56 protein-coding genes, 4 tRNA genes and 1 pseudogene (2 of these 61 running past the window's edge) are annotated in these 55,662 nt (G+C 60.1%); 43 read left to right on the top strand and 18 right to left on the bottom strand.

What is annotated here, in order from left to right; all coding sequences use genetic code 11:
* The 10 genes in view from gspF to gspD are tightly spaced (at most 18 nt apart) and all read left to right on the top strand, a layout consistent with a single transcriptional unit that may run on beyond the window.
* On the top strand, positions 1-953 hold the 3' portion of the coding sequence (gene gspF / locus DNK10_RS15705) for a type II secretion system inner membrane protein GspF (protein WP_131192208.1). Its footprint begins 253 nt before the window's first position; 953 of the gene's 1,206 nt are visible here — the last part of the coding sequence; its start codon lies off the left edge, out of view; it ends in the stop codon at positions 951-953.
* 15 nt (positions 954-968) lie between these two features.
* Positions 969-1,388 carry a type II secretion system protein GspG gene (locus DNK10_RS15700; protein ID WP_131192207.1) on the top strand — a complete coding sequence of 140 codons (420 nt, stop codon included), beginning with the start codon at positions 969-971 and terminating at the stop codon, positions 1,386-1,388.
* A gap of 2 nt (positions 1,389-1,390) precedes the next feature.
* A complete protein-coding gene (locus tag DNK10_RS15695; protein WP_279635849.1) occupies positions 1,391-1,846 on the top strand; it encodes a GspH/FimT family pseudopilin in 456 nt (151 codons plus the stop codon).
* Entirely contained in the window at positions 1,786-2,220 is a 435-nt protein-coding gene (locus DNK10_RS15690) for a prepilin-type N-terminal cleavage/methylation domain-containing protein (protein ID WP_131192206.1), read from the top strand. The genes DNK10_RS15695 and DNK10_RS15690 overlap by 61 nt, the downstream gene beginning before the upstream one ends.
* Positions 2,210-2,809, top strand: coding sequence for a prepilin-type N-terminal cleavage/methylation domain-containing protein (locus DNK10_RS15685; RefSeq protein WP_131192205.1), 600 nt, complete (start codon positions 2,210-2,212; stop codon positions 2,807-2,809). Before DNK10_RS15690 ends, DNK10_RS15685 begins: the two co-directional genes overlap by 11 nt.
* Positions 2,806-3,528, top strand: coding sequence for a general secretion pathway protein GspK (locus DNK10_RS15680; RefSeq protein WP_131192204.1), 723 nt, complete (start codon positions 2,806-2,808; stop codon positions 3,526-3,528). Before DNK10_RS15685 ends, DNK10_RS15680 begins: the two co-directional genes overlap by 4 nt.
* Before the next feature lie 18 nt (positions 3,529-3,546).
* The gene (locus DNK10_RS15675) at positions 3,547-4,566 is read left to right on the top strand and encodes a PilN domain-containing protein (RefSeq protein ID WP_165495998.1); all 1,020 of its coding nucleotides are present in this window, start codon (positions 3,547-3,549) and stop codon (positions 4,564-4,566) included.
* The gene (gene gspM, locus DNK10_RS15670; protein ID WP_131192202.1) at positions 4,541-5,137 is read left to right on the top strand and encodes a type II secretion system protein GspM; all 597 of its coding nucleotides are present in this window, start codon (positions 4,541-4,543) and stop codon (positions 5,135-5,137) included. Before DNK10_RS15675 ends, gspM begins: the two co-directional genes overlap by 26 nt.
* The gene (locus tag DNK10_RS15665; protein ID WP_131192201.1) at positions 5,127-5,639 is read left to right on the top strand and encodes a hypothetical protein; all 513 of its coding nucleotides are present in this window, start codon (positions 5,127-5,129) and stop codon (positions 5,637-5,639) included. The genes gspM and DNK10_RS15665 overlap by 11 nt, the downstream gene beginning before the upstream one ends.
* Positions 5,635-7,800: a type II secretion system secretin GspD gene (gspD, locus tag DNK10_RS15660; RefSeq protein ID WP_425273863.1), complete on the top strand. Its 2,166-nt coding sequence runs from the start codon at positions 5,635-5,637 to the stop codon at positions 7,798-7,800. Before DNK10_RS15665 ends, gspD begins: the two co-directional genes overlap by 5 nt.
* A gap of 112 nt (positions 7,801-7,912) precedes the next feature.
* On the opposite strand, the gene alaC is transcribed toward gspD, so the two are convergent.
* Positions 7,913-9,157, bottom strand: a complete 1,245-nt coding sequence (gene alaC, locus DNK10_RS15655; RefSeq protein WP_131192199.1) for an alanine transaminase — start codon at positions 9,155-9,157, stop codon at positions 7,913-7,915.
* 393 nt (positions 9,158-9,550) lie between these two features.
* On the opposite strand from alaC, the gene ampC reads away from it, so the two are divergent.
* Positions 9,551-10,711 carry a class C beta-lactamase gene (gene ampC / locus DNK10_RS15650; protein ID WP_131192198.1) on the top strand — a complete coding sequence of 387 codons (1,161 nt, stop codon included), beginning with the start codon at positions 9,551-9,553 and terminating at the stop codon, positions 10,709-10,711.
* Positions 10,712-10,731: 20 nt separating this feature from the next.
* Here ampC and DNK10_RS26185 read toward each other — a convergent pair whose 3' ends face one another.
* From DNK10_RS26185 to baeS, 4 genes are all read right to left on the bottom strand, one after another.
* On the bottom strand, positions 10,732-11,070 hold the full coding sequence (locus tag DNK10_RS26185; protein ID WP_244216267.1) for a hypothetical protein: 339 nt from the start codon (positions 11,068-11,070) through the stop codon (positions 10,732-10,734).
* Positions 11,021-12,070: a pyridoxal phosphate-dependent decarboxylase family protein gene (locus tag DNK10_RS15645; protein ID WP_244216266.1), complete on the bottom strand. Its 1,050-nt coding sequence runs from the start codon at positions 12,068-12,070 to the stop codon at positions 11,021-11,023. Before DNK10_RS15645 ends, DNK10_RS26185 begins: the two co-directional genes overlap by 50 nt.
* 509 nt (positions 12,071-12,579) lie before the next feature.
* Positions 12,580-13,263 carry a response regulator gene (locus tag DNK10_RS15640; protein WP_131192197.1) on the bottom strand — a complete coding sequence of 228 codons (684 nt, stop codon included), beginning with the start codon at positions 13,261-13,263 and terminating at the stop codon, positions 12,580-12,582.
* On the bottom strand, positions 13,260-14,636 hold the full coding sequence (baeS, locus tag DNK10_RS15635) for a sensor histidine kinase efflux regulator BaeS (RefSeq protein WP_131192196.1): 1,377 nt from the start codon (positions 14,634-14,636) through the stop codon (positions 13,260-13,262). Before baeS ends, DNK10_RS15640 begins: the two co-directional genes overlap by 4 nt.
* Before the next feature lie 164 nt (positions 14,637-14,800).
* Here baeS and DNK10_RS15630 point away from each other — a divergent pair, with 164 nt between their 5' ends.
* The 6 genes from DNK10_RS15630 to DNK10_RS15605 all read left to right on the top strand — a co-directional run bounded on the left by DNK10_RS15630 (position 14,801) and on the right by DNK10_RS15605 (position 24,693).
* A complete protein-coding gene (locus tag DNK10_RS15630; RefSeq protein ID WP_131192195.1) occupies positions 14,801-15,988 on the top strand; it encodes an efflux RND transporter periplasmic adaptor subunit in 1,188 nt (395 codons plus the stop codon).
* A 9-nt stretch (positions 15,989-15,997) separates the two neighbouring features.
* Entirely contained in the window at positions 15,998-19,126 is a 3,129-nt protein-coding gene (locus DNK10_RS15625) for an efflux RND transporter permease subunit (protein ID WP_131192194.1), read from the top strand.
* On the top strand, positions 19,123-20,568 hold the full coding sequence (locus DNK10_RS15620; RefSeq protein WP_131192193.1) for an efflux transporter outer membrane subunit: 1,446 nt from the start codon (positions 19,123-19,125) through the stop codon (positions 20,566-20,568). Before DNK10_RS15625 ends, DNK10_RS15620 begins: the two co-directional genes overlap by 4 nt.
* Positions 20,569-20,958: 390 nt before the next feature.
* Positions 20,959-22,275 carry a carboxylesterase family protein gene (locus DNK10_RS15615; RefSeq protein ID WP_208738829.1) on the top strand — a complete coding sequence of 439 codons (1,317 nt, stop codon included), beginning with the start codon at positions 20,959-20,961 and terminating at the stop codon, positions 22,273-22,275.
* Positions 22,276-22,294: 19 nt separating this feature from the next.
* The gene (locus tag DNK10_RS15610) at positions 22,295-23,530 is read left to right on the top strand and encodes a DUF3500 domain-containing protein (protein ID WP_131192192.1); all 1,236 of its coding nucleotides are present in this window, start codon (positions 22,295-22,297) and stop codon (positions 23,528-23,530) included.
* Positions 23,527-24,693: a HupE/UreJ family protein gene (locus DNK10_RS15605; RefSeq protein WP_131192191.1), complete on the top strand. Its 1,167-nt coding sequence runs from the start codon at positions 23,527-23,529 to the stop codon at positions 24,691-24,693. The genes DNK10_RS15610 and DNK10_RS15605 overlap by 4 nt, the downstream gene beginning before the upstream one ends.
* A gap of 295 nt (positions 24,694-24,988) precedes the next feature.
* On the opposite strand, the gene acnB is transcribed toward DNK10_RS15605, so the two are convergent.
* Complete coding sequence (gene acnB / locus DNK10_RS15600; RefSeq protein ID WP_425273859.1) at positions 24,989-27,613, bottom strand: bifunctional aconitate hydratase 2/2-methylisocitrate dehydratase; 2,625 nt, start codon at positions 27,611-27,613, stop codon at positions 24,989-24,991.
* A 381-nt stretch (positions 27,614-27,994) separates the two neighbouring features.
* Here acnB and DNK10_RS15595 point away from each other — a divergent pair, with 381 nt between their 5' ends.
* Positions 27,995-28,471 (top strand): DUF1289 domain-containing protein, encoded by a 477-nt coding sequence (locus DNK10_RS15595; protein WP_131192190.1) that lies wholly within the window; start codon positions 27,995-27,997, stop codon positions 28,469-28,471.
* A gap of 69 nt (positions 28,472-28,540) precedes the next feature.
* On the opposite strand, the gene ppnP is transcribed toward DNK10_RS15595, so the two are convergent.
* Together ppnP and DNK10_RS15585 are read right to left on the bottom strand one after the other, a co-directional pair.
* Positions 28,541-28,822, bottom strand: a complete 282-nt coding sequence (ppnP, locus tag DNK10_RS15590) for a pyrimidine/purine nucleoside phosphorylase (RefSeq protein WP_131180640.1) — start codon at positions 28,820-28,822, stop codon at positions 28,541-28,543.
* An 83-nt stretch (positions 28,823-28,905) separates the two neighbouring features.
* A complete protein-coding gene (locus DNK10_RS15585) occupies positions 28,906-29,448 on the bottom strand; it encodes a 3'-5' exonuclease (protein WP_131192189.1) in 543 nt (180 codons plus the stop codon).
* A gap of 388 nt (positions 29,449-29,836) precedes the next feature.
* Here DNK10_RS15585 and DNK10_RS15580 point away from each other — a divergent pair, with 388 nt between their 5' ends.
* Together DNK10_RS15580 and DNK10_RS15575 are read left to right on the top strand one after the other, a co-directional pair.
* Positions 29,837-30,097, top strand: coding sequence for a YkgJ family cysteine cluster protein (locus DNK10_RS15580; RefSeq protein WP_131180638.1), 261 nt, complete (start codon positions 29,837-29,839; stop codon positions 30,095-30,097).
* A gap of 43 nt (positions 30,098-30,140) precedes the next feature.
* Positions 30,141-30,740 (top strand): START domain-containing protein, encoded by a 600-nt coding sequence (locus tag DNK10_RS15575; protein WP_131192188.1) that lies wholly within the window; start codon positions 30,141-30,143, stop codon positions 30,738-30,740.
* Positions 30,741-30,807: 67 nt separating this feature from the next.
* Here the strand turns inward: DNK10_RS15575 and DNK10_RS15570 are convergent, their stop codons facing one another.
* Complete coding sequence (locus tag DNK10_RS15570; protein WP_131180636.1) at positions 30,808-31,476, bottom strand: Bax inhibitor-1/YccA family protein; 669 nt, start codon at positions 31,474-31,476, stop codon at positions 30,808-30,810.
* A gap of 180 nt (positions 31,477-31,656) precedes the next feature.
* Between DNK10_RS15570 and DNK10_RS15565 the strand changes: the two genes are divergently transcribed.
* Positions 31,657-31,747, top strand: a tRNA-Ser gene (locus tag DNK10_RS15565).
* A gap of 263 nt (positions 31,748-32,010) precedes the next feature.
* Here the strand turns inward: DNK10_RS15565 and DNK10_RS15560 are convergent.
* Together DNK10_RS15560 and DNK10_RS25900 are read right to left on the bottom strand one after the other, a co-directional pair.
* Positions 32,011-32,259 (bottom strand): DUF1654 domain-containing protein, encoded by a 249-nt coding sequence (locus DNK10_RS15560; RefSeq protein WP_131192187.1) that lies wholly within the window; start codon positions 32,257-32,259, stop codon positions 32,011-32,013.
* A gap of 164 nt (positions 32,260-32,423) precedes the next feature.
* Entirely contained in the window at positions 32,424-32,630 is a 207-nt protein-coding gene (locus tag DNK10_RS25900; RefSeq protein ID WP_165495996.1) for a hypothetical protein, read from the bottom strand.
* On the opposite strand from DNK10_RS25900, the gene gacA reads away from it, so the two are divergent.
* From gacA to DNK10_RS15505, 10 genes are all read left to right on the top strand, one after another.
* Positions 32,601-33,245 carry a response regulator transcription factor GacA gene (gacA, locus tag DNK10_RS15555; protein WP_131180634.1) on the top strand — a complete coding sequence of 215 codons (645 nt, stop codon included), beginning with the start codon at positions 32,601-32,603 and terminating at the stop codon, positions 33,243-33,245. The two genes, DNK10_RS25900 and gacA, sit on opposite strands and share 30 nt — an antisense overlap.
* Positions 33,232-35,070, top strand: coding sequence for an excinuclease ABC subunit UvrC (gene uvrC / locus DNK10_RS15550; RefSeq protein WP_131192186.1), 1,839 nt, complete (start codon positions 33,232-33,234; stop codon positions 35,068-35,070). Before gacA ends, uvrC begins: the two co-directional genes overlap by 14 nt.
* 33 nt (positions 35,071-35,103) lie before the next feature.
* The gene (gene pgsA, locus DNK10_RS15545) at positions 35,104-35,664 is read left to right on the top strand and encodes a CDP-diacylglycerol--glycerol-3-phosphate 3-phosphatidyltransferase (RefSeq protein WP_131180632.1); all 561 of its coding nucleotides are present in this window, start codon (positions 35,104-35,106) and stop codon (positions 35,662-35,664) included.
* A 66-nt stretch (positions 35,665-35,730) separates the two neighbouring features.
* Positions 35,731-35,806 (top strand) — tRNA-Gly (locus DNK10_RS15540).
* 39 nt (positions 35,807-35,845) lie between these two features.
* Positions 35,846-35,919: transfer RNA gene (locus DNK10_RS15535), tRNA-Cys, on the top strand.
* A 381-nt stretch (positions 35,920-36,300) separates the two neighbouring features.
* Positions 36,301-36,780 carry a hypothetical protein gene (locus tag DNK10_RS15530; RefSeq protein WP_131192298.1) on the top strand — a complete coding sequence of 160 codons (480 nt, stop codon included), beginning with the start codon at positions 36,301-36,303 and terminating at the stop codon, positions 36,778-36,780.
* 633 nt (positions 36,781-37,413) lie between these two features.
* Complete coding sequence (locus DNK10_RS15520) at positions 37,414-37,665, top strand: DUF1652 domain-containing protein (RefSeq protein ID WP_131180630.1); 252 nt, start codon at positions 37,414-37,416, stop codon at positions 37,663-37,665.
* 93 nt (positions 37,666-37,758) lie between these two features.
* On the top strand, positions 37,759-38,010 hold the full coding sequence (locus DNK10_RS15515; protein WP_131180629.1) for a hypothetical protein: 252 nt from the start codon (positions 37,759-37,761) through the stop codon (positions 38,008-38,010).
* 92 nt (positions 38,011-38,102) lie between these two features.
* A complete protein-coding gene (locus DNK10_RS15510) occupies positions 38,103-38,438 on the top strand; it encodes an ElaB/YgaM/YqjD family protein (RefSeq protein WP_165493632.1) in 336 nt (111 codons plus the stop codon).
* Positions 38,439-38,623: 185 nt separating this feature from the next.
* Positions 38,624-38,710 (top strand) — tRNA-Leu (locus DNK10_RS15505).
* A 133-nt stretch (positions 38,711-38,843) separates the two neighbouring features.
* On the opposite strand, the pseudogene DNK10_RS15500 reads toward DNK10_RS15505, so the two are convergent.
* Positions 38,844-39,074, bottom strand: a pseudogene (locus tag DNK10_RS15500) (outer membrane protein OmpK); the annotation flags it as partial.
* Between the two features lie 120 nt (positions 39,075-39,194).
* Positions 39,195-39,446 carry a hypothetical protein gene (locus DNK10_RS15495; RefSeq protein ID WP_131180627.1) on the bottom strand — a complete coding sequence of 84 codons (252 nt, stop codon included), beginning with the start codon at positions 39,444-39,446 and terminating at the stop codon, positions 39,195-39,197.
* A gap of 147 nt (positions 39,447-39,593) precedes the next feature.
* Between DNK10_RS15495 and galU the strand changes: the two genes are divergently transcribed.
* A complete protein-coding gene (galU, locus tag DNK10_RS15490; protein ID WP_131192184.1) occupies positions 39,594-40,430 on the top strand; it encodes a UTP--glucose-1-phosphate uridylyltransferase GalU in 837 nt (278 codons plus the stop codon).
* A 44-nt stretch (positions 40,431-40,474) separates the two neighbouring features.
* On the opposite strand, the gene DNK10_RS15485 is transcribed toward galU, so the two are convergent.
* On the bottom strand, positions 40,475-40,897 hold the full coding sequence (locus tag DNK10_RS15485; protein ID WP_131192183.1) for a VOC family protein: 423 nt from the start codon (positions 40,895-40,897) through the stop codon (positions 40,475-40,477).
* Between the two features lie 119 nt (positions 40,898-41,016).
* Here DNK10_RS15485 and gorA point away from each other — a divergent pair, with 119 nt between their 5' ends.
* From gorA to DNK10_RS15470, 3 genes are all read left to right on the top strand, one after another.
* On the top strand, positions 41,017-42,372 hold the full coding sequence (gene gorA, locus DNK10_RS15480) for a glutathione-disulfide reductase (RefSeq protein WP_131192182.1): 1,356 nt from the start codon (positions 41,017-41,019) through the stop codon (positions 42,370-42,372).
* 7 nt (positions 42,373-42,379) lie between these two features.
* A complete protein-coding gene (locus DNK10_RS15475) occupies positions 42,380-43,003 on the top strand; it encodes a trimeric intracellular cation channel family protein (protein ID WP_131180623.1) in 624 nt (207 codons plus the stop codon).
* Between the two features lie 74 nt (positions 43,004-43,077).
* Positions 43,078-44,457 (top strand): FAD-binding oxidoreductase, encoded by a 1,380-nt coding sequence (locus tag DNK10_RS15470; protein WP_131192181.1) that lies wholly within the window; start codon positions 43,078-43,080, stop codon positions 44,455-44,457.
* Between the two features lie 12 nt (positions 44,458-44,469).
* On the opposite strand, the gene tcyN is transcribed toward DNK10_RS15470, so the two are convergent.
* The 4 genes from tcyN to DNK10_RS15450 form a co-directional block, all read right to left on the bottom strand.
* The gene (tcyN, locus tag DNK10_RS15465) at positions 44,470-45,219 is read right to left on the bottom strand and encodes an L-cystine ABC transporter ATP-binding protein TcyN (RefSeq protein ID WP_131180622.1); all 750 of its coding nucleotides are present in this window, start codon (positions 45,217-45,219) and stop codon (positions 44,470-44,472) included.
* 34 nt (positions 45,220-45,253) lie between these two features.
* A complete protein-coding gene (tcyL, locus tag DNK10_RS15460) occupies positions 45,254-45,922 on the bottom strand; it encodes a cystine ABC transporter permease (RefSeq protein ID WP_131192180.1) in 669 nt (222 codons plus the stop codon).
* Entirely contained in the window at positions 45,919-46,719 is an 801-nt protein-coding gene (tcyJ, locus tag DNK10_RS15455; RefSeq protein WP_131192179.1) for a cystine ABC transporter substrate-binding protein, read from the bottom strand. Before tcyJ ends, tcyL begins: the two co-directional genes overlap by 4 nt.
* Positions 46,720-46,809: 90 nt before the next feature.
* Positions 46,810-47,817, bottom strand: a complete 1,008-nt coding sequence (locus tag DNK10_RS15450; protein ID WP_131192178.1) for a D-cysteine desulfhydrase — start codon at positions 47,815-47,817, stop codon at positions 46,810-46,812.
* A gap of 223 nt (positions 47,818-48,040) precedes the next feature.
* Between DNK10_RS15450 and DNK10_RS15445 the strand changes: the two genes are divergently transcribed.
* The 8 genes from DNK10_RS15445 to DNK10_RS15410 form a co-directional block, all read left to right on the top strand.
* On the top strand, positions 48,041-48,820 hold the full coding sequence (locus DNK10_RS15445; protein ID WP_131180618.1) for a MetQ/NlpA family ABC transporter substrate-binding protein: 780 nt from the start codon (positions 48,041-48,043) through the stop codon (positions 48,818-48,820).
* A gap of 490 nt (positions 48,821-49,310) precedes the next feature.
* Positions 49,311-50,204 carry a TauD/TfdA dioxygenase family protein gene (locus tag DNK10_RS15440; protein ID WP_131192177.1) on the top strand — a complete coding sequence of 298 codons (894 nt, stop codon included), beginning with the start codon at positions 49,311-49,313 and terminating at the stop codon, positions 50,202-50,204.
* A 192-nt stretch (positions 50,205-50,396) separates the two neighbouring features.
* Positions 50,397-51,440 carry an ABC transporter substrate-binding protein gene (locus tag DNK10_RS15435; protein ID WP_131192176.1) on the top strand — a complete coding sequence of 348 codons (1,044 nt, stop codon included), beginning with the start codon at positions 50,397-50,399 and terminating at the stop codon, positions 51,438-51,440.
* Positions 51,441-51,445: 5 nt separating this feature from the next.
* Positions 51,446-52,309 carry an ABC transporter ATP-binding protein gene (locus DNK10_RS15430; RefSeq protein WP_131192175.1) on the top strand — a complete coding sequence of 288 codons (864 nt, stop codon included), beginning with the start codon at positions 51,446-51,448 and terminating at the stop codon, positions 52,307-52,309.
* 13 nt (positions 52,310-52,322) lie between these two features.
* The gene (locus DNK10_RS15425) at positions 52,323-53,189 is read left to right on the top strand and encodes an ABC transporter permease (protein WP_131192174.1); all 867 of its coding nucleotides are present in this window, start codon (positions 52,323-52,325) and stop codon (positions 53,187-53,189) included.
* 141 nt (positions 53,190-53,330) lie between these two features.
* A complete protein-coding gene (locus tag DNK10_RS15420; protein WP_131192173.1) occupies positions 53,331-54,347 on the top strand; it encodes an ABC transporter substrate-binding protein in 1,017 nt (338 codons plus the stop codon).
* Positions 54,348-54,511: 164 nt separating this feature from the next.
* On the top strand, positions 54,512-55,177 hold the full coding sequence (locus tag DNK10_RS15415) for an amino acid ABC transporter permease (RefSeq protein ID WP_131192172.1): 666 nt from the start codon (positions 54,512-54,514) through the stop codon (positions 55,175-55,177).
* On the top strand, positions 55,158-55,662 hold the 5' portion of the coding sequence (locus DNK10_RS15410; RefSeq protein WP_131180611.1) for an amino acid ABC transporter permease. The gene runs 155 nt beyond the window's last position; the window shows 505 of its 660 coding nt (coding positions 1-505); the start codon lies at positions 55,158-55,160; the stop codon falls past the right edge of the window. The genes DNK10_RS15415 and DNK10_RS15410 overlap by 20 nt, the downstream gene beginning before the upstream one ends.

The raw sequence follows: 55,662 nt of genomic DNA, 5'->3' as shown, positions 1-55,662 counted from the left end.
GCTCCCTTGCCATCCTCCTGCGTCAATCCGCAGATAGACCGCTGCGCCTGTTGATCGAGCGTTTGCGGGAGAGGGTCAAGAGTGGGCATTCCCTGTCGTCTGCAATGGCGGAGGATGAGGCGTTTTCTCCTTTTTATCTGAGCCTGGTTCGGGCTGGAGAGGCGGGCGGAGCTCTTGGGGGAACGCTTTCACAACTGAGCGAATACCTCGAATACTCCAGAGCACTTCGCTCCCGCGTTGGCAACGCGATGATCTATCCGGCGTTTCTCATGTTTGGCGTACTGGGATCGCTGGCGATGCTGTTGACCTATGTCGTTCCTCAGTTCGTGCCTATTTTCGACAGTTTGGGCGTGCCTTTACCCATTTCTACTGAGGTTCTCTTCTCCGTTGGGCAGTTCTTGGCTCAGTGGGGGGGATATCTTTTGGCAAGCCTGATCACGCTCCTGTTGTGGTTCGTTTCCCGCCTGCGTGCTCCCGACTTTCGTCTTGCATGGGATCGGCGGCTATTAAGGATGCGGATCATCGGGGGACTGATCTGGAGTCTGGAGACCGCCCGGTTGACTCGGACGCTTGGTACTCTCATCACGCAAGGCGTGCCATTGCTGGATGCCTTGGCCATCGCGCTTGAGGTTTCGTCCAACCATGCCTTGAAGCAGGCATTGGGAGAGGCTCGTGCTCGCGTGAAAGGAGGGGGTTCGCTATCCGAGGCTTTGAAGGTTGAGGATGCCTTTCCAGACCTGGCCCTGCAGATGATCCAGGTCGGAGAAGAGTCTGGCCAGCTCGATGGCATGCTGCTCAAGTTGGCCGATATCTACGGGGCCGAGACTCGTGATGGCATCGATAGGCTCATGGCAGCCTTGATCCCGCTGCTGACATTGATCATGGCTATGTTGGTCGCCTGCATCATGCTGGCAATCATGCTGCCGCTTATGAACATTACCAATGGTCTCTAACAGGGAACTGATTGCATGCGTGTATCCAACGCCCTCCGCCGAGAAAGCGGTTTTACCTTGCTCGAAATGCTGGCGGTCATCGTACTGCTGGGGATCGTAACGACCATCGTCGTGCGCCAAATCGGTGGCAGCATGGACAAGGGAAAATACGATGCAGGGAAAGCACAACTGGCCAGCTTGAGTATGAAGATTGAAAACTATGCGCTGGATATCGGGCAGCCTCCGAAGGAACTGAAGGATCTGCTGGCAAGACCTGTGGGGCTGGCGAACTGGAGTGGGCCTTATGCCAGGAGCAGCGATCTACAAGACCCGTTTGGCTACGCCTTTGGTTATCGAAATCCCGGTGAATTTGGCTCCTTCGACCTGATCTTCTTCGGCAAGGATGGAAGGAGTGGTGGTGAAGGGCTCAATGCAGACCGAGGAAGTTGGGAGTAGTAGTGGAGCGATCGCCAGGAAAGGTTCAACGGGGATTTACCCTGTTAGAGCTTTTGGCAGTGATGGCGATTGTCGCCACTGGCTTCAGCCTTGCTGCCTATGGGGTTTCGCAAGGAGTTAATAGTGCACGTGAGCGTCATGCCGGGCGAGATTTGATGCTGGAGCTGCGCCAGGCCAGAACCTTGGCATTGGCCCGTGATGAACCGGTACTGGTGGACTTTGATCTGCAGAGGCGTTGCTATCGGGGGCCAGGACAAGGCGAGCGTTGTTTGCCGGATGGCATGAGTCTGAGTCTGACGACGGCAGATGGGTTGAGTCCGCGCGTATCGGTAATCGCGTTTTATCCTGATGGTACCTCCAGTGGTGGGCATGTCAGTCTTTATCGGGGTGATAAGGCATGGAGGATCGATATCGCATGGCTAACAGGCAGAGCGGTACTGGAAAGCAATTCCCACTAGGTAGTGTACATATCCAGTCTGGTTTCACTTTGATTGAACTGCTGGCGGCCACTGCACTGTTGGCTGTCGGCTTCACGGTGATGATAACTGCCATGGGGCAGGTGCTTCATGCCTTGGCAAAAAGCAATCTGAGAACGCAGGTGGCAATGTTGGCGAGCTCCCTCATTGAGAGCGAAACACGCGGACGGCAGGAAGTTGGCCTGCGCCAAGGGCGTGAAGGTGAGCTTGAGTGGTGGCTGAATACCCGTCTGGAGGCGAGTGAGGCCGATATCAGTTTGTATCGACTTGAATTAGTAGTCCATATGGAGGAATTGGAAGAGCGGTTTACGACTCTGCGCGTTCAACAGGATAGGTTCGTTGGTGATGAAGGATAGCTATTCTCGGGGTTTTACTCTGTTGGAAACGCTGGTGGCGTTGAGCCTTCTTGCTCTGATGTTTGTACTGATTGCCACGTCTTTGAGTTCGGGTAATCGTGTCTGGGATATCGTTCTTCGGCAGAGTGATCATCTTGCTGAACTGAGAGCTGCTAGAGGTTTTTTGAGTCACGCTCTGCAACAAGTTCGGGCAGTGGAGATGGACGGGGGCGTCGTCTTTGAGGGGCAGAGTGCTCGTATCCGATTCGTGGCGCCAGGGCCGCGCTATTTGGACGGTGGGCTGAAAGCGCACACGATCTGGGTTGATACCCCATCAAGAGGCTCCCTTTCCCTGCGGATCAGTTTTAACAATATATCGGATGGCCAACCATGGGGCGAGTCACAGGTATTGTTCGAAAATGCCAAGTCTATTCGTTTTGGCTTTATGGGGGATGATATACACGGGAGTCCAACGAGTTGGTTGAGCGAATGGCCATGGCCTGCACGATTGCCTCGGAAAGTCCGAATTGAAATCGATACAGATAGTTCTATTTCTTGGATGCCGATGGTGGTGGCCTTGCGGTTCCAGTCCGATGATGTTTACAAATGAAGCGCCAATATGGAGTCGCGATTATATTCACCCTTTGGGCGATAGCGCTATTGAGCCTACTCATGGGAAGTGTGGTGCTTGCTATGCGTGTCGAAGGGCGACAAAGTGGCCATGGCATTCATTATATCAAAGCGCTTTCTATCGCTGAGGCAGGTATTGCTTTGGCAATCAAGAACCATATATCGACGCAAGGGGCTGCAGTCGAAGGTGATGAGCGGCCTGCCGCTGTAGATTTTGGGGGAGCCCGGATTAGCGTTGAGGTACGTAGCGAACGTGGCAAGCTGGATTTGAATTACTGTAATTTAGAAAGTTTCAAGATACTGCTGCAATATAACGGTGCAAGTCGGTATCAGATCGGCAAAATAACCGAGCAACTTCAGCGCTTACGGGGACGCCCCTCAAGCATGGTGTCACTAGATGAGCTGCGGGATTTTCCGGCAATGACTGAAGTGTTGTATCAGCGTCTATCTTCTCAGGTAACTCTCTGGACCGGGCTAAATGCCCCATCACCTCGGTACGCCAATGATGACCTGCGAGAGGCTTTTAGGATGGATGGTGAGTGGGGCGTAGAGGAGCCGGGTTCAATAATGGATATTCGTTCGAAAGCCATGTTGGAGAATGGGTTCAAGATAGAGGTAAGCGCTGTTGTTCATATAAGGCCAGTGGGGCGATCGGAGCTCTATCGCGTACTGCATTGGCAAGAGAGAGTGATCCGGTAGATGCTGAGAATAATAAAAATGTATGGATCCGCCGATCAATTGAAAGGCTCCTGTGCGACGTTTTTCGCATGGTGGGTTGATGAGTTGAAGAAATGCCTGCCAGAGACTTGGGTAAGAAGGCAGGTGGAATCGGAGTTATATTGGGCGGAAAGCGGGGTGGATGCTGCACGCTCAATAGTTGAGGGTTCCCATGATGATAGTTGCCTTATTCTTCCTGGGCAATTTGCCTTGGTCAGAACGATCTACCTGCCAGCCATGACTGAAAAAGAAATTTCATCTGCTCTTGTTTATGAAATGGATAAATATGTGCCCTTTACCTCGGGTCAGGTCTACTTTGACTTCGTGCGGACTTCTTTCAAGCAGGGAGAGTATTCGATTATCGAACTGGTGGTGGTGGCCAGGCAGAAGCTGGACGCTGTCTTGGAGGTCGTCGGAGGCCAAGGATATAACGTGGCTTGCGTTGATGTCAGTGATGGTGAAGGAAAACGTATTGGCGTCGATATTCTTTCCATCGAGCTGCGTGGACGTAAAAATGGAAGTGTTATCAGGAAAATTAATGGAGCTTTGCTGGTCGCGATGGTGATATTGGGACTTGCTTCCATGTCTTTATATGTTCAAAACAAGAAAATTGCATTGGAGGCAATGCAAACCCAGGTCGATGCGCTAAGGCATGAGGCGGCTGGGATTGAGGATGTTCGTCAGCGATTTAGGCGTTCTATTGCAGAGGGGGAACGACTGTTAACGTATAAGGCGCATGCTTTATCAGCAATTCTCTTTCTGGACGAGTTGGCCCGATGTATGCCCTCTGATACTTGGCTTGATCAGCTTGAGGTCGGTGAGGATGGAACCATAAACATGCAGGGGCAAACGGCTAGTCCCAGTGCATTGTTGACGGCGATAAAGGAGTGCTCAAGCGTGTCAAACGCTCAGTTTCAAGGGGGGATTCAACCCGATGAAGCGACAGGTAAAAGCAATTTTTCTATGAGCGCCCAGTTGCGCCCCAGAGGTGTACATGCGCTTTCGCTATCTTCTGAATAATCGGCGCACTTGGGCTGTGTTACTGCTCGGTACATGCTTTGTTTTTATCTATATATTGACAGTGCACTGGTGGTTTACATCCACATTATTGGATATAGCGGATGAAATGCAGGAGCTAAGAGGGCTTCAGCAGCGCTACAGTAAACTTGATTTGCAGAAGCAGTTCTTGGCGGAAAAATACCTGGATGTTCAGAGGCAAGGCGCATCTGAGGGTCTGCTTGGCGGGGTGGATGCTGGTGCTGCTACCGCCCAGATGATGGAGCTGATTGCTCAAGCTATATATAGAGCTTCTGAGATCCACCCTGCTTGTAAGGTGCTTAGCCAAGCGCCTATGCCACCTGCTGAGATAGATGGACTGGTGGGAATAAGAATAAACCTGGAACTCGAGTGCGGGACAGAGGTGCTGGTTCGTTCACTCTATCATTTTGAAGACGCAAGCCCATTTTTATTTATTCAATCGCTTCGGATTCGGAGAGGTGGCCAAAGTGAAAAAGATCTGCTGATAGTGCAGATTTCGCTGATCGGCTATGCAATGTTCAGCGACGACGGGGAACGGTGCGATGGCTGCTAAATCATGGCGCGATTTGAGCCTTAGCGCTTTTTTACTCATATGCGTGATGTTTCTACTTGCCATCTGTATTGGCTTGGTCAGGGGAAAGGGGGGAAGTATCAGTTGGTTGGAGCAGATTGATGTTGTCAACGATAAGGAGTGGGAAGGTTTTCAGGCTGCTGTAATTTCTATTCCCGAACTTGTCTTGGAAGATTATTCTGCTTCCTGGCAGAAAACGATATTCAGTCCAAGCCGTAAGCTTGTGGTGCCTCGTGACTTGATTTCTGATGACCCCATCGAGAGTGTCGAAGGGCTGATACTCTCTGGTGTAGTAATTGCCTCGGACTTTAAACTTGCTTTTCTAAAACAGAGCGATGGCAGGCCGCTGGTGGCTAGGGAGGGGGATTATATCGTGAATGGTTTCTTGCTTGAGGAAGTTAGAGCAAATGAAATACATATAAATTTGGATGGTGTCCGGAAAATAATGTCTGTTTCTTCGTTGCGGAAACATTCTGAAGATTAGTGGCTTTTCAGGGATGAAGATATTGTCCAGGTTTATTTTGGGTTTGTTCGTGCTCGTGTCTCTTTGGGGATGCACATCTCCTGTGGATAAAGACAATGGGAAGGTGTCAATAATAAACCAGGGGCTTTCGGGAGTTGGTAGCCTATCCATGCCTAACACACGGTTCGAGGCGCTCTCTTCCAATGCAGAGGAAAAGATGCCTTCTGGACATATTGTTCATAGGCCCAAGGTAGGGTTTTCAGCTCTGCAGGAAGGACCTGACCACTCGCAAAGTGACATGCAGGGAGAGGTAGTATTCAATTTTTCCGGGCAACCGATCGATAGCGTAATTCATACTGTCCTAGGTGACTTGCTGGGAGAAAACTACAGTATTGCCCCTGGGGTTGCGGGTGAGGTGACATTCTCTACTGCGAAGCCTGTCGGAAAAAAACAAGCATTCACTATTCTGGAGACTTTGCTGTCTTGGACGAACAATGCAATTGTTCGCAAGAAGGATGGTTATTTGGTTCTGCCTGTCACCCAGGTTGTGGCTGGACAACTCACCCCCAAGGCAATCGCTCCTGCACCTAGAGAAGGATATGCGGCTCGTCTTTTTGCGCTGAATTATATTTCTGCAATTGAGATGCACAAACTCATTAAGCCATTTGCACGTGATAGTGCATTCTTGCTTGTGGATTCTGCCCGTAATGTTTTGATTCTTTCTGGCACCTCTGAGGAACTGGCCAATTATGAACGGACTATTGATATGTTCGATGTCAATTGGTTGAGTGGTATGTCATTCGGCATCTACCCTATTCATAATGCTGACGTTCGAGAACTTCTGCCAGAAATTGAGCGAATTTTCCGTGGGCAAGAGGAGGTGTCAGCTGTAGGTGTGGTGCGATTCATTCCTATTGAGAGGACTAACTCCATAGTGGCAATTGCCTCTCAGCCAGAGTATCTACGAGAGGTCGAACGCTGGGTTGATATTATTGATCAAGATAATGGTAATGAGCCAGCCATTCATGTCTATGATGTCAAGAACATGAGAGCGGTCGAGTTGGCTGGTTACTTGAGGCAAATGTATGGTGGTGAGGGGAGCAAGGAGGAAGGTGGAGAAACTGTTGCTCCAGGTTTGCGCACACTGACGTTGACTTCTGACCATGGTATTGGTGGCCCTCCTGGGGCTCTCAGCCAGGAAGGTTTGAAGAACCCACGTTTTCCAGGCCTGGCTGAGTCGGAGACGAGTTCCTCCATGGCCCAAGATAGAATATTGGGCTCTGTTCGTATAGCTGCACAGAAAAATAGCAACCAACTGCTGGTTAGAAGTCGGCCGGCTCAATGGAAAGAGATAAAAGCGGCTATTCATAAGCTTGATCACCCTCCTGTTCAGGTACAGATAGAAACCCGGATTTTAGAGGTAAGTCTTACTGGGGCATTAAGTCTGGGTGTGCAATGGTACTTAGGTCGTTTGGCTGGAAACTCTTCTGCAGATGGGGTCGAGAACACCCCAGGGGGACAAGGTGCTATTGGGCAGGGTGGTGCCGCCCTCAACGGGAGAGATGCACTGTTCTATTCCTTTCTTAGTAGTAACCTGCAGGTTGCTTTGCGTGCACTGGAAACGAATGGCAATACAAAAGTTCTTTCTGCACCGTCTTTAGTCGTTATGAATAATCAGGAGGCGCAAATTCAAGTTGGGGACAATATTCCTATCAATCAAACAACCATTAATCTTGATAATACATCGATTAGCACGAGCTCTGTTCAGTATGTTCAGACGGGCGTGATTCTAGGTGTTGTTCCGCGTATAAGTCCAAATGGCCTGGTCTATATGGATATTCAGCAGCAGGTGAGTAGTGCCGGTATAGTTACCGATCCTAATGGGAATCCAACCATATCAACGAGGGCTGTATCAACCCAAGTCGCTGTGCGTGATGGACAAACAATATTGTTGGGCGGTCTTATTCAGCAGAGTGAGGTCGAGAATGAAAATAGCGTTCCGTTCCTTGGGCGTGTCCCAGGGCTGGGTTGGTTATTCGGTAATATCAGAAAAGGTCAGGAAAGGTCGGAGCTAATTGTCTTGATAACGCCCAGGGTCGTTTATGGTGATAGTGGTGCTCTTGAGGTAACAGAGCAGTACCGCCAGCGTTTGCAGTTAATGCAACCTGGTGTGGATCGATGACATATGGTCTGCCTCCTCCGGAGGACTGAGGCAGTGTAGGAGAGGGATTTATTACTGGAGGGATGAGGGACGGTTGCCACCCGGCGCGCTACGGCGAGCCAGGCGGCTAAGCTCAGGCTGAAGCGGAGGTCTTGCGCACGCTCTTGACAGCGCCGGTTTCGATCAGCCCGTCGGCCCGGAACATGGACTTGATGCCGCGTACGGCCTGGCGGATACGATCCTGATTTTCGATCAGTGCGAAGCGCACGTGATCGTCGCCGTAATCGCCGAAACCGATGCCCGGCGACACGCAGACCTTGGCCTCGGCCAGCAGCTTCTTGGCGAACTCCAGGGAGCCGAGGTGGGCGTAAGCGTCGGGAATCTTCGCCCATACGTACATCGAAGCCTTGGGGTTCTCGACCATCCAGCCCAGTTCGTGCAGGCCCTTGACCAGCACGTTGCGGCGCTGGCGATACTGTTCGGCGATGTCGCGCACGCACTGCTGGTCGCCTTCGAGTGCGGCAATAGCCGCCACCTGCAGCGGCGTGAAGGTGCCGTAGTCGTGGTAGCTCTTGATCCGCCCCAAGGCGTTGACCAGCTCCGGGTTGCCGACCATGAAGCCGATCCGCCAGCCCGCCATGTTGTAGCTCTTGGACAGGGTGAAGAATTCCACGGCGATGTCCTTGGCACCCGGCACCTGCATGATCGACGGGGCTTTCCAGCCGTCGTAGACGATGTCGGCATAGGCCAGGTCGTGGATCACCAGCACGTTGTACTGCTTGGCCAGGGCCACCACGCGCTCGAAGAAATCCAGCTCCACGCACTGAGCGGTGGGGTTGGAAGGGAAGCCCAGGATCATCATCTTCGGCTTGGGAATGCTCTCGCGGATCGCCCGCTCCAGCTCGATGAAGAAGTCCACGCCAGGCACCAGCGGCACCGAGCGCACCTGGGCGCCGGCGATCACCGCACCGTAGATATGAATCGGGTAGCTGGGGTTGGGCACCAGCACGGTATCGCCATGATCCAGGGTGGCCAGCATCAGGTGCGCCAGGCCTTCCTTGGAACCGATGGTGACGATGGCTTCGCTTTCCGGGTCGATGTCGACCTGATAGCGATCCTGGTACCAGCGCGAGATCGCCCGGCGCAGGCGCGGGATACCGCGGGACGTGGAGTAACCATGGGTGTCGTCACGCTGAGCGACCTGCACCAGCTTTTCCACGATATGCGGCGGCGTCGCGCCATCGGGGTTGCCCATGCTCAGGTCGATGATGTCCTCGCCACGGCGGCGAGCGGCCATCTTCAGTTCAGCGGTGATGTTGAAAACGTAAGGGGGGAGACGATCGATGCGCGCAAAGCGGCGCGGAGCTTGGTCAGCCATGCTTTCCTCGAAGAACGTAAGCGCCCGGAACCGTCCGAGCGACGTAGGCCACTGCGGTGGCCTGGCGCGACAATAAGGCCAGCCGCAGGCTTTGTCGAGAGGCTCTGTGGAAACAGTCGTGAGGTTTGCGTCAGTGGCCCATGGCTTGGCATGAAACGATATCCTTGGTCTCGACTCGAACACCGACACTCGCTTAGAGCCTGTTCAAAGGCTGCTGCGCGTCGGCACTGCTGCGTTAAAAACAGGCTCGGAATGCTCATTTACACCAGTAAACTCCGCTTCCTCGCCTGTTTTTGCCTTGCATTGCTCTAGCTCGCGAGACTTTGAACAGGCTCTACTAAGTAGAGAGGAGGCGGGTGTCACATCACAACGAAACGGAGAGCCGCCACGAAGATGAATCATGGATATATCGCCATAGGCCTGTTCACCGCCAGTCTGGCCGCCTCGCTTCCGGCCGTCGCCATGTCGGAGCAGGCGTTTCAGACGCGGGCGGTTGAGGTATTCAAGCCTCTGATGGCCAAGTACGACGTTCCGGGCCTGGCTGTCGGCGTAACCTGGAAGGGCAAGCATTATGTTTACACCCAGGGCATGGCAGACAGAGCGGCAGCCATTCCGGTTTCGTCCGACACGCTGTTCGAGCTGGGCTCGATGAGCAAGACCTTCAACGTCACCCTGGCGGCGCTTGCGCAGGAACGTTCACTGTTGTCGCTCGATGATAGGGTGGCTGCGCATATCCCCGAACTGGGCAGACGCCCGTTCGGCGCGTTGAGCCTCATGGATCTCGCCAGCCACCAGAGCAGCGGCCTGCCATTGCAGCCGCCGGATGAGGCCAGGGACGACGCCAGCCTGATGACCTGGCTGAAGCAGTGGGAGCCGGTTGCAGGCATCGGCCACGAACGTTCCTATTCCAATGTCAGTATCGGCATGCTGGGGCGGATTTCGGCCAAGGCATTCGGACAGCCCTATGCCCAGGCGCTTCACGACAACGTGCTGCAGCCCCTGACGCTTGAGGATACCTATGTCGAGGTGCCTGCCACGCAGATGAAGCGCTACGCCTATGGCTACGCGCGCGAGGACAATACGGCGATCCGGGTCAATCCGGGGATGCTCGATGCTGAAGCCTACGGCTTGAAATCGAATATCGACGACATGCTGCGTTTCGTCGACATCAACCTGGGCGCGGTGGCGTTACCCGAGCAGCTTTCCGCTGCTATTGCGACGACGCACCAGGGCATTACCCGAACATCAGAGTTCACCCAGGCCATGGTCTGGGAACGCTATCCCTGGCCTGTTTCCCGCGAGCGTCTTCTAGCCGGCAATGCACCGGCCTTCGCCCTCGACAGTCAGCCGGCCAGCCGCTTGAGCGCCAGGGATACCTCCGGGCATGGCGTGCTGTTCGGCAAGACCGGTTCGACCAATGGTTTTGGCGGCTATATCGCCTTCATCCCCGATGAGGACATTGGCCTGGTCTTTCTCGCCAACCGGAACGTGCCGCTCGAAGCGCGTGTGGATGCGTCTTTCACGCTGCTCCAACAGATGCTGGCCGATCAGTGAGCGGGCGCTCGGGCGAACGCTCAGGCATTTTTCAGGCGCAACAGGAGGGCGATGAGGGTTTCGATATCGCCATCCGTGGTGCGCCAGGAACTGACGCTCAGGCGAAAGGCCGGGCGGCCCTGCCAGATGGTCGCGCCGAACCAGACTTCGCCTGACGCTTGCGCCGTTTCTAGGATCGCGGCGGTTTCTTCGTCGGAGTCGGCGCGTACCAGTACCTGATTGAGGCGTACCCGGTTGAGCACCTGATAGCCGCCTGTGCGTAGTGCCTCGGCCAGGTATCCAGCCTGGCGAATATGTCGGTCGATCAGCTCATGCAGGCCATTGCGGCCCAGGCTGGCCAGCGCCGCCCAGATCGCCACGCCTGGAGAACTCCAGCGTCAGGTTCTTCTGTGCCTCTTTCGAAGCCATGGCGTAGTCTGCATCGCTGTTCATCGCGGCGGCCAGGACATCGCCATCGCGACAGATGGCCATGGCGCTGTCATAGGGGGTGTTCAGCCACTTGTGGCCGTCGGTCGTCCAGCTGTCCGCTTGTTCGATGCCGTCAGTCAGCTCCGCCGATGAAGAGGCTCGTGCCCACAGGCCGAAGGCGCCGTCGACATGCACCCAGGCACCCGCGGCCCTGGCACGAGGAATCAGTTCGGCGAAGCGGTCGAATTCGCCCGTGTTGACCTCGCCAGCCTGGAGAATCAGCAGGGTGCGGTCATCCAGTTCGGGCAGCCTGGCCGGGTCGATTCGGCCTTGTTCGTCGACCGGTGCCAGTTGCAGGCGGCGCATGCCGAAGCCGAGAACGCGCAAAGCCTTTTTCACGGTGATGTGGGCGGTTTCCGATATCACCACGCGGATCTCCGGGGCGCCGATCAAGCCATCCTGATCGAAATCCCAGCCCAGCCTGGCCAGCAACTGGCGGCGCGCTGCAGACAGGCAGGCCAGGGTGCAGGCCGTCGCGCTGGTGCCGAAGCCGACGGCGCTGTCGGTTGGTAGGCCGAGTGCCTCGCAGACCCAGCGGCCAGCGACCTTTTCCAGCTTGTCGGCAACAGGGGAGTTATCGAAGGACGAGGCGCATTGATCCCACGCCAGCACCATTCGCTCGGCGGCTGCGGCTGCGGGCAGGGTGGCGCCGATCACGAAACCGAAATAACGCGAGCCATTGCTGGTGACGGTCGCTGGCGAGCCGAGCTCATCGAGTCGCTGCAATACGTGTTCGTCAGCATGCCCCACTTCTGGCAGCGGCTGATCGAAGCTATCCAGCGCTGCGATAGCGTTATCGTCGGGATACACCCGTCGCAGGCTGATCGAATCGTGATAGGCGATGGCGCGGCGATCCGCGTCGGCCAGTAAAGCGCGTTCATCCGTGTGCATGAGCTGTTCTCGGTAAGGTGAATCAATGCGTAACCCTAACCGAGCTGAGTGGTGCGCAGGCAGATACAGCCCGCAGGTGCTTTCCCTCTACAGTGGGCTCGCCAGCACAGCTGTATCCGGTACAGTTTCCTGGAAACTTGCCACTGAAAGAATCAGGCGCATGGGGCAATCGCCGGGAGCGATTTTCAGCCTCTCTGCGACGCCCCTAGGGTGGCCGTCAGGGATGGCCGGCCATAAAAAAGTCCTGCACCAGACGGGGCTTTTCAACGCGGGTGAAGCCTTAAGCCTGAACGACCGGGATGTTCGCGCTGGCCGCAGCTTCGCGGAACTCGGCGATCTGGTCGAAGCTCAGGTAGCGGTAGATGGCAGCCATGCTGTCGATATTCGCTGCGTACTCTGGGTGTCGTCACGCTGAGCGATCTGTACCCTGCATGAGGCGCCTTATGAGGGGCTGCTCAATGCCGTCGTCCCGATCCCGGGCCATGCACGCATGGCGAGACCCTTACCGGTCATGTCTCGAAACGGTAGCCGACACCATAGACTGACCTGATCCACTCTTCCCCGACGTCGCCGAGTTTGCGACGCAGGTTCTTCACGTGGCTATCGATGGTTCGATCCGTGATGATGCGGTGATCGTCGTAGAGTTGGTTCATCAAATGATCGCGTGAATAGACCCGGCCGGGCTGCGCCGCCAGGGTGCGCAGCAGGCGGAACTCGACCAGCGTGAGCCCGAGATCGTGCCCGTGCAGGCACGCTCGGCAGGCAGCATTGTCGATAGACAATCCCCGTGCGGACTCGACGGCTCCGGGCACGTGGCGGTGACGCCGCAGTACGCTGTGCACGCGTGCGACGACTTCTCGCGGGCTGAAGGGTTTGCAGACGTAGTCGTCGGCGCCCAGTTCGAGGCCGAGCAGGCGGTCGATCTCCTCGACCCGGGCCGTGACCATGATCACCGGCACGTCGGACAGCGTGCGCAGTTCGCGGCAGATGTCGATGCCGTCGCGGTTCGGCAGCATCAGGTCGAGGATCACCAGGTCGGGCTGCCGCTGCCGGAAGGCCGGCACGGCATCGGCGCCATCGAAGACCTGCTGGCAGCTGTAGCCGGCCGCCTGCAGGTAGTCGCGCAGCACCGCCGAGAGCCGTGGCTCGTCCTCCACGATGAGAATCCGCCCTCCTGGCGGCGCGGCCGTCATGCGGCCTCCGGCAGATCGACCGTGATGCGCAGGCCGCCGAGCGGCGAGGCGTCGGCGCGGATGCTGCCGTCGTGCGCCTGCGCGATGTTGCGGCAGATCGCCAGGCCGAGGCCGCTGCCGCCGCTTTCGCGGTTGCGCGATGCCTCGGTGCGGTAGAAGCGCTCGAACAGGCGCGGCAGCTTGTCCGCGTCCACCGCCGGCGGGCTGTCGTCGAAGGTGACGAGGAAGCGGCCGTTGCGCCGTTCGCAGCCGACTTCGACGATGCCGCCGCGATCGGTGTAGCGCAGGGTATTCTCGAGCAGGTTGCCGAACAGCTGCTGCAGCCGCCGTTCGTCGCCGTGGACCGGGTACGCGCCAGCGGCCATGCGTCGGTGCAGCTGCAGCCCGGCACCGGCGAAGCGCGGCTCCAGCGTCGCCAGCATCGCCTCCAGCAGGGTCGCCAGATCGAGCGGCTCATGCCGGTAAGTGAGGGCGGCCACGTCGGTCAGCGACAGGTCGTGCAGATCGTCGATGAGCTTGCCGAGCTGGAGGATCTGCTGGCCCAGCGGCTGCAGCGACGCCGGCGCCATGGGCCGGATGCCGTCCTGGACCGCTTCGAGTTCGGCGCGCATCACGGCCAGCGGGGTGCGCAGTTCGTGCGAGATGTCGGCCATGAAATGGCGCCGCGTGCGCTCGTTGTGCTCCAGCGCCTGCGCCAACTGGTTGAAATCGCGCGCCAGCCCGCCGAGCTCGTCGCGGGTGCCGGCATCCACCCGTATCGCGTAGTCGCCGGCCGCCAGGCGGTGCGTTGCCGAGGCCAGGCCATGCACGCGGCGCAGCAGCATGCGCGACAGCAGGCCGGCGAGCAGGGCCGCCACGACGACCGACAAGGCCGCGATCAGCCACCAAGTGTACAACTGGGCTTCGTAGAAGCGCACGTCGCCGGCGGCGACGGCCTTCTGGAACGGTACCATCGCCATCCAGCCCACCGTTTCCCCGTCGACGACGACCGGCCGCAACAGCGATTCCCGGTCGGCGCCCGGGTTGCCAACGACCCGGGCGTAGGTAGGGTCGAGCAGCGCGAAGCGCGGCACGGCGCCAGTCTGGTCGGACACCGGCGGGCCGGTCAGCGCCCGTGCCGGATCGGGGGCGGGCCGCATCAGCGCGAACCAGGCCTCCAGGTCGCCACGCAGGAAGTCCCAACTGCCGTGCTGACGATAGGTATCTTCCAGGCGCGGCAGCACCGTCTCCATGCGCTCCATGCCCTGCTCGTTGAGATAGCCGAGAAAGCCGCGTTGGAAACTGACGTGCGCCGCAACGCCATTGACCAGCAGTACGATGGCGCAGGAGGCGATCACGGCGAGGAAGAGTTTGGCGGTAATGCCGATTTTCATAGGGTGGGTGGCCAGAGTAGGGGCGCAAAGCCGTATTCGACCATGCTGCCAGGCCGGGGAACAAGGAAGAGTTGCGACTGGATCGCAAACTCCATATTCGCTGCACATTCCTCCTCCAGCATGCCGCTCATTATCTGTTTCCCGCGATTGCGAGGATATTGCGCATGCTCTTTCCGATCCCTCGTCCACTGTTTAAGCACCTGTGTTTTCTGCCGGTGATACTGCTGCTGGCTGCCTGTTCGCCCGAACCGGTATCGGTTGCATCGACGCCGGAAGTCGGAGTCTGGACGGTGCGTGCACAGCGGCTGGCCATGCATCAGACCCTGCCCGGACGCACGGTGGCCCACATGGTCTCGGATGTGCGGCCTCAGGTCGGCGGCATCATCCAGCAGCGCCTGTTCACCGAAGGCCAGGACGTGAAGGCCGGACAGATCCTGTACCAGATCGACCCGGCGACCTACCAGGCCGCCTACGACAACGCCAAGGGCGCCCTGGCCCAGGCACAGGCGGCGGTGCTGTCGGCGCGGCCCAAGGCGCAGCGCTACGCCAACCTGGCCAAGCTGGACGCGGTGAGCCAGCAGGATCTCGAGGAGGCCGTCGCGACGCTGCGCCAGAACGAGGCGGCGGTGATGGTGGCGCAGGCCGCGCTGCAGACGGCCAGGATCAACCTCGACTACACCCGCGTCAGCGCGCCGATCGACGGCCGCATCGGCGCCTCGGTCTATACGCCCGGCGCGCTGGTGACGGCTGGCCAGACCACGGCGCTGGCCACGATCCAGCAACTCGACCCGATCTACGTCGACGTCACCCAGTCCAGCGCCGAGCTGCTGGCGCTGCGCAAGCAGCTCGACAGCGGCGCGCTCACCTCGCTGGACGGCAAGGTGCCGGTGCAGATCCAGCTGGAGGATGGCAGCCTCTACGAGCACAGCGGCACGCTGGAATTCGTTGGCACCTCGGTGGATACCGGCACCGGCAACGTCGTGTCGCGTGCGCTGATTCCCAACCCGGATCGCCTGCTGCTGCCGGGCGCCTATGTGCGCGCCATCCTGCCGGTGGCGATCAACGACAAGGCGATCCTGGTGCCGCAGAGCGCGGTCGGCCGCAATACCAGGGGCGAGGCGACGGTCAAGCTGGTCGGCGACGACGGCAGGCTGGTCGAACGCACGGTGCAGACCGGTGATGCGCAGAAGGATCAGTGGATCATCAGCGCAGGCCTGCAGCCCGGCGAGCAACTGGTGGTCGAAGGTGGCAGCAAGGTACAGGCGGGTCAGGCAGTGAAGACGCACGAGGTGGCGGCCCCGGCGCCGGATATTACTGGAGTGCCTCTCCCGACAACCGATCAGCCGAGCTAAGGAGGCGCTATGTCACGCTTTTTCATCGACCGCCCCATCTTCGCCTGGGTCATCGCCATCGTCATCACCCTGGCCGGTACGCTGGCGGTGTTCAACCTGGCGGTGGAGCAGTACCCGAACATCGCGCCGCCGACGATCTCGATCCGCGCCACTTACACTGGTGCCTCGGCGCAGACCGTGGAGAACTCGGTCACCCAGGTCATCGAGCAGCAGATGAGCGGGCTGGACAATCTGATGTACATGTCCGCCAGCAGCAACGCGGCCGGTAGCGCGCAGGTGCAACTGACGTTCAAGGCCGGCACCGACCCGGACGTGGCGCAGATGCAGGTGCAGAACAAGTTGCAGCAGGCCGAGGCGATGCTGCCCGATGTGGTCAAAAGCACGGGCCTCACGGTGAGCAAGTCGGTGGGCGGCAGTTTCTTCGAGGTGCTCGCCTTCACCTCCGACGACGGCAGATTGAGCGGCACCGACATTGCCGACTTCATGGTGTCCACCCTCCAGGATCCGATCAGCCGCGTCACCGGCGTTGGCCGGGTGCAGGTGATGGGCTCGCAGTATTCGATGCGTGTCTGGCTCGATCCGGAGAAACTGCGCACCTATTCGCTGATGCCCTCCGACGTGACGGCTGCGATCACGGCGCAGAACGCCGACGTGTCTTCCGGGCAGCTCGGCGCGTTACCGGCGACGCAGGGCCAGGCGCTGAACGCGACCATCAGCTCGCGCAGCCGACTGCAGACGCCGGAGCAGTTCAAGGCGATCGTCGTCAAGTCCGACAGCGACGGCGCGGTGGTGCGCCTGTCCGACGTCGCCCGCGTCGAGCTGGGTAGCGAGGACTACGCGATGACCAGCACGTTCAACGGCAAGCCGGCCGCGGGCATCGGCATCGAGCTGGCCAGCGGCGCCAACGCCATGCAGGTGTCGGAGGCCGTAGAGGCCAGGCTCCAGGAGTTGCAGTCCTACTTCCCCGAGGGAATCAGCTACCACGTGGCCTCCAGCACCACGCCGTTCGTGAAGATCTCCATCGAGGAGGTGGTCAAGACCCTGGTCGAAGCCGTCGTGCTGGTGCTGGTGATCATGTACCTGTTCCTGCAGAACTGGCGGGTGACGCTGATCCCGGCGATTGCCGTGCCGGTGGTACTGATGGGCACCTTCGGCGTGCTGGCGCTGCTGGGCTACTCGATCAACACCCTGACCATGTTCGGCATGGTACTGGCGATCGGCCTGCTGGTGGACGATGCGATCGTGGTGGTGGAGAACGTCGAGCGGGTGATGCGCGAGGAAGGCCTGCCGCCGCGCGAGGCCACGCGCAAGTCGATGGGCCAGATCACCGGCGCGCTGGTCGGCATCGCCCTGGTGCTGACGGCGGTGTTCCTGCCCATGGCGTTTTTCAGTGGTTCCACCGGGGTGATCTACCGCCAGTTCTCGGTGACCATCGCCTCGGCGATGATCCTTTCGGTACTCGTGGCCATGACCCTGACGCCAGCGCTGTGCGCCACGCTGCTGACACCCGGGCAGGTTACCCGGCGCGGGCCGCTCGGTCGCTTCTTCGCAGGGTTCAATACCCGCTTCGATCAGGGCGCCGAGCGCTACCAACGCGGCGTGGCGCGCGTCGTTGGCCACCGCCGCGCGGGCGTGGCGGTCTATCTGGTGCTGCTGGCGGTGCTGGGCCTGCAGTTCTGGCAATTGCCGACCTCTTTCCTGCCCGAGGAGGATCAAGGCACGCTGATGGTGCAACTGAAGATGCCGCCAGGCGCGACCAAGGAGAAGACGCAGCAGGTGATCGCCGAGGTCTCGGACTACGTGCGCGGGCAGCCGGAGGTCGAGACGGTCATGGCGGTCGCCGGCTTCAGCCAGGGCACCAGCGGCCAGAATGCCGGCATGGCCTTCATCCGGCTCAAGGACTGGAGCGAGCGCGAGGCCAGTGCCACCGATATCGGCGTGCGCATCAGCGAGGCGATGCTCGGGCGCTTTCCCGATGCACAGATCTACGCCTTCGCGCCCTCGGGCATTCCGGGGCTGGGCCAGGCCACCGGCTTCACCCTGGAGCTGCAGGATTTCGCTGGCGCCGGCCACGAAGCCCTGGTGGACGCGCGCCAGAAGCTGCTGGCGCTGGCCGCGCAGGAGCCGTCGCTGAGCGCGGTGCGTTATGCCAACCTGGAGGATGCGCCGACCTTCGACATCAAGATCGACGATGCCAAGGCCGGCGCGCTGAAACTGACCCAGAGCGACATCAATGCCACCCTGTCCACGGCGTTCGGGGCCACCTACGTCAACGACTTCGTCGACCGCGGCCGGATCAAGAAGGTTTATGTGCAGGGCCAGGAGCAGGCGCGGATGCTGCCGCAGGATGTCTACCGCTGGACGGTGCGCAACAGCGACGATGCAATGGTGCCATTCTCGGCCTTCGCCAGCAGCGGCTGGAGCTACGCGCCGGCATCGCTGGCGCGCTTCAACGGCATCGCCGCCATGGAGATCAGTGGCCAACCGGCCCAGGGCGTCAGCTCGGGCACGGCGATGGCTGAGATAGTCAGGCTGGTGCAGCAACTGCCGGGCGGCTTCGGTTATGCGTGGTCGGGCCTGTCCTTCCAGGAGCAGCAGGCCGGGGCGCAGGCTCCTTTGCTGTACGCGGTGTCGCTGTTGTTCGTGTTCCTCTGTCTGGCGGCGCTGTACGAGAGCTGGTCGATCCCGTTCTCGGTGATGCTGGCCGTGCCTATCGGTGTCGGCGGCGCGCTGCTGCTGACTTCGCTGCGCGGACTCAGCAATGACGTGTATTTCCAGGTGGGCCTGCTCGCTACGGTCGGTCTGGCGGCCAAGAACGGCATCCTTATCGTCGAGTTCGCCAAGGAACTGGAGGAGCGGGGCAAGCCACTGGTCGAGGCTGTACTGGAGGCTGCGCGCCTGCGCCTACGGCCGATCCTGATGACCTCGATGGCCTTCCTGCTCGGCGTGCTGCCCCTGATGGTCAGCAGCGGCGCCGGCTCCGCTGGGCGCCACTCGCTGGGTACCGGCGTGTTCGGCGGCACCCTGGCCTCGACCGTGCTGGGCATCTTCTTCGTGCCGCTGTTCTACGTGATCGTGCGCAGCCTGTTTCCCGGCCGCAAGAGCCAGCCCGCGGCGCCGACGGAGGTGAATGAATGACCAGGCCGTCCGTTACCCGGCGTTCCCCGCGCCCGGTTCGCCTGGCGTTGGCCGTTCTCTGCGCCGCCGCGCTGGCCGGCTGCGCCAGCATGGCGCCGTCTTACGTACAGCCCGCCGCACCGGTGCCGGCGCAGTTCCGCGACGTCCCGTCGGCCGCTGCGGACGCGATGCCGGTGGCGGAACTCGACTGGCGCCAGGTGTTTCTGGACGAGCGCCTGCGCCAGGTGATCGCCCAGGCGCTGCAGAGCAACCGCGATCTGCGCGTGGCGCTGCTCAACATCGAGAAGGCGCGCGCGCAGTACCGCATCCAGAGCGCCGACCTGCTGCCGTCGGTGGACGCGACGCTCAGCCGGACGGCCGCACGCAGCAGTGCGGCCGCCAGCAGCAGCGGAGTCGCGGCAGTGAGTCGCAGCGCCTCGGCCACGGTCGGCTTCAGCAGTTGGGAACTGGATCTGTTCGGGCGCATCCGCAGTCTGCAGGACGAGGCCGCGCAGACCTTCCTGGCCACTGCCGAAACCCAGCGCAACACACGCATGAGCCTGCTGGCCGAGGTCGCCAGCGACTGGCTGAGCGTGGGCGCCTACCGCCAGCGCGTAGCCCTGGCACAGCAGACCCTGGAGAGCCAGCGCAGGACGCTGCAGCTCACCGAGCTCCTGCATGGCGAGGGCGCGGCCTCCGGCGTGGATCTGGCTTCCATCCAGGGCAGCGTGGAAAGCGCACGGGCCGACGTTGCCACCTACGCCACTGCGTTGGAGCAGGCACGCCATGCGCTCGAGCTGGTCGTGGGCGCCCCCGTCCCCGACAGCCTTCTGCCTGACACCGACGATGCCGAAGCCGCAGTGGTACTAGCTCCGCTGCCCGCCGACCTCTCCTCGCAGGTGCTGCTGCAGCGCCCCGACGTGTTGTATGCCGAGTATGTACTGAAAGCCGCCCATGCCGATATCGGCGCCGCACGCGCGGCCTTCTTTCCAACCATCTCGCTGACCACGACAGTGGGCGTCGGCAGCAGCGCCCTGTCGAACCTGTTCGATGCCGGCACGCGAACCTGGTCGTTCATTCCCACCGTCAGCGTGCCGATCTTTCAGGCCGGCGCACTCCAGGCATCGCTGGACGCGGCGGAGCTCTCCGCCGATGTCGCCGTGGCCCAGTACGAGAAGGCGATCCAGACCGCCTTCGGCGAAGTGGCCGATGTCCTGGCCGAGCGCGCCCGCCTGGACGAGCGCCTGGATGCGCAGCGTGCCCTGGTCGTCGCCTCCCGGCGCGGCTATACCCTGGCCGATGCGCGCTACCGCAACGGCGTGGACAGCTCTCTTCAGGCCCTGACCGCACAACGCACGCTCTATAGTGCGCAGCAGGATCTGATCACCCTTCGCCTGAGCGAAGCCAGCAACCGTGTGACCCTGTACAAGGTATTCGGCGGCGGAGCCGACGCCAGCGAATGAGGAAGGAGGAGCAGGGCATGATGCATGCGGTCAGGAAGGGGCCTGGTGGCAGAATTTAGGGCAACTGTCGTGCGTGTTGCCCATGAAATTCGAACCGATATCCGGACAGACGCTGAAGATAAAACGCGCGCACATGGAAATGACCACTCAGGCCGCCCCGGTTTCGGCTACCGACCCGGCGCGAAGAGTCGTGCTGACTCTGCCTATCCGCCTACTATGCTGGCGACGAAAGGCGATGGCACGGTCAAGTACATGCCGGATGCACAAAGCTACGATCGCTATACCAACGAGCCGCCCAGCTCACCCTAATGCCCGAGGCGCCGCTGAAGCGACGGCTGAGGCAATCATCGACAAGCTGAAACAGCTGCACGGAGACGGGAGTTGAAAGTCATGAAGATGCGGACACGTCGGGAGTTTCTGATCATGGGCGCCAGCGCAGGAGCGCTGTTGGCGATTGGTGCGCCGGCCCTGGCGAAACAAGACGCGGGACAGGCCAGGAGCGCCACCGCCATCACTCAGGTGTTCGGCGATGGCGTTCGCCTGACCGCTGTTGCGGTGGAGTACGCCAAACCGGTCAAGACTGCGGATCTGTCTGCCGCCGACTTCCGGGTCGAAGGTCGCACGGTCACTGGCGTTTTCGCCAGCACATCCACCGACCCGGCGAGCCGGACGGATACTGGCCGTTTCGTCATCGTCACCCTGTCGTCCGAGGACACCCATGCGCTCCTGGCCGAAACGCTGCAATCGCAAGACGGCCAGGCTGGCGGGCAAACCGATGGCCAGAACCGGCGCGGCCCCGGCGGCGCGGGTGACATCCCGACTTACGACACGGTCTACAAGACCGCCCAGACCACGGTCGTGGCGCCCGGTGCAGGCACGTTGGCGACGACGGCCGCTCGCAACCTGGTCGTCGACGATTTCCGGCAACTGGAGTTCCACGACTCGAACACGGGCAAGACTCTACGCTACAACCTGTTCGTGCCGAAAGGCTACGACGATGCGAAGTCCTATCCACTGGTGCTGTTCATGCACGATGCCGGCGCGACCAGCGACGTGACGCGAACGACTCTGTTTCAGGGCCTGGGCGCGATCGTCTGGGCCAGCCCCGAGGATCAGGCCAGGCGCCCGTGCTTCGTGCTGGCGCCGCAGTTCGCCGAGATTATCGCCGACGACGACTCGCAGACCAGCAGCATGCTCGACACTACCATTGACCTGATCGAGGCGCTGGCGGATCAGTACAGCATCGACCGCAAGCGCCTCTATACCACCGGCCAGTCGGGCGGCTGCATGATGTCGATCGCGATGGATATCAAGTATCCGGATTTTTTTGCCGCGTCCTTCCTGGTCGCCGGCCAATGGGATCCGGCGCTGGTGAAGCCGCTGGCCCGGCAGAAGCTGTGGATCCTTGTGTCGCAGGACGACGACAAGGCCTATCCCGGGCAGAATGCTATCGTCGAAGTTCTAGAGAACGAGGGCGCCAGGATCAGTCGCGCCACCTGGGACGGCACCTGGTCGGCCAATCAATATCGCGCCGCCTTCGAGAAGATTGACGCCGAGGGAAGCCCGATCAACTACGTGACCTTCGCCAAGGGCACCGTCATTCCCCCGGGGCAGTCGGCCGCAGGTGCAAGCGGGCACCGTAATACCTGGCGTATCGCCTACAGCATCGAGCCCATCCGTGAATGGATCTTCCGGCAGCACAAGTAATTCAAGGGGAGCATCGAGAATGGGCAAACTGACATGCATCGTATCGGCCCTGATGCTGGCCGGTACGGCCCTCGGCAGCGAGGGCTGGGCGGCCGACTCTTCCACTGGCGTCGTGGTGCCGATCACGGCGCAAGAGCAAACGCAGGTCGTGGTGACCGCAACGGCCGCCTTCCTGAGCGCACTCGATGCCGAGCAGCGCGCGAAGGTGCAATTCCCTTTCACGCCGCAAAAGAGCGCGACCACCGCGACATTCGCTCGCAGCGAGCCGCAGCCGGACGAATCGGATAATGGTGGTCAGGATTCTCGTGCAGGAGAAGCGGGGCGTCCTCCTGGCCAGCGGCCTGAGGGCGGGGCAGGCGGCGGTGGTTCCGGCATGGGGCCGGCCGGCGGCTTTGTCGGCGAGCAGTATGGCGCGGCCGTCTGGTCCAACTATCCGGTCAGCGACGTGCCACGCCCCGGCCTGCAGCTCGGCAACCTGAACGACGCCCAGCGCACGGCGGCGCTGCACCTGCTGCAAACGCTGCTCAGTCCCCAGGGCTACCAGAAGGTGCTGGACATCATGGGCTCCGACCAGGCCCTGTCCGAAGGCGGCACCAACTACGCCTCCGGCACGGCGTACTACACCCTCGGCATCTTCGGCACGCCAAGCGCCAGCGCGCCGTGGATGGTGCAGTTCGGTGGCCACCACCTTGGCCTCAACGTGGTGATCGTCGGTGCACGCGGCGTGCTCACGCCGACCCTCACCGGCGCCCAGCCGTCCGTCTATACGGTGGGCGGCAGAACCGTCCGCGTGCTCGCCGGGGAAAACGACAAGGCGTTCGCGCTGCTAGGGGCGCTGGACGACCCGCAGCGCCAGCAGGCCATTCTCGACTACCGCGTGGGCGACCTGGTGCTCGGGCCGGGGAGCAGCGCAGAGACCATCGTGCCCGAGGGCCTGAAGGCATCGGCCATGGACGAGCGCCAGCGCGCGCTGCTGCTCGACCTGATCGGCGAATGGGCCGGCATCGTGGGCGACGCCTATGCCGCGCCGCGCATGGCCGAGATCCGCGCCGGGCTGGACGACACCTGGTTCGCCTGGAGCGGCCCGACCACTCATGAGCCGGGCAGGAACGGCAGCGCCTACTACCGCATCCAGGGGCCGAAGCTGGTCATCGAATTCTCGCCCCAGGGCGTGGGCGGCGACCCGACGATGCACGTCCACACGGTCTATCGCGATCCCACCAACGACTACGGCCAGCAACTCACCCAGCCATGACGAAAGCCTGGCGGGCGCTGCTCGCCTTCCTCCTGTGCGCCTGCTGGAGCGCGTCCGCGCCGGCGCACCGGCTGGACGAATACCTGCACGCCACAATGGTGAGCGTCGAAAGAGATCACGTTGTCCTGCAACTGCGTCTGACGCCAGGCGTGGAGGTGGCAGGTGCGATACTTGCCGATATCGACACGGACGGCGATGGCGTCCTCTCCGAAGTCGAGCAGCGGGCCTATGCGGAGCAGGTGGCCGGGGAGCTTGCGCTCGACATTGATGGCCACCCATTGTCACTGCGACTGGTATCTTCGGCCTATGCGCCGGTCGAGGCCATACGCTGGGGCCTGGGCGACATCGCGTTCGCGCTCCGTGCCGAGCTGTCATCCAGTGATGGCGATTACCGGCTCACGCTGGAGCAGCGCCACCCGAGCGCCAGAGTCGTCTATCTGGTGAACGCCCTGATGCCGAGCGATCCGGCTGTCCACATCCGTGGCCAACAGCGCAGTTCCGACCAGTCCAGCTACCGGCTGGATTTCACGGTCGGCGGCGCTTCCGTATTGGAGGCGGGCATGGAACAGCGCCAGCCGGTGATCGGCACCTTCTTCTGGCACGGCGTCCACCACATCCTCACCGGCTACGACCACCTGTTGTTCGCCAGCGCCCTGGCACTTGCGGCAGCGACGTTCTGGAAACTGCTGAAGGTGGTCACGGCCTTTACGCTCGCGCATTCGATCACCTTGACGCTGGCCGCGCTGGGCTGGGTACACCTGCCTGCGATGGTGGTGGAACCGCTGATCGCCACCAGCATCGTCGTCGTAGCGCTGCAGAACCTCTTCTGGCCGGCCTCGACACATGGGCGTGCCCGGCTGGCCGTGGCCTTCTGCTTCGGCTTGTTCCACGGCCTGGGTTTCGCCGGCGGCCTGCTCGACCTTATGCAGCAGATGCCCAAAGAGACTATCTTGTATGCACTGCTGGGCTTCAGCCTCGGCGTCGAACTCGGTCATCAGGTGCTGTTGCTGCCGTTGTTCGTCCTTCTCAAGGTGACGCATAGCCAGTCCCTGGGAAATGTCAGGCAAACACGCCTTTCGACGGCACTGCGGCGCTTCGGGTCGGGTGGCGTTGCACTGGCCGGCCTGTATTACCTCAGCGCGGCCCTCGCTGGGAATGCGTGAGCGAGCACCATGCAATCAGCGTCGACGCCTTGTCGGTATCCTCCTGGCGTACAAAAAGCCGGAGAAGACGACACATGAACTCGGCATAAGGGGCGGCCGCCATAGGGTGTTCCCCACAGGCGGGGTCGCACCCGGCGGTTCGGGAGGTTGAGGTTGTGAGAGATGTACCAATCCCTGGCTGTCGAACCATGCAATATTCGATTCAAATCCAGGCGACTGCAATGAGTGCGCCCTGTCTGATGCACCATAAAAAAAGCCCCGCATAAAGCGGGGCTCCTTCATTACCGATGATGCATCAGGCTTGCACGACCGGGATGTTCGCGCTGGCCGCAGCTTCGCGGAACTCGGCGATCTGGTCGAAGCTCAGGTAGCGATAGATATCGGCAGCCATGCTGTCGATATTCGCCGCGTACTCCATGTACTCCTCGACGGTTGGCAGCTTGCCCAGGATCGAAGCAACGGCAGCCAGTTCGGCGGAGGCCAGGAACACGTTGGCGCCATCGCCCAGACGGTTCGGGAAGTTACGGGTCGAAGTCGACACCACGGTCGAGTTCGGCTCCACACGTGCCTGGTTACCCATGCACAGCGAGCAGCCCGGCATTTCCATGCGTGCGCCAGCCTTGCCGTAGATGCCGTAGTAGCCTTCCTCGGTCAGTTGGTGAGCATCCATCTTGGTCGGCGGCGACAGCCACAGACGGGTTGGCAGCTGCCCTTTGACCTTGTCCAGCAGTTTACCGGCAGCACGGAAGTGACCGATGTTGGTCATGCACGAACCGATGAACACTTCGTCGATCTTCTGGCCCTGAACGCTGGACAGCAGGCGAGCGTCGTCCGGGTCGTTAGGTGCGCAGAGTACCGGCTCCTTGATATCGGCCAGGTCGATCTCGACGATCTCGGCGTATTCGGCGTCCTTGTCTGCGCTGAGCAGTACAGGGTTGGCCAGCCAGGCTTCCATCGCTTGAGCGCGACGCTCCATGGTGCGCGCATCGCCGTAGCCTTCGCTGATCATCCAGCGCAGCAGGGTGATGTTCGACTTCAGGTACTCGGCAATGGCTTTTTCCGGCAGCTTGATGGTGCAACCTGCGGCGGAACGCTCGGCAGAGGCGTCGGACAGCTCGAATGCTTGCTCGACGGTCAGGTCGTCCAGGCCTTCGATTTCCAGGATGCGGCCGGAGAAGGCGTTGATCTTGCCTTTCTTCTCGACGGTCAGCAGGCCTTTCTGGATACCGTAGTAAGGGATGGCATGCACCAGGTCACGCAGGGTGATGCCCGGTTGCAGCTTGCCCTTGAAGCGCACCAGAACCGACTCCGGCATGTCCAGCGGCATGACGCCGGTGGCTGCGGCGAAGGCGACCAGACCGGAGCCGGCCGGGAAGGAGATGCCGATCGGGAAGCGGGTGTGCGAGTCACCACCGGTACCGACGGTATCCGGCAGCAGCATGCGGTTCAGCCAGCTGTGGATGATGCCGTCGCCAGGACGCAGCGATACGCCGCCACGGGTGCGGATGAAATCCGGCAGGGTGTGGTGGGTGGTGACGTCGATCGGCTTCGGATAGGCCGCGGTGTGGCAGAAGGACTGCATCACCAGGTCAGCGGAGAAGCCCAGGCAAGCCAGGTCTTTCAGCTCGTCGCGGGTCATCGGGCCAGTGGTGTCCTGGGAGCCGACGGTGGTCATCTTCGGTTCGCAGTAGGTGCCAGGACGAACGCCTTTGCCTTCCGGCAGGCCGCACGCCTTGCCGACCATCTTCTGCGCCAGGGTGTAGCCCTTGCCGGTGTCGACCGGTGCTTCCGGCAGTTTGAACAGGTCGGTTGGGCCCAGGCCCAGCTCGGCGCGCGCCTTGTCGGTCAGGCCGCGACCAACGATCAGCGGGATACGGCCGCCAGCGCGAACTTCGTCCAGCAGAACCGGAGTCTTCAGTTCGAAGGTGGTGATCACTTCGTCGCTATCGTGCTTGCAGACTTTGCCGGCATAAGGATAAACGTCGATCACGTCGCCCATGTTGATGTTCGACACGTCGAACTCGATTGGCAGGGCGCCAGCATCTTCCATGGTGTTGTAGAAGATCGGAGCGATCTTGGTGCCGAAGCAGAAACCGCCAGCACGTTTGTTTGGCACGTACGGAATGTCGTCGCCGAAGAACCACAGCACCGAGTTGGTGGCGGATTTACGCGAGGAACCGGTACCGACCACGTCACCGACGTAGGCAACCGGGAAGCCGTCGCCGTACATCTGAGCGATCTGCTTCATCGGGCCGATGGCGCCTTGCTCGTCAGGCACGATGCCTTCGCGGGCCATTTTCAGCATGGCCAGGGCGTGCAGCGGGATATCCGGGCGCGACCAGGCATCGGGAGCGGGCGACAGGTCGTCGGTGTTGGTTTCGCCGGTTACCTTGAAAACGCGCAGGCTGATTTTCTCGGCCAGGGTAGGGCGTTTCTTGAACCACTCACCATCGGCCCAGGATTGCAGCACGCCTTGAGCGTGAGCATTGCCCGCTTTGGCTTTCTCGGCAACGTCGTGGAAGGCGTCGAACATCAGCAGGGTGTGCTTCAGCTGTTCGGCAGCGATGGCGCCCAGGTCGGAGTCATCCAGCAACTCGACCAGTGTCGCGATGTTGTAGCCACCCTGCATGGTGCCGAGCAGTTCGGTCGCGCGCTTCTTGTCGAGCAGAGGGGAGGTGGCTTCGCCTTTGGCGATGGCGGAGAGGAAACCGGCTTTTACATAGGCCGCTTCGTCGACGCCTGGCGGCACGCGGTTGGTGATCAGGTCGAGGAGGAATTCTTCTTCGCCGGCCGGCGGGTTCTTCAGCAGGTCGACGAGACCAGCGGTTTGTTCGGCGTTTAGCGGCTGGGGCACGATACCCTGGGCGGCACGCTCTGCTACGTGTTTGCGGTAGGCTTCAAGCACAGTTATTACCCTCATCAGTGATCCCAAATAGGGAGTCCGGGACGCATGCAGGAACACGTTAAACACATCCGCAGCGCAGCCTCATGGGCCGCGTGCGATGGTTTCAACGCTTCCATCCGGAAGCTGCTTTCAAAGTTTTACGCCGGCAGGACGGGTTTGATGAGGGGTTGGCATGGTCGGGGGATGACCATGCCAACATCGTACCTGCAGGATCGACTGTGCTCGTGACGCTTTGAAAACAGCTTCCAACGGACATTGGCGCCTTTCGCAAGGCGCGCTGATTCTAGCGGAAAACTGGAGCAAAGTTAAGCGAAAGACCCATCACCCTCTGGGGTGATCCGTATTAGACAAAGGGCTAAGATGCACCCTCTATAGTCCTGTGTATCGATGCAACGCATGTCCAATCAACGTATCAAGACGCCTTGCGTAGGCCTTTGCTCCACGGTATTCGGGGATTCCGTGTGCCGCGGCTGCAAGCGCTTCCACCACGAGGTGATCAACTGGAACGGCTACAGCGACGAGGAAAAACAGGCGGTGTGGCTGCGTCTGGAGATGCTGCTGGTACAGGTGATGACCGCCAAGCTGGAAGTTTTCGACGAGGCGCTTCTGCTCAAACAGCTGGAGCAGCGAAAGATCCGCTTCGTTCCACACCAATCCGCCTATTGCTGGGCCTACCAGTTGCTGGCCCGTGGCGCCCGGGTGATCACCCAGGTGGACGCCTACGGTATTTCCCTGCTGCCGGAGTTTCGCAACTGGGAACTGCCTGACCTGCGTGACGCCATCGACCGCGAGTTCTTCCTGCTCTCCGAGGCGCATTTCGAGCGTTACATCGCCCCGCGATTTCTCAGGGAAGGTATGGAACTGCGCATCTAGGCGCTCGCTTGCGCCAGAAGTGAAAACGCCCCGATCACGGGGCGTTTTCACTGGAGCGGGAGCAACCTGTCAGCGGTATTCGCACAGGTAGGCGGTGTCTTGCTCGACCTTCAGTTGAAACTTGCTGTTGGCCGGTACGGTGAAGCGGCTGCCAGCGGTGAAGGTTTCCCAGTTGTCGCTACCCGGTAGTTGCACGGTCAGCGCGCCAGCAATGACATGCATCACTTCCAGCTGGCTGGTGCCGAACTCGTACTCGCCTGCAGCCATTACGCCGATAGTGGCCGGGCCCTCTGCCATGCCGAACGCGATGGATTTGACGGTGCCGTCGAAATACTCATTGACCTTGAACATGTGCATCCTCGCTAAGGGGCAGAAATAAATGGCCGGCAAGTATGCCCAAGGCATTTCCTGACGTCACCTGTAGGCGTGCACCTTCAGCCGGTCATCACCAGCGGCAGCAGGCGGGCGGTATTGCGGGCATCGCTCAGGGCGCGGTGCTGCTGGCCGCTGAAGCCGATACCGGCCAGTTGCAATGCTGCATTCAGCCCGACCGGGCGGGCCAGGTGGCGCTCTTCGGCGAAACGTCGTTTGAGATTCAGGTGGGGCAGCGTCTGCAGGTAGCTGACCAGCCCACTGCTTTGCCAATCATGCTGCAACTGCTTGCGGTCGTAGTCGCCCCAACTGCACCAGCCCTGCAGGCGCGGTCGATGCGGTTCCAGCCAGCGTTCGAATTGTGGCCAGAGCACGGCCAGTGTCGACGCTGAATCGACCTCTGCCTGGCTGATATGGGTCAGCTCCCGGCAAAAACGGGTGAGGTTGGGGCGCCGCAGCGGCCGCACGAAGCGTTGAAAATGGTCGATCTCATGACCACTGGCGTTCACCAGGCTGGCGCCGATCTCGATGATCTCCATATGTTCGATGGGCCAGCCACCTTCTTCCGTGGTGGCTTCCAGGTCGATGACCAGCCAATACCCCATAGCTTCTCCTTGTCCGTAAACGCGGTGCGTTCCACTCGGCCATAAGCACTGCAGAGTCTGACCGACGAATGGCCCGTTTCGTGCCATTGCGAAGTGCCGCCATGCATGCTGTCTCTTCCCGCTGCTGGCTATACGTTACGACATAGAAGATCATGTTCCTCTTTTCCAGGCGCTCAGTAGTCGTGAAACGACGATGATCTTCGGCGAACAGCGAGCATCGTCCTGTTACTTATCAGTTGGAAGTGGATATTCTCGATGCTCAACGGGATGTCGCCAGTGATTCGGCACTCGCTGGATCGAGGCTGCTGGCAGGGAGTGCCGACGGCCTGTCTGGCGCGCTAGAATTGGCACTGCTCAGCGCAGTGTCGTTCGTTCGAGGTCTCGTCTCATGCAATGCCGTCCCGGTTGTGGCGCCTGCTGCATTTCCCCTTCTATCAGTTCCTTCATCCCTGGCATGCCCAACGGCAAGCCGGCAGGTCAGCGCTGCGTGAATCTCACCCAGGACAACCGCTGCAACATCTTCGGTCATCCGGATCGCCCTGAAGTGTGCTCGGCATTTTCAGCGGATTTCGATGTCTGCGGTAATAGCCGTGAAGAAGCCGTCCGCCTGCTCGCCTGGCTGGAGGGCGCTACGGCAACAGCCGTTTGATGCGGTGAACGGGTGCCAAGAAAACGTGAATTCGGAGAAGAACATGTCGTTGAGCCGTTTGGTGGTAGCAAGCACACTCCTTTGTATCGCGTCTGCCGCTCACGCCGAGGATTGGCGTCTGACGAAAGACGAGGCGGGCATCAAGGTGTACCTGAGCGAAGTGGCCGGCTCCCCATACAAGGCTTACCGCGGCGTGACCCTGGTAAAAGCGGACATAGGCAAGCTCAAGGCGCTGCAGGAGGATGTCGTAGCTTCCTGCGCCTGGATTCATGAGTGCCAGGAGCAGCGGCTGCTCGAGCACGAGGGCGACAAGAGCTGGACGTATACGCGCTTCAATACCCCATGGCCTGTGACGCCGCGTGATTCAATTATCGAAGTGACGACTGAACGGGGCGCCAATGGCAGCATCACTCGAAAACTGCATGGCGTGCCCGACTACAAGCCGGAAGAAAAAGGATATGTGCGGGTGGCTAGCGTGGAAGGATACTGGACGATGACGCCCAAGGCCGACGGCCTGGTCGAGGTCATCTACGAGGTGCATACGGATCCAGGCGGTAGCGTTCCCTCCTGGCTGTCTAACAAATTCGTCGTGGATGCACCATTCAACACCCTTAAAGGAATGCGTGAAAAGGCTCAGCAATAGCTTTCGAATGCTTCACAAATAAAAAGGCCCGCCTGAATGGCGGGCCTTTTGTATGGCGCTTAGCGGATCAGTCGTCACCACCCATGATGCCGAAAATCTGCAGCAGGCTGATGAACAGGTTGTAGATCGATACATACAGGCTGATGGTCGCCATGATGTAGTTACGCTCACCGCCATGGATGATCGCGCTGGTCTGGAACAGGATGCAGGCCGACGAGAACAGCACGAAGCCAGCGCTGATCGCCAGTTGCAGGCCGCTGATCTGGAAGAAGAAGCTAGCGAGTATCGCACCCAGCAGAACGAAGAAACCGGCCGTGATGAAGCCGCTCAGGAAGCTCATGTCCTTGCGGGTAGTCAGCACGTAGGCGGACAGACCACAGAAGACGACAGCCGTCATCATGAATGCCGAGCTGACGACTTCGGCGCCGTTGGCCATGCCCATGTAACGGTTGAGGATCGGGCCCAGGGTGTAACCCATGAAACCGGTCAGTGCGAAGGTGGACAGCAGGCCCCAGCCGGAGTCGCGCAACTTGGCAGTCAGGAAGAACAGGCCGTAGAAGCCGATCAGCACCACGAAAATGTTCGGGTAGGGCACATTGGCACGCTGTGCCATGAACGCCACAATGCCACTGAATGCCAGGGTGAGAGCCAGCAAGCCGTACGTGTTGCGCAGAACGCTGCTGACTGCTGTTTGTTCAACCTGCGTAGGGCTGTGTGCGTAATCTTGTTCGCGCATGGCGACACTCCTGTAAAGGCTAATGGTTCCGTGACCAAGGTCGGAAGGCATCATAACAGAGCCTTGGGTACTGCCAAATCAGAGTGTTTGACAGTGTGTTACGTTCCGGTAAGATGCCGCCCGCAGTCGACAAGGTTGCAAAGGGATGTTTCGGCCAGATGAAACAGACCATATCAATCTGGAGGGTTGGCAGAGCGGTTGAATGCACCGGTCTTGAAAACCGGCGAACGTTAATAGCGTTCCCAGGGTTCGAATCCCTGGCCCTCCACCAAATTCTTAGTGATATCAAAGGCCTAGATGATTTCTAGGCCTTTTTTTTACCTGCTTTGTAGCTGGCTGAGTGGATGGGCAGGTGCGAATTTCACTGCTTGATCCAAAGCCGTCTTGTGCTTGAAAGATCGCCGTCTCGATGTGTGTTCTTGTCCGCTCAGGTATACATACCGGCGTAGCAATTGCGCAGATCAGCGTCGGCTTCTGGTGCTTGGGCGCGAGCTGGAAGAGGGCGCCAATGAGCAATTCAGCGCGCGCGACGGATCAGTCCTCTTTTGGCACCGTCCAGAAGAGCTGGTAACCGTCGTCCCGGTGGGCGATCGTCACGTTATCGTTCTCACCGATTTCCTCCAGGATGCGTGCCCAGTCATCCGGGCTGTCGTCATCAGCCCGGAGTAGTACTGCCGTTCGAGCCTTTTGCGCCGCCGGTGAGTTGATGACCCGTGAAACTCGGGCTCCGAGCAGTTCGTACGAGAGGGGCGTCGCTGCCGCCGATGAGGTGCTTTTTGTCATGACTACTCACCCTGTTTGCTGTATGTGTATACAGTGATGGCGGGGTTTGTAAAAGTCAATCTGCCTTCTTGTTCGCCTACTTGTGTTCCGATGACGTAGTCGGGGGAGGCAAGGGCCTTTGTAGAAGGCTTGGCACCAGGTCAGCCTAATAACGACCGTGCCTATCAGGCCTCTACTTCAATATGTTTTTCGTCATTTATTAGCGTCGGCGGAGGGTGAGAGCATTCGACCATGCGCCTATACTTGACGTTCGGAGTTAACTCAGGCGTCAGGTTTTTTGATATGGTGCGGTTCTCCCAGGCAGTCGCTGTGCGGCGCTCGCGCAGGTACGAGGTGTTCGTTTGATTAAGGTATTGGTTGTTGATGATCATGACCTCGTTCGTACGGGCATTTCGCGCATGCTGGCCGATATCGAGGGCCTGCAAGTCATCGGTCAGGCCAGTTCCGGCGAGGAATCGCTGAAGAAGGTTCGTGAGCTGAAGCCGGATGTTGTCCTGATGGACGTGAAAATGCCTGGCATCGGTGGCCTCGAGGCCACCCGCAAACTGATTCGCAGCCATCCCGACCTCAAGGTTGTAGCTGTCACCGTTTGCGAAGAAGATCCGTTTCCTACGCGTCTTTTGCAGGCGGGTGCCGCCGGCTATCTGACCAAAGGCGCCGCGTTGGAGGAAATGGTTCAGGCCATTCGTATGGTCTTCGCTGGGCAGCGCTTCATTAGCCCGCAGATCGCCCAGCAACTGGCCCTCAAGTCTTTCCAGCCACAGAGCAGCAATTCGCCATTCGACCTGCTCTCCGAGCGTGAGATCCAGATCGCCCTGATGATCGCCGGTTGCCATAAAGTGCAGAGCATTTCCGACAAACTCTGCCTGTCGCCCAAGACGGTGAACACCTACCGCTATCGGATTTTCGAAAAACTGTCGATCACCAGCGATGTGGAGCTGGCGTTGCTGGCAGTCCGTCATGGCATGGTCGATGCCACCAGCTGAAGTCATTCCCGTGTTCGATGCTAGTGCCTTTCTCGCCACCTGCAGTGGTCGCCCAGGTGTGTATCGCATGTTCGATGCGAACTCCAACCTGCTGTATGTCGGTAAAGCCAAGAACCTTAAGAAGCGCCTTGCCAGCTACTTTCGCAAGACCGGCTTGGCGACCAAGACCGCTGCGCTGGTGGGCAAGATCGCCCAGGTGGAAACCACCATCACCGCCAACGAGACCGAGGCGCTGCTGCTCGAGCAGACGCTGATCAAGGAATGGCGGCCGCCGTACAACATCCTGCTGCGCGACGACAAATCCTATCCGTACGTATTTTTGTCGGATGGCGACTATCCACGTCTGGATATTCATCGTGGCGCCAAGAACCGCAAAGGGCGCTATTTCGGGCCGTACCCGAGCGCCGGCGCGATCCGCGAAAGCCTGGCACTGTTGCAAAAGACCTTTCTGGTGCGCCAGTGTGAAGACAGCTACTTCAAGAACCGCACGCGGCCCTGCCTGCAGTATCAGATCAAGCGCTGCAAGGCGCCCTGTGTCGCCCTGGTCGAACCGGCCGAATATGCCGAGGATGTGCGCCACTCGGTGATGTTCCTGGAAGGGCGTAGCAACGCCCTGAATGCCGAGTTGTCCGCGAACATGCAGCAGGCCGCCATGGAGCTGGATTTCGAGAAGGCCGCCGAACTGCGTGACCAGATGGCCCTGCTACGCCGTGTGCAGGATCAGCAGAGCATGGAAGGTGGCACCGGTGACGTCGACGTTATCGCCGCCATGGTCAATCCGGGCGGCGCCTGCGTACACCTGATCAGCGTGCGCGGCGGGCGCGTGCTTGGCAGCAAGAATTTCTTTCCCCAGGTGGCGATCGAGGAAGAGGTGCAGGACGTGCTCGTGGCATTCCTCGGCCAGTACTACCTGGGCAGCCAGGAGCGCGACCTGCCGACCGAGTTGATCGTCAACGCGTCCCATGAAGACTATCCCGTCCTGATCGCCGCCATCAATGAGCTGCGCGGGCGTGAGCTGGGCATCAGCTACCGTGTCCGCGGCACCCGCGCGCGCTGGCAAGCGCTGGCCGTGACCAACGCCGAGCAGGCGCTGGGCGCCCGGCTGGCCAACCGTGCGCACATGGCGGGGCGCTTCGACGCCCTGGCCGAGGCGCTGGACATGGACGAAGTGCCGCAGCGCCTGGAATGCTTCGATATCAGCCACTCCAGCGGTGAGGCGACCGTCGCCTCCTGTGTGGTGTTTGGCCCTGAAGGCCCTCTCAAGTCGGACTATCGGCGCTACAACATCGAGGGTGTGACCGGCGGCGACGACTATGCCGCCATGCACCAGGCGCTGAGCCGTCGCTTCAGCAAGATCAAGCAGAACGAGGGCAAGCTGCCGGATATTCTGTTGGTCGATGGCGGCAAGGGCCAATTGGCGATGGCCCGCGAGGTGCTGACGGAATTGGAAGTGCCAGAACTGATCCTGCTTGGTGTGGCCAAAGGCACTACGCGCAAACCCGGCCTGGAAACCCTTTATCTGAATGATGCTGCCCACGAGTTCACCCTGCCGGGTAATTCGCCGGCACTGCACCTGATCCAGCAAATTCGCGACGAATCGCACCGTTTTGCCATCACTGGGCACCGTGCCCGCCGTGGTAAGGCGCGGCGCACCTCAAGTCTGGAGGAGGTGGCTGGAGTAGGGCCGAAGCGACGCCGTGAACTGCTCAATCACTTTGGTGGTCTGCAAGAATTGTCCCGCGCCAGCGCCGAAGAAATCGCTAAAGCGCCCGGTATCAGTAAAAAGCTGGCAGGGTTGATTTATGCAGCCCTGCACAGCGAGTAGAATGCCGCCTCACCTAACCGCCCAGTCGAGCCGATGAATATCCCCAACCTCCTAACGGTGCTCCGCGTTCTGCTGATCCCGATCTTCATCCTGTTGTTCTACATGCCATTTTCGTGGAGCTACTGGGCTGCCAGCGCGGTATTCGCCTTTGCCGCCGTTACCGACTGGCTCGATGGCTATCTGGCGCGTCGCTGGGAGCAGAGCACGCCGTTCGGCGCTTTCCTCGATCCAGTTGCCGACAAACTGATGGTCGCCACCGCACTGGTGCTGCTGGTCGCCGAACACGCCAACCTGTGGCTGACCGTACCGGCGACCATCATCATCGGCCGCGAGATCGTCGTCTCTGCATTGCGCGAGTGGATGGCCGAGCTGGGGGCGAGGGCGCATGTGGCCGTGTCCAGCCTGGGCAAATGGAAGACGGCCGCGCAGATGGTGGCGCTGGTGATCCTGCTCGGCAACCCGCCGCTGTTCGGCTTCTGGGTGCTGATCGGCTATGTATTGTTGATCATCGCAGCGGTACTGACCCTGTGGTCGATGGTGCAATACCTGCTGGCCGCCTGGCCGCACCTCAGCGTAACCGCAGAAAAGAAATAACTTTTTCGAATCAAGAGCTTGACTGGGCGTTGCGAAGCTATAGAATGGCGCCCGTCGACAAGACAAGCGGGAATAGCTCAGTTGGTAGAGCACGACCTTGCCAAGGTCGGGGTCGCGAGTTCGAGTCTCGTTTCCCGCTCCAATTTCAACGGGCCGTCACGTACGGCCCGTTCGGTTTAAAGGCTGAGTAGCAGAGTGGTTATGCACCGGATTGCAAATCCGTGAACGCCGGTTCGATTCCGACCTCAGCCTCCAAATAGAAAGCCCCGTGGTTACTGACCACGGGGCTTTTTCTTTGCATGCGATTTGATGGCCGGTTTCGACACGTGGGTGTGCTTTGATATCCGCTGTCGCGTAAGTGATGCTGGTTGGGGTTGGCGTGGTTCCCGGCGGATCGGAATTATAGTGCGCGCAATAAAAGAAGATCACGAACCTTGATTTTGCTGGCCACAACGGTGCAAGGGTTGATGCAGGGCCGGAGAGAATCTGGTGTTGCTTGATATCGAGAAGGACGATCAATGTGAACGGCAAACTCCTGCGGCTTTCCAAGCAATGTACTCATTGCCCGCGGTAATCGTTGTGTCTCTGATCGCTACCCCCGATTCACCCGAAACTGCAACATCCGCCAGCGACTCCATGATGTTTGGTACGCCGAAGGAGCGCCTGGATTTCTATCGCAAGGAAATTCATTACGAGACCGGCCAGTTGTCGAGCCGCACCAACGCCTACCTGGGTGCACAGTCGTTTCTGGTGATCGCCTATGCGTCTTCGATGGCCAATACCAACGAGACCTGGGGCGATCTGTTCACGCTGATCATTCCTGTGTTGCTGGTTTTGCTGGGGATCGTCAGTTCTCTGAGCGCATGGCCTGGTATCAGGGCTTCTGCAGCGATCATCGGGCACTGGCAATTCAAGCAGGACACCCTGCTGCGCAGCGAACCCCGATTCGGGCATGCCTATGATGATTCGCCGCTGTTCTGTGAAACCGAGGCCTGTGAAGAGCGCTACCGCAAGTCGTTGCTGTTCTCGCTCCGGTCACCCTGGTTGTTCAGCGTGTTCTGGGGGATTCTGGGTGCGTTCTCGGTATGGCTGCAGCTTTCGACTGCCAATATCTGATGGGATCAGGCCACCTCGTGGCCTGTTGATCCTGCTGGCCACGTGATGGAGTGGCGGTAGCCTTATGGCGAAATGGGGTCGCTGGCCGGGAAGGTCTCCTCGAGCGCGTTATCCATTCGGGACTCCCTATCCTGCAGTTGGCTACTGGCTTTCGGAGCTGTACCTCCATCTCGCTCCGGAGCTGATGCGCCTCGCTCGTCCTGGGTGCCCTCTCGCTCACAGGCGCTCAACAGGCCTTTGAGCTGGCAATGCCCCGTTATTCCGCGCTTCGCAATCATCGTTGACGCCGCGATTTTTATCAAACCGCGGATCCCGCCCTGCTTGATGCCGCTAGCAACTCCCATTATCCCAACAGCTAGTGAGAGTAAACGCTCGGTACCTTCAACATTGTTGGCGTGCATGTGACACCTCATCGGCTATTGGGCTCACCCTCGCATGGGGTGGTGAGAATAGGGAGGGGTGTCACTGATGCAAGGTTCAGGGATACTTACCAGTGGTTGAACAGGCTGAGACGATGCATTTTTGAATGGCCAGGACTTGCCAGCCGATAGGCGGGACAAAATGTCTCATGTCGGGCGATTTTATACGGACTAAACTCCGAGGGTCGTCAACATTGAGGAAGGAGGTTCCAGGATGATGTCCGTTCTCGAACAGCGCCACATCGTCGAATGTGCGTTTCTACCCCTGGCCTGCAAGTGCTACATAGATGGCAGCGAGTCGGTGACTATCCAGATCAGGGATCCGGTCACTGCGCAGGTTTACCTGAATGTCACCGGCATTTCGCGCGCCGAGTTGTCGACCTCGCGGCAGATATCTCAGTTGGTGGCGCAGCTGCGCCAGGATCTGCGCACGCTGAATTCAGGGAGTGATCGCAAGCAGGCCTGATGCCGTCGTCCGCGCTCGCGGTCAGACAGAGTGAACTGCCTCCACATCCCGCAGCCTCAGTTAGCAAGACTGACTATTGAGGAGGATGACGATATGGACGGTGGAAAATTCGATGGCTACGACCTCGAGCGCTTCCATTCGCTGCTGGCTGAAGAGCTGGGGCTGACGGAGGATGAGCTGGAAACCTGGATGGAAGAAGAGCGCGAGCGCGTCGATGAGGACGGCCAGTTGATCGGCCACGCCATTACGTTCAAGCACGATATGCCATTCGATCTGCGCGCCCGTGTGCGGGGCATGGCCGGCGATCATGTCGCTCATACCGGGCTCATCGAACTGGACTCTTGAGGGCCGAATGGCCGTGATCGGCAAAAAACCTGAACTCTGGCGATCAGCGGCACCTCCAAAATAGCGTCAATCACTTTATGGAGTATTCGCTAATGGCTCGTAAAACTTCGCTGGAAAGCGGCCTGGATCAGTTTCAGCAGGAAAGCGCCAAGGAATTGAAGAAACTTCTCGACCAGGCCAGCAAAGCGCTGGGTGATGCCGAGTCCTTTTCTGGCGACAAGGCAAACGAGGCCCGTGAGAAAGTGATCGCGCTACTCAATGAAGCCAAAGGCTCGATCACCGACAAAAGCCGCGAGGCCGTCGAACTGGGTCGTGAAACCATTGGTAACGCTCAGGATCGCATCGAAAGCAATCCTTGGACTTCCGTTGCCGTCGCCTCGGGTTTCGGTCTGCTGATCGGTCTGCTGGTCGGTCGCAGCAGCAAGTAAATCGATACCGGCGGCGCACACCTGAGGTGCGACCCGCCTGAATCGATCCGGCCGTAGCTGCGTGGTCAGCTCGCGGTCAACGAAATAGCCTCGTAGATCACTGATTTACGAGGCTTTTTATTGCATGCTTTAACCTTGCAGCGTCGCCTGGGGGTGTATATAGTCCAGCCCTCGCATATTTCGCTGCCCCGATGGTGAAATTGGTAAACACAGCAGACTTAAAATCTGCCGACCGCAAGGTCTTGCCGGTTCGATTCCGGCTCGGGGCACCATCTGCGGCATCAAGCTGCAAACCCTCCGTGCGATTTCTCTCTGTCATCTCTGATCATTACGTCACGAGCCATCGAATGGAGCGTGCGTAGCCTTGTTGCCGTCTCGCAGGCGACAAGGGCCGACCACTGCCTGGAAGTGAGCCTTGACCAGCAGACTGATGGCGCTCTGGTTGGTGCCGCCCAGGTCTTCGTCACCCAGCGGGCTGTCGTTGTCGATGCCGTACTTGTGCTTCCAGTAGTCGTACTCGACGCCCACGTAGAACTTCCTGCCCCAACTCATGGCCTCGGCCAGGTCGTACTTGATCTGCGGGTTGATGTGCAGGTTGGCGTGGTAGCTGTCGTCGTTGTCGACCACCCAGTCGATGCTGTGCCGGATCGTGCCGATATCGGGTGGCCGGCAGATATGAGAACGCCGTTTTCTCATCGCGAGAAAACGGCGTTGGTGGCAGCGCTCAATACAGTGCCGTGATGGCCTGGCGGCGGATCAGGCGTCGAACTGTTTGGCCGCTTCGACGCCAGAGGCGCCGAGCTTGATGGGGTAGTGGATGGACAGTTCACCATCAGTGCTCGAGACACTGCCGTCCTGAATCAGCCCGCTGTCCTGCAGGTGTTTGAGAATGTCGACGACCGCGTGTTCGCCGCGGAAATTATCCAGCACCTCCTTGCCCAGGCCGGCAGGGTGGGCATGCAGCAGGCGGGTGAGAACCTCTTTCTTCAAATCATTGTCAATGGACATGCGAACCTCGCGTCGCGGTGGGTTTCACCGTTTTTGACTGCCTGGCTGCGCAAACGTTTTAGGTGTTTACCGTTCTGCCGTTGTAAGCAGCAGGCGTCCTGATAAACTGCTGCGGCATCGATAACCCTCTCTCATTCAGGGACTTCCATGATCAAGAAATGCTTGTTTCCCGCCGCTGGCTACGGCACTCGTTTTCTCCCGGCAACCAAGGCCATGCCCAAGGAAATGCTGCCGATCGTGAACAAGCCTTTGATCCAGTACGGCGTGGAGGAGGCGCTGTCTGCCGGTCTCAACGAGATTGCCATGGTGACGGGCCGCGGCAAGCGCGCCCTGGAAGATCACTTCGATATCAGCTACGAGCTGGAAGAGCAGATCCGCAACACCGACAAGGAGAAGTACCTGGTCGGCATTCGTCGTCTGATCGACAACTGCAGCTTCTCCTATACCCGTCAGGTGGAAATGAAGGGGTTGGGGCATGCGATTCTCAGTGGCCGTCCACTGATCGGTGACGAGCCGTTCGCCGTGGTGCTGGCCGATGACCTGTGCCTGAACCTGGAAGGTGACAGCGTACTGAGCCAGATGGTCAAGCTGTACAACCAGTTCCGCTGCTCGATCGTGGCCGTCCAGGAAGTGCCGATGGAAGAAATCCACAAGTACGGCGTGATTGCCGGTGAGATGATCCGTGACGACATCTTCCGTGTGAACAGCATGGTCGAGAAGCCGAAGCCGGAAGATGCACCGTCGAACCTGGCGATCATCGGCCGTTACATCCTGACCCCGGATATCTTCGGGCTGATCGAAAAAACCGAGCCGGGCAAGGGTGGTGAAATCCAGATCACCGACGCGCTGATGAAACAGGCTCAGGATGGTTGCGTACTGGCCTATAAATTCAAGGGGCAGCGTTTCGACTGCGGCGGCGCAGAAGGCTATATCGAGGCGACCAACTTCTGCTACGAGAACCTCTACAAGACCGGCAGGGGCTGAATGGCTCATTGACAAGAAAACCGCCTTCGGGCGGTTTTTTCATTTCAGCTTTCGTTGATCGGCCTGGCACCCGGCCCCAGCGGTTGGCCGTAGCTGAACTCGATGTAATGGCCAGCGGGATCCTGTACGCCACAGTAATAGCCAACTGGGTAAGGCTCGTCGCGTTGTACCCAGATCAGACAACCGGCGGCCTCGGCTTTGGCGGCGATGGCGTCGACTTCCTCGCGGCTCTGCAGGGCGAAACCGAAATGGCTGTAATCGTTGGCCGCCAGGCGCCGCGGCTCGCCGCCGGGCATGATCACGAAGATGAATTCGCTCTCCCGACCTGGCTCTGCCATCCACACGATCTGCGAACCCTTGCCGGGCCGCCGGTGGATGACGTGCATTCCACAGAAGTCTTCATAGAACGCGATGCAGGCCTGCAGATCCGGTACGTGCAAAGCCAGGTGGGTGAGGGTTGGGCGCATGATCGGGCTCCTTCATTAATGACTCTAGACTGGCCAAACGAACGATAAGTTTGACCGATGCAGCGGGCGGGCAGGGCGCTTCGTTTACGGTATGCTCTGCATCTGTTCAGGAGGCTGTAATGACCTACGATTTCGATCTGTTTGTTATCGGTGCCGGTTCCGGCGGTGTACGTGCGGCGCGTTTCTCCGCGGGTTATGGTGCGCGCGTGGCCGTGGCGGAAAGCCGTTATCTGGGTGGTACTTGCGTCAACGTTGGTTGTGTGCCGAAGAAGCTCCTGGTGTACGGCGCGCAGTTCGCCGACGATTTCGAGCAGGCCCAGGGCTTTGGCTGGACGCCCGGCGAGGCCACGTTCAGCTGGCCGACGCTGATCGCCAACAAGAACCGCGAGATCGAGCGCCTCAATGGCATTTATCGAAAACTGCTGGTGAACAGTGGTGTGACCCTGCTCGAAGGCCATGCGCGCCTGCTCGACGAGCACAGCGTCGAAGTCGACGGCAAGACGTACAGCGCCGAGCGCATTCTGATCGCTACCGGTGGCTGGCCGCACATCCCCGATATTCCAGGGCACGAGCACGCGATCAATTCCAACCAGGCGTTCTTCCTGGAAGAGCTGCCCAAACGCGTTCTGGTGATGGGGGGTGGTTATATCGCTGTGGAGTTCGCCTCGATCTTCAACGGCCTCGGCGCGCAAACCTCGCTGCTGTATCGCGGCGATCTGTTCCTGCGTGGCTTCGACAACTCCCTGCGTACGCACCTGCATGAAGAACTGGGCAAGCGTGATCTGGATGTGCAATTCAATACCGATATCGCGCGGATCGACAAGCAAGCCGATGGCAGCCTGCAGGCCACCTTGAAGGATGGCCGCACCCTGCAGGCCGATTGCATCTTCTACGCCACCGGGCGGCGCCCGATGCTCGACAATCTGGGGCTGGAAAACACCTCCGTCAGCCTCGATGACAAGGGCTATATCGAGGTCGACGATGAGTACCAGACCAAGGCGCCGTCGATCCTGGCTATTGGTGACGTGATTGGCCGCGTGCAACTGACACCCGTGGCTCTGGCCGAAGGCATGGCCGTGGCACGCCGCCTGTTCAAGCCAGAGGAGTACCGCAAGGTCGATTATCGGATGATCCCGACCGCGGTGTTCAGCCTGCCGAACATCGGCACCGTGGGCCTGAGCGAAGAGCAGGCACGCGAAGCCGGGCACGAGGTGAAAATCTTCGAAAGCCGCTTCCGGCCGATGAAGCTGACTCTGACCGAAAGCGATGAGCGTACCCTGATGAAGCTGGTGGTAGATGCCAAGACGGATCGCGTGCTGGGTTGCCACATGGTCGGCCCCGATGCCGGCGAGATCGTGCAGGGTCTGGCGGTCGCGCTCAAGGCGGGTGCGACCAAGCAGGTGTTCGACGAGACCATCGGCGTTCATCCGAGCGCGGCCGAGGAGTTCGTCACCCTGCGCACGCCGGTGAACTGACTTGTCGATGAGCCTGCTGTTCTACCTTGCGGATCTGTTCGGGGTGGCGGTGTTCGCCATCACCGGCGCGCTGATGGCTGGGCGCAAGTCCATGGATCTGTTCGGTGTGCTGGTGATCGCCATCATTACCGCGCTCGGTGGCGGCACCTTGCGCGATGTGATCCTCGACAACCACCCGGTCAGCTGGATTCGCAACGACACCTATATCCTGGTCGCCTCGCTGGCCGCTGTGGGTACGGTGATCTGGGTGCGCCTGACCCGACCGATCCACGAAAAGGGCTTGCTGATCGCCGATGCCTTTGGCCTGGCAGTGTTCACCGTGATCGGTACCGAAGTCGCCCTGCAGTACGCCATGCCATCCAGCACGGCGGTGATCATGGGTGTGATGACAGGCGTTGCCGGTGGCGTGATGCGCGATGTGATCTGCAACGAGATCCCGCTGATCTTCAAGAAGGAAATCTACGCCACCGCCTGCCTGGCCGGCGCCGTGACCTTCGTGCTGCTGCGCATGCTGGAAACGCCGCACTGGCTGGATACCGGCATTGCCATGCTGGTGGTGCTGGTGATTCGGCTTGCAGCGATCCGCTGGCACTTCTCGCTACCCCGGTTTCACCTGCTCGACCGCGACTGAAGCGCTCCGGCGTCAAGGGTGCGGCGAGCGTTCACATGATCTCTGTACCCGTTTGTATTTACCAAGGAAGGTCGATGCGCCGTTTGCTCCTGTGTCTGTGCGTGCTGAGCCTGGGCGTTGCCGCTCGGGAAGTCGTCAATGACGTGACAGGCCTCAACCCGGTTGCGGTAGAGCGGGTGATCGTGCCGCGCAGCGAGCAGGAGGTCATCGATGCGCTGCGCAACCATGCAGGGCCGATCAGTATCGGTGGTGGCCGCTACAGCATGGGTGGGCAGACGGCCACGGACGGTGCCTTGCAGCTGGATATGCGCGGCCTCGATCAGATCCTGGCATTCTCCGCCGAGCGCCGCGAGATCCGCGTGCAGAGCGGCATCACCTGGCGTGCGTTGCTCGAATACATCGACCCGTACGACCTCTCGCCGCAGATCATGCAGTCCTACGCCAACTTCACGGTGGGCGGCTCGCTGTCGGTCAATGTGCACGGCCGTTACGTGGGCGAAGGCCCGATCGTCGGTTCGGTGCGGGCCATCCGCGTTGTGCTGGCCGATGGCAGCGTGGTGGACGCCAGCCCGACCCACAACATCGCATTGTTCCATGGCGCGATTGGCGGCTACGGTGGCCTGGGGGTGATAGTCGAAGCCACGCTGGGCCTGGTGGAGAATACCCGCATCGCCCGGAAAAGCCAGGTCATGCCGCTGCAGGAGTACCGCCCCTGGTTCTACCGTGAGGTCGCCTCGCAGGCGGATCTGGTGATGCACAACGGCATTCTTTACCCCGACGATTTTTCTACGGTGCGTGCAGTGTCCTATCGGCGTACCGACGCTGCGTTGACGGAAGTCGAACGGCTGATCCCCACGCAGCAGGGCAGCCACCTGCAACGCGCCGGGATTCGCCTGAGCGGATCGCCTTCGGGCATCAAACTGCGTGAAACGACGCTCGACCCTCTGCTGTTTCGCAACCCCAAGGTGCAATGGCGTAACCGCGAGGCCAGCCTCGATGTCAGCGAGCTGGAACCGATCTCCGGCCCCGGCTTCAGTTATGTGCTGCAGGAGTATTTCGTACCGCCGGCACAACTGGAACGTTTCATCGGCGAATTGGGGCGCCTGACCCATCAGCATCAGGCGACGCTGATCAATGTCTCCATTCGCCATGCCAAGGCGGATCCCGATACCTTGTTGAACTGGGCTCCCGAGGAGGTCTTCGCCCTGGTGCTCTACTACCGTCAGGGCAGCTCGGACATCGAACGGCAGAAAGCAGCGGCCTGGACGCGCGACCTGATCGCCGCCGCGCTACGCTGCGGCGGGCGGCACTATCTGCCTTATCAGATCCACGCCAGCCGCGAGCAGTTTCTGCAGGCTTACCCGCGCGCGCCGGAGTACTTCGTGCTCAAACGCCAGCTGGATCCCACCTACAAATTTCGTAATCGCCTGTGGGATGCCTACTACCCGCTGTGACTATCGGTCACTTCAGGTGTTGCCGAGAAACTTGCTGAGAAACTGCTGGGTACGTACCTGTTTGGGCGCGCTGAACAGCTCGCGGGCATCGCCCTGTTCGACGATCACGCCCTTGTCGATGAAGATGGCGCGGTTGGCCACGTCCCGGGCGAAACTCATCTCATGGGTGACGATGACCAGGGTGCGCTTTTCTTCGGCCAGGGCGCGAATGGTCGCCAGCACTTCACCCACCAGTTCCGGATCCAGCGCCGAGGTGGGTTCGTCGAACAGAATCACATCCGGTTCCATGGCCAGTGCACGGGCAATCGCCACACGCTGTTGCTGGCCACCGGAGAGGCGTTTGGGGTACGCATCCTCCTTGCCGGCCAGGCCGACCTTGGCAAGCAACTGGCGGCCACGCTCGAGTGCTCCGTTGCGTGGCTGTTTCTTGACCACCACCGGGCCTTCGATAACGTTCTCCAGCGCGGTGCGGTGCGGGAACAGGTTGAAGTTCTGGAACACGAACCCTACGTGCTGACGCAGCTTGCGGATCAGCCCCTGTTGCTGGCTGATGGGTTTGCTGGCGTCGACTTCGATGTCACCCACGCGAATGCTGCCACCATCGGGCGTTTCCAGCAGGTTCAGGCAGCGCAGCAGGGTGGTCTTGCCCGAACCGCTGGGGCCGATGATGGCCACCACCTCGCCGGGGGCGATGCTCAGGTCGATGCCGTCGAGAACGGTCTGGCCCTTGAAGGCCTTGGTCAGGTTGCGAACGGTGATCATGCTTCGCTCTGTATCCGAGTGTGGGCGAGGGCCATCAGTTTTCCGCCTCGTGGCGGTTTACCCGTGCTTCCAGGCGGCTCTGCAGATGTGCCAGCAGGCTAGCGAGAATCCAGTAGATCAGCGCGGCCGCCAGGTACATGGTGAAGATTTCGAAAGTACGGGCGGTGATCAACTGTGCCTGGCGGAACAGTTCCGGCACCTGGATGGTGGCTGCCAGTGCGGTGTCCTTGACCAGCGAGATGAAGCTGTTGCCCAGTGGCGGCAAGGCCGTACGTGCTGCCTGGGGCAGAATGGTGCGAATCATGGTCTGGGTTTTGCTCATGCCGATGCTGGCCGAGGCCTCCCACTGACCGCGATCAATGGAGGCGATCGCCGCACGCATGATTTCCGCTACATAAGCGGCCATATTCAGCGAGAAGCCGATCAATGCAGCGCTTAACGGTTCCAGCTGAAGCCCCAACTGCGGTAAGCCGTAATAGATCATGAACAGCTGCACCAGCAGCGGTGTGCCCCTGAAGAAGGAGATATACACCCGGGCCAGCCAGCCCAGCGGCGCAATGGCGTAGAGCCTGAGTAGCGCAAGCCCGAAGCCGAGCAGCATGCCAAAGAACATGCCGCCAAGGCTCAGCACAACCGTCCATACCGCGCCCTTGAGTAGAAAGGGCAGTGAGTCCAGCGCCAGCTGGAGGCTGTCTTGCATCATTGGGTGACGTCAGCCTTGAACCATTTTTCAGAGAGTTGTTTCAGGGTGCCGTCACTGCGCAGTTTTTCGATCGCCTGATCGATGGCCCCAAGCAGCTCAGGATCGCCTTTGCGTAACGCGACGCCCGCCTCCTGACGGGAGAAGGCTTCGCCAGCAGCGGCTAGACGTCCGCCAGTCTTGTCGACCATCTCGAATGCAGCCAGACGATCGACCAGGATCACATCAATGCGTCCGACATTCAGATCCTGGAATTTGGTAGGGTCATCGTCATAGGTACGAATTTCTGCTTGCGGTACGTTTTCCTTCAGCCATTGCTCATAGTTGGTGCCAAGGCCGACCCCGACCTTCTTGCCCGCCAGATCGGCTGCGCTCTTGATGCTATCGGCATCGCCCTTGCGGGTCAGTGCCTGGATGCCAGATACGGTGTAAGGCGTGGAGAAGTCGTACTTCTTCTTGCGCTCATCCGAGATGGTGACCTGATTGATCACGACATCCAGTCGCCCTGACTCGAGAGAAGCGAGAATGCCGTCCCATTTGGTTGGCTGAAAGCTGGCATCCACGCCCAGTTCTTTTGCCAAAGCGTTGGCGAAGTCCACTTCGAAGCCTGCGAGCTTGCCGCTTGCGTCCTGGAAGTTGAACGGTGGATAGGTGCCTTCGAGGCCCACCTTGATGCTGCCGTTGTCCTTGATTTTCTGCAGCAGATCGTCTGCGGCAAATGCCTGGCTACCGAGGCCGGCGCAGAGGGCCAGACTAAAACTGCCGATAAGGAACTGGCGACGCAATGTTGTGAATGTCATAGCTGAGCCTCTGGTCTTGTTGTGTGCGAAGTGCGGCACTCTAATGGGTCTAGGTATATTCGATAAAATAATAAAAAATTATTTATATATTCATTTTTGTTGATAAGTCAGGGACTGGTAAGCGAACAGCGCTGGAGTGCCGCCGGTATGCAGGAAGACCACTGGTTTGCCGTCTTCGAATGCACCAGTCTGCAGTCCGTCCAGCAGGCCCGCGAAGGCTTTTCCGGTGTAAACCGGATCGAGTAGAAGCCCCTCGTTGCTGGCCAACAGGCTAATGGCATCAAGGGTGCCGGCATTGGCCTCGCCGTAGCGTGGTGCGAAATAACCATCCCAGAGTTCGATGGAAAGCGTCTCGGGCACCGGGATACCGAGTAGTTCGGCAGTATGTTGTACCAGGCTGGCAACCTTGGGGCGCTGGGCATCGGCACTACGCGATACGGTAACGCCAACCACCCGCCAGTCAGGCAGCAGGTAAGCCAGGGCGAGAGCGATACCGGCATGGGTCGCACCGCTGCCGGAGGCCAGCACCAGCGTGCCGGCAGGGATCTGCACCTGTTCGATCTGCTCGGCCAGCTCCAAACCGGCTTTGACATAACCCAGTGTACCCAGGGCATTGGAACCGCCGATCGGGATCACATAAGGGCGCTTGCCAGCCGCGCGCAGGTGCTCGGCTTTGGCCATCAGCTGTATGTCGGCGTCTTCCAGGGTGTCGACGTGTTCCACGCGGGTACCGAACAGATCGAGGAGTAGGCGGTTGCCATTATTCAGGTAGTTCTGATCCTGGGTGCCGATGGGGTTTTCCAGCAGTGCCACGCAGGACAGGCCTAGCTGTGCCGCCAGCGCGGCGGTCTGCCGTACGTGGTTGGACTGGATGGCGCCCGCGGTGATCAGGGTATCGGCCTGTTGTATCAGAGCATCGCTGCCCAGGTATTCCAGCTTGCGTGCCTTGTTGCCGCCCAATGCGAAAGGCGTCAGATCGTCACGCTTGATATGGATGTCACGGCCGAAATGGCGGGGCAGCCGTTCGAGGCGCTGCAGTGGTGTTACATGGGGAACCAGTTCGAGCCGCTCGAAGCGGTTCAGAGCTTCACTGATCATGGGGGATTCACTGCCGGAAGGTGAGGATGGGTATCACTGTAGAAGTGAGCCCGAAACACAACAAGCGAATTTACTCATGCTTATTCTTTAAATGAATAACAAGATGAATTAAAAGTATTTCGTTTGAATAAAGACGGGCCGTATCGTCAGCGCGCCGACCTACCCGGAATGGCCAACACGATCATGCCGTTGTCGATCCAACGGTAACCATACGAGAACAATCATGAAAAAAACACTTCTGCTGGCCGCACTGGCCTCCGTTCTGTCCACCACCGCATTCGCCGCCGAAAAACTCAGCGTAGCGGCAACCCCGGTTCCCCATGCCGAGATTCTCGAACTGATCAAGCCGAAGCTGGCAGAGCAGGGCATCGACCTGCAGATCAAGGTATTCACCGACTACGTGCAGCCCAACCTGCAGGTCGAGCAGAAGCAACTGGATGCCAACTACTTCCAGACCAAGCCTTATCTGGACGGTTTCAATGAAAGCCGCGGCACCCACCTGGTGATCGTCAAGGGCGTGCACGTCGAACCCTTCGGCGGCTACTCCAGCAAGTACAAGAGCCTGAAGGATCTGCCGGACGGCGCCACCATCGCCATCCCCAACGAAGCTAGCAACAGCGGCCGCGCTCTGCAACTGCTGCAACACGCCGGCCTGCTGACCCTCAAGGATCCGACCTATATACAGGCCACGCCGAAGGATCTGGCGACCAACCCGCACAACTTCCAGTTCAAGCAACTGGAAGCGGCGATGCTGCCGCGCGTGCTGGATCAGGTCGACCTGGCACTGATCAACACCAACTACGCGCTGGAAGCCAAGCTCAACCCGACTGAAGACGCTCTGGTGCTCGAAGACAAGGATTCACCGTACGTGAACTATCTGGTCTCGCGTCCGGACAACCAGAACAGCGAAGCCATCAAGAAACTCGCTGACGCACTGACTAGCCCGGAGGTGAAGGCATTCATCGAGAAGAAGTACTCGGGCGCTGTAGTACCCGCGTTCTAAGGCGTGGCGAGCTCACGCTCGCTGCCGACGCTGCCGACGCTGCCGACGCTGCCGACGCTGCTGACCACGCCGACAGAGGCAAAGCCTCTGTCGGCGTTTTTTATGGCCGTCATATTTTTTATGGTGCTGTAGTGCCGTTGAACTGCTTGCGAAATGCCCCGGGCAATATGCCGGCGACCTCGGCAACGGCCACTCCCTGCTTGAGCAGTCGTGAGACCTGGCCATCGGCATCTTCTGCTGGGCTTTCTGCTCGATGCCGCTGCGAGGTGGCTGCACGGGCGTTGGAGCCATGCTTAGGGTGATGATGGCGCACCGATGATCCAGCCATAAGTTAATTCTAAAACGATATTTAAAAGCTGATTCTTATGCCTATATAGTTCGCATATGCGTACCCGCTGGCTAACCGGCGCGCCGCACGACTGAATACAGGTGCCGAACACCTGCTTCTGAGATGCGCCTTGCTGGCGCCCTTACGTGTGGAGTTGCGCGAATGTCTGCCGTGTCCTTGAGTTCTGCTATCCATCAGCCAACGCAGAATTTTGAAGTACGCCCCTTTTCCGCTGCTGTCGGTGCCGAGATCGTCGGCCTCGACCTCAGCCGTCCGCTGAATGACGCCGATTTCGCCCGCGTTCACCGCGCTCACCTCGACTACAACGTGGTGGTGTTTCGCGACCAGCGTATTACCCCGCAGCAGCAGATCGATTTCAGCCGTCGTTTCGGCGTGCTGCAGATCCACGTGCTCAAGCAGTTCCTGCTGGCCAATCACCCGGAAGTCTTCATCATTTCCAACATCGTCGAGAACGGTCAGCCGGTCGGTCTGGGTGATGCCGGCAAATACTGGCACTCGGATCTGTCCTATAAGGAATTCCCTAGCCTGGGCTCCATGCTGCTCGCCCAGGAGCTGCCGGAAGAGGGCGGCGATACGCTGTTCGCCAGCCAGCAACTGGCCTACGAGACACTGCCGGCCGAGCTGCGCCAGGCCATCGATGGCAAGCGCGCCGCGCATTCCTACACCGCCCGTTATGCCGATGAAGTGTTCAAGGGCATCCGCCGTCCGACGCTGACCGAGGCGCAACTGGCCGAGGTCAAGGCGGTGGTGCATCCGGTGGTACGCACCCACCCGGAAACCGGGCGCAAAGGGCTGTTCGTCAACGAGAACTTCACCACCCACATTCTCGACGTCCCCGAGGACGAGAGCCGGCAGATCCTCACCGAGCTCTACGCCCACAGTGCGAAGCCCGAATTCATCTACCGCCACCAGTGGCAGCCGAACGACATGGTGTTCTGGGACAACCGCGCGCTGATCCATCTGGCGACCGGCTGCCCGAGCCATCTGCGCCGGCGCATGCACCGTACAACAATCCAGGGTGACGTGCCGTTCTGACAGGCCGCTGAAAACTACCTGCGTTGCCATCGCTGCGTTAAAAACAGGCTCAAAATGCTCATGTACTACTCGTACACTCCGCTTTCTCGCCTGTTTTTGCCTTGCGCTGCCTGCCTCGCCTACGTTTTTCAACGACCTGCTAATCGATTCGACACCCTTTAAATTTTTGACCCATTTTCATGGAGCCTCGACATGTCGGCAGGTAAGCGCTTTCCCTTCGTTCCCCGTTTTGGCCGCCTGGCCGGCGGCATCGCCCTGAGTCTGAGCCTGCTGGCAGGCAGCCTGGTCGCGCCGCAAGCGGCTCACGCCGAGGGGCAGATCCGTATCGCCGAGCAGTTCGGTATCGTTTACCTGCTACTCAACGTGGTGCGCGATCAGCAACTGATCGAGAAGCACGGCAAGGCCGAAGGCCTGGACATCAAGGTCGACTGGCAGCAGTTGTCCGGTGGTGCGGCGATCAATGATGCGCTGCTGTCCGGCGCCATCGATATCGCCGGTGCCGGCATTGGCCCGCTGCTGACCGTATGGGATCGCACCCATGGTCGCCAGAACGTCAAGGGCGTGGCCTCGCTGGGCAACTTCCCGTACTACCTGCTGAGCAACAACCCCAAGGTCAAGACCATCGCCGACTTCACCGAGAAGGATCGCATCGCCGTTCCTGCCGTGGGCGTGTCGGTGCAGTCGCGTTTCCTGCAGTACGCCGCGGCCAAGCAGTGGGGCGATGACCAGTTCAACCGGCTGGACAAGTACACCCTGGCGCTGCCGCACCCGGATGCTACCGCGTCGCTGAAAGCGGGCGGCACCGAGTTGACCGGGCACTTCTCCAACCCGCCGTTCCAGAACCAGGCGCTGGAGAACCCGGATGTGCATGTGGTGCTCGACACCTACGAGCTGCTCGGCCCGAACTCGCCGACGGTACTGTATTCCACCGAGAAATTCCGTAACGACAACCCCAAGACCTACAAGGCCTTCGTCGGCGCGCTGGCCGAAGCGGCCGAGTTCGCCCAGAAGGACAAGGGCGCGGCGGCGGACACCTACATCCGCGTCACCGGCGCCAAGATCAGCCGTGAAGACCTGCTGAAAATCATCGACAACGACCAGTTCCAGTTCTCCGTCACGCCCACCAACACCTATCCGCTGGCCGACTTCCTGCACCGTGTCGGCGCCATCAAAAACAAACCGTCCAACTGGCAGGACTACTTCTTCGAAGACCCCGCCATCGGTCAGGGAAGCTGAAAACCATGAATGCCCCTCTGCAAGGCCACACGGCCAGCACATTGGATCGAGGCGCCTTCGACACCCTGTTGCAGGTGGAGAAGGTCAGCCTCGAGTACCGCACCCCGCAGCGCGTCGTACGTGCCACCCACGAAGTCAGCTTCGAGGTGGATCGTGCCGATCGTTTCGTGCTGCTCGGCCCGTCCGGTTGCGGTAAGTCCACCCTGCTCAAGGCGGTGGCCGGTTTTATCGAACCGGTCGGCGGCAACATTCGCCTGGATGGCATCCAGGTGCGCGATCCAGGCCCGGATCGCATCGTCGTGTTCCAGGAGTTCGACCAGTTGCCGCCCTGGAAGACGGTGAAACAGAACGTGATGTTCCCGCTGCTGGCTTCGCGCACGCTCAAGCGTCGCGAAGCCGAGGAGCGCGCCCTGCATTACCTGGAGAAGGTCGGCCTGGCCGCTTTCGCCGATGCCTACCCGCACACCCTGTCCGGTGGCATGAAAGCTCGTGTGGCGATTGCCCGCGCGCTGGCCATGCAGCCGAAGATCCTGCTGATGGACGAGCCCTTCGCCGCCCTCGACGCGTTGACCCGTCGCAAGATGCAGGAAGAGTTGCTGGAGCTGTGGGAGGAGGTGCGCTTCACCCTGCTGTTCGTCACCCATTCCATCGAGGAGGCGCTGATCGTCGGTAACCGCATCCTGCTGCTGTCGCCCCATCCGGGGCGGGTGAGGGCGGAGATCAACAGCCACCAGTACGACCTGCACAGCCTCGGCGGTGTGGGGTTCCAGCAGACCGCACAGCGCATCCATCGCCTGCTGTTCGACGAGGAGGTCGACAGCGGCCATGCCGTCGAGCTGGGCTTCCACGACATCCGCATCGCCTACTGAGGAGAATGAAACCATGAATCTTTCCCCCGCACGGCGTGAGGAATACGAAATCCCCCTGCAACCGTTGCCCGGCCTCAAGGTGGAGCGCGAGCTGTCCCTGGGGCAGCGTCTTTGGCAGCAGGGCTGGCTGCGCAAGTCGGTGATTCTGTTGGCACTCGCGCTGATCTGGGAAGCCGCGGCGCGCTACCAGGGCAACGATCTGTTGCTACCGAGCTTCCTGCAGACCGCCAAGGCTTTCGTCGAAGGCGTCGGCAGTGGTGAGCTGCTGGAGAAGGTGGCGATTTCGCTGTCGGTACTGGTCAAGGGCTACCTGATCGGTATCGGCATGGCCTTCCTGCTCACCACCCTGGCGGTGTCGACGCAGCTGGGCCGCGACCTGCTGTCGACCCTGACCTCGATGTTCAACCCGCTGCCCGCCATCGCACTGCTGCCGCTGTCGCTGCTGTGGTTCGGCCTGGGCGAGAACAGCCTGATCTTCGTGCTGGTGCACTCGGTGCTCTGGGCGTTGGCGCTGAATACCTACGCCGGCTTTCTCGGTGTGTCGGAAACCCAGCGCATGGCCGGGCGCAACTATGGCCTCAAGGGCATGCGCTTCGTGCTGTTCATCCTGATTCCCGCGGCGCTGCCATCGATCCTCGCCGGCCTGAAGATCGGCTGGGCCTTCGCCTGGCGCACGCTGATCGCCGCCGAACTGGTGTTCGGTGCGTCCAGCGGCAAGGGCGGCCTGGGCTGGTACATCTTCCAGAACCGCAACGAGCTGTACACCGACAAGGTATTCGCCGGCCTGGTGGCGGTGATTCTGATTGGCCTGCTGGTGGAGAACCTGGTGTTCGCCACCGTCGAGCGCGTCACCGTCAAGCGCTGGGGTATGCAGAGGTAGAGCCCTTCGTAGGGTGGATCACGCTTCACCGATCCACCTGTGCGGCCCGACCGATTCACCGATTTCGAGTGCAGTGGTGGATGAAAAAAAGCGTCAGCTACGCGCCCCGATCCACCCTATATACATAATAGAGAAGAGATGATGACCAACACATTCAAACTCGGCCGTCTGGCCACTGCTCTGGGCCTGCTTGGCGCCCTGGCAACCCCGCTGGTCGCCCACGCGGAAGGCAAGATCAGCATTGCCCAGCAGTTCGGTATCGGCTATCTGGTGCTGCATGTGGTCAAGGATCAGCAACTGATCGAGAAGCACGCCAAGGCCCAGGGCCTGGACAGCATCGACGTCGAGTGGCGCACCATCTCCGGCGCCACGGCGATGAACGAAGCCCTGTTGGCTGGCGCCATCGACGTGGTCTCGGCCGGTGTACCGCCGATGCTCACCGTGTGGGATCGCACCCACGGCAAGCAGAACGTCAAGGCTGTCGCGTCCCTGGGTTCCATGCCCAACTACCTGCTGAGCAACAAGGCCGAGGTCAAGACCCTGCAGGATCTCGGCGAGAAGGATCGCATCGCCGTGCCAGCCGCCGGCGTGGGCTTCCAGTCGCGCACCCTGCAGATCGAAACCGCCAAGCTGTACGGCAATGCCGACTTCCAGCGTTTCGACAAGATCTCCGTGAGCCTGCCGCACCCGGACGCCACCGCTGCGCTGATCAAGGGCGGCTCGGAAATCACCGCGCATTTCTCCAGCCCGCCGTTCCAGTACCAGGCGCTGGAAAACCCCGACGTGCACAAACTGATCAGTTCCTACGACATCCTCGGCGGCCAGGCCACATTCAACGTGCTGTATGCCACCGAGAAATTCCACGACCAGAATCCGAAGACCTACAAGGCCTTCTACGACGCACTGGTCGAGGCCTCGCAGATCATCAAGGCCGACAAGGCCGCTGCGGCAGAGACCTACATCAAGGTCGAGAACTCCAAGCTGCCACTGGCGTTCGTGCAGAAGATCGTCATCGATCCGGAAATCGACTTCACCGTGTCGCCGGAGCGCACCTTCATCTACGCCGAGAAATTGCATGAGCTGGGCGTGTTGAAGAACAAGGCTGGTTCCTGGAAGGATTACTTCTTCGAGGAAGCCCACGCCAATCCGGGTAGCTGATAACCAGATTGAAAACCGGCACGTGGGCGTCATCCCTGCCCGCGTGCTCCTGGCCATGTACTGCTGCGCACAACGCGGTAGTCGATTTTGGTGTTGACGATGCGTTCGTTCGTGGTAGCCGGGCTGCAGTTGCAAGCCCTTTTGTGTGACGGCGGGTCGCAGCCATGAGCTTCGATTGGCCATTCGTATTGTCGACGCTGCCAGCCTTTCTCAAGGCGGTTGGCGTCACCCTGCAAGTCGGCGCCATCGCCATTGCCTGTTCCTTGCTGGTGGCGTTGCTCAACTCGGCGATTCTGGTCTGGCGTGTGCCGTTCTTGCGGCGCCTGGTCGGCCTGTATGTCGAAGTGGCGCGTAACACCCCCTTGCTGATCCAGCTGTTCTTCATCTATTTCGCCTTGCCGGTGATCGGCATCCGTCTGTCCGGGTTCGCTGCGGCGATCATCGCCATGACCTTTCTCGGTGGCGCCTACCTGACCGAAGTGCTGCGCGCCGGTGTGGAGGCGGTACCCAAGGCGCAGATCGAATCTGGGCTGTCCATCGGCCTGTCGCGCTGGCAACTGCTGCGCCACGTGATCCTGCCCCAGGCCGGTTTGCTCAGCCTGCCAGCGCTGTTCGCCAACTTCATCTTCCTGCTCAAGGAAACCACCGTGGTCTCGGCGGTGGCGGTGCCGGAGATTCTCTACACCACCAAGAGCTACATCGCCCTGTACTACAAGACCTACGAGATGCTCGCAGTGATGACCACCCTGTGCGTGCTGCTGTTCCTGCCGCTGTCGCTGCTGTTGGGTGTACTGGAAAGGAGGCTGCAACATGGCCAGTTCGGGTCTTGAGCTGCTCTGGGTGTCGGCGCCGCAGTTGGCCCGCGGCGCCTGGGAAACCCTGAGCATTTCTGCCTCGGCCATCGCCTTCAGCACTTTGGGTGGCGTGCTCTACGGGGTGTTGCGCAGTCTCGGTTCGGCCTGGCTCGATGGGCTGCTGCGGGTCTACCTGGAACTGTTCCGGGCGATCCCGGTGCTGGTCTGGCTGTATCTGTTCTTCTTCGGGTTGCCGATCTTCGCGGGCGTCAGCGTGCCGAGCTTCTGGTGCGCGGTGCTGGTGTTGTCGTTATGGGGCGCCAGCGAGGTTGGCGAGGTAGTGCGCGGCGGCCTGCGTTCGCTGCCCCGTGGCCAGCGCGAGGCCGGTCTGGCCATCGGCCTGAACACCTGGCAGCTGTACGGCGAGGTACTGCTGCCCCAGGCGCTCAAGCGCATGACGCCGCCGACCATCAACGTCTATACGCGGCTGATCAAGACCAGCTCGCTGGCGGTGCTGATCG

The organism is Phytopseudomonas daroniae (assembly GCF_004327275.1).
In the GTDB taxonomy this organism is placed as follows: Bacteria; Pseudomonadota; Gammaproteobacteria; order Pseudomonadales; family Pseudomonadaceae; genus Aquipseudomonas; species Aquipseudomonas daroniae.
Note: the sequence above shows the minus strand (reverse complement) of the source record. Positions and strands in the feature narration are given on the sequence as shown.

Coding starts and splice junctions, on each gene's coding strand:
- DNK10_RS15700 (WP_131192207.1), top strand. CDS start 969: ATGCGTGTATCCAACGCCCTCCGCCGAGAAAGCGGTTTTACCTTGCTC.
- DNK10_RS15690 (WP_131192206.1), top strand. CDS start 1,786: ATGGAGGATCGATATCGCATGGCTAACAGGCAGAGCGGTACTGGAAAG.
- DNK10_RS15685 (WP_131192205.1), top strand. CDS start 2,210: ATGAAGGATAGCTATTCTCGGGGTTTTACTCTGTTGGAAACGCTGGTG.
- DNK10_RS15680 (WP_131192204.1), top strand. CDS start 2,806: ATGAAGCGCCAATATGGAGTCGCGATTATATTCACCCTTTGGGCGATA.
- DNK10_RS15675 (WP_165495998.1), top strand. CDS start 3,547: ATGTATGGATCCGCCGATCAATTGAAAGGCTCCTGTGCGACGTTTTTC.
- gspM (WP_131192202.1), top strand. CDS start 4,541: ATGCGCTTTCGCTATCTTCTGAATAATCGGCGCACTTGGGCTGTGTTA.
- DNK10_RS15665 (WP_131192201.1), top strand. CDS start 5,127: ATGGCTGCTAAATCATGGCGCGATTTGAGCCTTAGCGCTTTTTTACTC.
- alaC (WP_131192199.1), bottom strand. CDS start 9,157: ATGGCTGACCAAGCTCCGCGCCGCTTTGCGCGCATCGATCGTCTCCCC.
- ampC (WP_131192198.1), top strand. CDS start 9,551: ATGAATCATGGATATATCGCCATAGGCCTGTTCACCGCCAGTCTGGCC.
- DNK10_RS15645 (WP_244216266.1), bottom strand. CDS start 12,070: ATGCACACGGATGAACGCGCTTTACTGGCCGACGCGGATCGCCGCGCC.
- DNK10_RS15640 (WP_131192197.1), bottom strand. CDS start 13,263: ATGACGGCCGCGCCGCCAGGAGGGCGGATTCTCATCGTGGAGGACGAG.
- baeS (WP_131192196.1), bottom strand. CDS start 14,636: ATGAAAATCGGCATTACCGCCAAACTCTTCCTCGCCGTGATCGCCTCC.
- DNK10_RS15630 (WP_131192195.1), top strand. CDS start 14,801: ATGCTCTTTCCGATCCCTCGTCCACTGTTTAAGCACCTGTGTTTTCTG.
- DNK10_RS15625 (WP_131192194.1), top strand. CDS start 15,998: ATGTCACGCTTTTTCATCGACCGCCCCATCTTCGCCTGGGTCATCGCC.
- DNK10_RS15620 (WP_131192193.1), top strand. CDS start 19,123: ATGACCAGGCCGTCCGTTACCCGGCGTTCCCCGCGCCCGGTTCGCCTG.
- DNK10_RS15615 (WP_208738829.1), top strand. CDS start 20,959: ATGAAGATGCGGACACGTCGGGAGTTTCTGATCATGGGCGCCAGCGCA.
- DNK10_RS15610 (WP_131192192.1), top strand. CDS start 22,295: ATGGGCAAACTGACATGCATCGTATCGGCCCTGATGCTGGCCGGTACG.
- DNK10_RS15605 (WP_131192191.1), top strand. CDS start 23,527: ATGACGAAAGCCTGGCGGGCGCTGCTCGCCTTCCTCCTGTGCGCCTGC.
- acnB (WP_425273859.1), bottom strand. CDS start 27,613: ATGAGGGTAATAACTGTGCTTGAAGCCTACCGCAAACACGTAGCAGAG.
- DNK10_RS15595 (WP_131192190.1), top strand. CDS start 27,995: ATGTCCAATCAACGTATCAAGACGCCTTGCGTAGGCCTTTGCTCCACG.
- ppnP (WP_131180640.1), bottom strand. CDS start 28,822: ATGTTCAAGGTCAATGAGTATTTCGACGGCACCGTCAAATCCATCGCG.
- DNK10_RS15585 (WP_131192189.1), bottom strand. CDS start 29,448: ATGGGGTATTGGCTGGTCATCGACCTGGAAGCCACCACGGAAGAAGGT.
- DNK10_RS15580 (WP_131180638.1), top strand. CDS start 29,837: ATGCAATGCCGTCCCGGTTGTGGCGCCTGCTGCATTTCCCCTTCTATC.
- DNK10_RS15575 (WP_131192188.1), top strand. CDS start 30,141: ATGTCGTTGAGCCGTTTGGTGGTAGCAAGCACACTCCTTTGTATCGCG.
- DNK10_RS15570 (WP_131180636.1), bottom strand. CDS start 31,476: ATGCGCGAACAAGATTACGCACACAGCCCTACGCAGGTTGAACAAACA.
- DNK10_RS15560 (WP_131192187.1), bottom strand. CDS start 32,259: ATGACAAAAAGCACCTCATCGGCGGCAGCGACGCCCCTCTCGTACGAA.
- DNK10_RS25900 (WP_165495996.1), bottom strand. CDS start 32,630: ATGATCATCAACAACCAATACCTTAATCAAACGAACACCTCGTACCTG.
- uvrC (WP_131192186.1), top strand. CDS start 33,232: ATGCCACCAGCTGAAGTCATTCCCGTGTTCGATGCTAGTGCCTTTCTC.
- pgsA (WP_131180632.1), top strand. CDS start 35,104: ATGAATATCCCCAACCTCCTAACGGTGCTCCGCGTTCTGCTGATCCCG.
- DNK10_RS15530 (WP_131192298.1), top strand. CDS start 36,301: ATGATGTTTGGTACGCCGAAGGAGCGCCTGGATTTCTATCGCAAGGAA.
- DNK10_RS15520 (WP_131180630.1), top strand. CDS start 37,414: ATGATGTCCGTTCTCGAACAGCGCCACATCGTCGAATGTGCGTTTCTA.
- DNK10_RS15515 (WP_131180629.1), top strand. CDS start 37,759: ATGGACGGTGGAAAATTCGATGGCTACGACCTCGAGCGCTTCCATTCG.
- DNK10_RS15510 (WP_165493632.1), top strand. CDS start 38,103: ATGGCTCGTAAAACTTCGCTGGAAAGCGGCCTGGATCAGTTTCAGCAG.
- DNK10_RS15495 (WP_131180627.1), bottom strand. CDS start 39,446: ATGTCCATTGACAATGATTTGAAGAAAGAGGTTCTCACCCGCCTGCTG.
- galU (WP_131192184.1), top strand. CDS start 39,594: ATGATCAAGAAATGCTTGTTTCCCGCCGCTGGCTACGGCACTCGTTTT.
- DNK10_RS15485 (WP_131192183.1), bottom strand. CDS start 40,897: ATGCGCCCAACCCTCACCCACCTGGCTTTGCACGTACCGGATCTGCAG.
- gorA (WP_131192182.1), top strand. CDS start 41,017: ATGACCTACGATTTCGATCTGTTTGTTATCGGTGCCGGTTCCGGCGGT.
- DNK10_RS15475 (WP_131180623.1), top strand. CDS start 42,380: ATGAGCCTGCTGTTCTACCTTGCGGATCTGTTCGGGGTGGCGGTGTTC.
- DNK10_RS15470 (WP_131192181.1), top strand. CDS start 43,078: ATGCGCCGTTTGCTCCTGTGTCTGTGCGTGCTGAGCCTGGGCGTTGCC.
- tcyN (WP_131180622.1), bottom strand. CDS start 45,219: ATGATCACCGTTCGCAACCTGACCAAGGCCTTCAAGGGCCAGACCGTT.
- tcyL (WP_131192180.1), bottom strand. CDS start 45,922: ATGATGCAAGACAGCCTCCAGCTGGCGCTGGACTCACTGCCCTTTCTA.
- tcyJ (WP_131192179.1), bottom strand. CDS start 46,719: ATGACATTCACAACATTGCGTCGCCAGTTCCTTATCGGCAGTTTTAGT.
- DNK10_RS15450 (WP_131192178.1), bottom strand. CDS start 47,817: ATGATCAGTGAAGCTCTGAACCGCTTCGAGCGGCTCGAACTGGTTCCC.
- DNK10_RS15445 (WP_131180618.1), top strand. CDS start 48,041: ATGAAAAAAACACTTCTGCTGGCCGCACTGGCCTCCGTTCTGTCCACC.
- DNK10_RS15440 (WP_131192177.1), top strand. CDS start 49,311: ATGTCTGCCGTGTCCTTGAGTTCTGCTATCCATCAGCCAACGCAGAAT.
- DNK10_RS15435 (WP_131192176.1), top strand. CDS start 50,397: ATGTCGGCAGGTAAGCGCTTTCCCTTCGTTCCCCGTTTTGGCCGCCTG.
- DNK10_RS15430 (WP_131192175.1), top strand. CDS start 51,446: ATGAATGCCCCTCTGCAAGGCCACACGGCCAGCACATTGGATCGAGGC.
- DNK10_RS15425 (WP_131192174.1), top strand. CDS start 52,323: ATGAATCTTTCCCCCGCACGGCGTGAGGAATACGAAATCCCCCTGCAA.
- DNK10_RS15420 (WP_131192173.1), top strand. CDS start 53,331: ATGACCAACACATTCAAACTCGGCCGTCTGGCCACTGCTCTGGGCCTG.
- DNK10_RS15415 (WP_131192172.1), top strand. CDS start 54,512: ATGAGCTTCGATTGGCCATTCGTATTGTCGACGCTGCCAGCCTTTCTC.